39 protein-coding genes and 1 tRNA gene are annotated in these 43,062 nt (G+C 54.8%); 12 read left to right on the top strand and 28 right to left on the bottom strand.

The window, feature by feature from the left end:
* Nucleotides 1-80 precede the first annotated feature (80 nt).
* The 15 genes from HMPREF1628_RS04500 to HMPREF1628_RS04430 form a co-directional block, all read right to left on the bottom strand.
* Nucleotides 81-776 (bottom strand): vWA domain-containing protein, encoded by a 696-nt coding sequence (locus HMPREF1628_RS04500; protein ID WP_156956875.1) that lies wholly within the window; start codon nt 774-776, stop codon nt 81-83.
* A 14-nt stretch (nt 777-790) separates the two neighbouring features.
* Nucleotides 791-2,359, bottom strand: coding sequence for an Hsp70 family protein (locus HMPREF1628_RS04495; RefSeq protein ID WP_034508482.1), 1,569 nt, complete (start codon nt 2,357-2,359; stop codon nt 791-793).
* A gap of 42 nt (nt 2,360-2,401) precedes the next feature.
* Nucleotides 2,402-2,701 carry a hypothetical protein gene (locus HMPREF1628_RS04490; RefSeq protein WP_034508479.1) on the bottom strand — a complete coding sequence of 100 codons (300 nt, stop codon included), beginning with the start codon at nt 2,699-2,701 and terminating at the stop codon, nt 2,402-2,404.
* A gap of 355 nt (nt 2,702-3,056) precedes the next feature.
* On the bottom strand, nt 3,057-3,467 hold the full coding sequence (locus HMPREF1628_RS04485) for a hypothetical protein (protein WP_232219379.1): 411 nt from the start codon (nt 3,465-3,467) through the stop codon (nt 3,057-3,059).
* A 56-nt stretch (nt 3,468-3,523) separates the two neighbouring features.
* Nucleotides 3,524-3,739 (bottom strand): hypothetical protein, encoded by a 216-nt coding sequence (locus HMPREF1628_RS04480; RefSeq protein ID WP_156956873.1) that lies wholly within the window; start codon nt 3,737-3,739, stop codon nt 3,524-3,526.
* A gap of 48 nt (nt 3,740-3,787) precedes the next feature.
* Complete coding sequence (locus HMPREF1628_RS04475) at nt 3,788-5,419, bottom strand: TRAFAC clade GTPase domain-containing protein (protein ID WP_034508474.1); 1,632 nt, start codon at nt 5,417-5,419, stop codon at nt 3,788-3,790.
* A gap of 12 nt (nt 5,420-5,431) precedes the next feature.
* Complete coding sequence (locus tag HMPREF1628_RS08640) at nt 5,432-7,495, bottom strand: GAP1-N2 domain-containing protein (protein WP_052038875.1); 2,064 nt, start codon at nt 7,493-7,495, stop codon at nt 5,432-5,434.
* A gap of 4 nt (nt 7,496-7,499) precedes the next feature.
* Nucleotides 7,500-8,369, bottom strand: coding sequence for a TRAFAC clade GTPase domain-containing protein (locus tag HMPREF1628_RS04465; protein ID WP_198030403.1), 870 nt, complete (start codon nt 8,367-8,369; stop codon nt 7,500-7,502).
* 365 nt (nt 8,370-8,734) lie between these two features.
* Complete coding sequence (locus HMPREF1628_RS04460) at nt 8,735-11,461, bottom strand: hypothetical protein (RefSeq protein WP_034508470.1); 2,727 nt, start codon at nt 11,459-11,461, stop codon at nt 8,735-8,737.
* Between the two features lie 18 nt (nt 11,462-11,479).
* Nucleotides 11,480-13,078: an Hsp70 family protein gene (locus HMPREF1628_RS04455; RefSeq protein ID WP_034508467.1), complete on the bottom strand. Its 1,599-nt coding sequence runs from the start codon at nt 13,076-13,078 to the stop codon at nt 11,480-11,482.
* Nucleotides 13,079-13,158: 80 nt separating this feature from the next.
* On the bottom strand, nt 13,159-13,911 hold the full coding sequence (grpE, locus tag HMPREF1628_RS04450; RefSeq protein WP_034508464.1) for a nucleotide exchange factor GrpE: 753 nt from the start codon (nt 13,909-13,911) through the stop codon (nt 13,159-13,161).
* A 255-nt stretch (nt 13,912-14,166) separates the two neighbouring features.
* On the bottom strand, nt 14,167-16,323 hold the full coding sequence (nrdE, locus tag HMPREF1628_RS04445) for a class 1b ribonucleoside-diphosphate reductase subunit alpha (RefSeq protein WP_034508461.1): 2,157 nt from the start codon (nt 16,321-16,323) through the stop codon (nt 14,167-14,169).
* Nucleotides 16,308-16,736 (bottom strand): class Ib ribonucleoside-diphosphate reductase assembly flavoprotein NrdI, encoded by a 429-nt coding sequence (gene nrdI, locus HMPREF1628_RS04440; RefSeq protein ID WP_052038873.1) that lies wholly within the window; start codon nt 16,734-16,736, stop codon nt 16,308-16,310. Before nrdI ends, nrdE begins: the two co-directional genes overlap by 16 nt.
* 100 nt (nt 16,737-16,836) lie before the next feature.
* Nucleotides 16,837-17,085, bottom strand: coding sequence for a glutaredoxin-like protein NrdH (gene nrdH, locus HMPREF1628_RS04435; RefSeq protein ID WP_034508458.1), 249 nt, complete (start codon nt 17,083-17,085; stop codon nt 16,837-16,839).
* Nucleotides 17,086-17,531: 446 nt separating this feature from the next.
* Nucleotides 17,532-19,055, bottom strand: a complete 1,524-nt coding sequence (locus HMPREF1628_RS04430) for an L-serine ammonia-lyase (protein WP_034508456.1) — start codon at nt 19,053-19,055, stop codon at nt 17,532-17,534.
* Nucleotides 19,056-19,107: 52 nt separating this feature from the next.
* Between HMPREF1628_RS04430 and HMPREF1628_RS04425 the strand changes: the two genes are divergently transcribed.
* Nucleotides 19,108-19,929, top strand: coding sequence for a 5'-methylthioadenosine/S-adenosylhomocysteine nucleosidase (locus tag HMPREF1628_RS04425; RefSeq protein WP_052038872.1), 822 nt, complete (start codon nt 19,108-19,110; stop codon nt 19,927-19,929).
* Here the strand turns inward: HMPREF1628_RS04425 and HMPREF1628_RS04420 are convergent.
* The 6 genes from HMPREF1628_RS04420 to HMPREF1628_RS04395 all read right to left on the bottom strand — a co-directional run bounded on the left by HMPREF1628_RS04420 (nt 19,926) and on the right by HMPREF1628_RS04395 (nt 26,411).
* The gene (locus tag HMPREF1628_RS04420; protein ID WP_034508452.1) at nt 19,926-21,092 is read right to left on the bottom strand and encodes an ADP-ribosylglycohydrolase family protein; all 1,167 of its coding nucleotides are present in this window, start codon (nt 21,090-21,092) and stop codon (nt 19,926-19,928) included. The two genes, HMPREF1628_RS04425 and HMPREF1628_RS04420, sit on opposite strands and share 4 nt — an antisense overlap.
* Nucleotides 21,085-22,167 (bottom strand): LLM class flavin-dependent oxidoreductase, encoded by a 1,083-nt coding sequence (locus HMPREF1628_RS04415; protein WP_232219378.1) that lies wholly within the window; start codon nt 22,165-22,167, stop codon nt 21,085-21,087. The genes HMPREF1628_RS04420 and HMPREF1628_RS04415 overlap by 8 nt, the downstream gene beginning before the upstream one ends.
* Nucleotides 22,168-22,228: 61 nt before the next feature.
* Nucleotides 22,229-23,038: a carbohydrate ABC transporter permease gene (locus HMPREF1628_RS04410; protein ID WP_034508446.1), complete on the bottom strand. Its 810-nt coding sequence runs from the start codon at nt 23,036-23,038 to the stop codon at nt 22,229-22,231.
* A complete protein-coding gene (locus HMPREF1628_RS04405; RefSeq protein ID WP_198030400.1) occupies nt 23,038-23,982 on the bottom strand; it encodes a carbohydrate ABC transporter permease in 945 nt (314 codons plus the stop codon). The genes HMPREF1628_RS04410 and HMPREF1628_RS04405 overlap by 1 nt, the downstream gene beginning before the upstream one ends.
* Before the next feature lie 4 nt (nt 23,983-23,986).
* Nucleotides 23,987-25,339, bottom strand: a complete 1,353-nt coding sequence (locus HMPREF1628_RS04400) for an extracellular solute-binding protein (protein ID WP_034508443.1) — start codon at nt 25,337-25,339, stop codon at nt 23,987-23,989.
* A 46-nt stretch (nt 25,340-25,385) separates the two neighbouring features.
* Nucleotides 25,386-26,411 (bottom strand): carbohydrate kinase family protein, encoded by a 1,026-nt coding sequence (locus tag HMPREF1628_RS04395; RefSeq protein WP_198030399.1) that lies wholly within the window; start codon nt 26,409-26,411, stop codon nt 25,386-25,388.
* A gap of 116 nt (nt 26,412-26,527) precedes the next feature.
* On the opposite strand from HMPREF1628_RS04395, the gene HMPREF1628_RS04390 reads away from it, so the two are divergent.
* The gene (locus HMPREF1628_RS04390; protein WP_034508440.1) at nt 26,528-27,889 is read left to right on the top strand and encodes a family 4 glycosyl hydrolase; all 1,362 of its coding nucleotides are present in this window, start codon (nt 26,528-26,530) and stop codon (nt 27,887-27,889) included.
* A 24-nt stretch (nt 27,890-27,913) separates the two neighbouring features.
* Here the strand turns inward: HMPREF1628_RS04390 and HMPREF1628_RS04385 are convergent, their stop codons facing one another.
* The 3 genes from HMPREF1628_RS04385 to HMPREF1628_RS04380 form a co-directional block, all read right to left on the bottom strand.
* Entirely contained in the window at nt 27,914-29,341 is a 1,428-nt protein-coding gene (locus HMPREF1628_RS04385; protein ID WP_034508436.1) for an MBL fold metallo-hydrolase RNA specificity domain-containing protein, read from the bottom strand.
* 130 nt (nt 29,342-29,471) lie between these two features.
* Nucleotides 29,472-29,594: a hypothetical protein gene (locus HMPREF1628_RS09250; protein WP_269493582.1), complete on the bottom strand. Its 123-nt coding sequence runs from the start codon at nt 29,592-29,594 to the stop codon at nt 29,472-29,474.
* Nucleotides 29,595-29,643: 49 nt separating this feature from the next.
* Nucleotides 29,644-29,727, bottom strand: a tRNA-Leu gene (locus tag HMPREF1628_RS04380).
* A gap of 140 nt (nt 29,728-29,867) precedes the next feature.
* Here HMPREF1628_RS04380 and HMPREF1628_RS04375 point away from each other — a divergent pair.
* From HMPREF1628_RS04375 to pknB, 7 genes are read left to right on the top strand one after another with little or no spacing between them, the layout of a single operon-like run.
* Nucleotides 29,868-30,575: an FhaA domain-containing protein gene (locus tag HMPREF1628_RS04375; RefSeq protein ID WP_034508433.1), complete on the top strand. Its 708-nt coding sequence runs from the start codon at nt 29,868-29,870 to the stop codon at nt 30,573-30,575.
* Nucleotides 30,576-31,064: an FHA domain-containing protein FhaB/FipA gene (locus HMPREF1628_RS04370; RefSeq protein WP_034508431.1), complete on the top strand. Its 489-nt coding sequence runs from the start codon at nt 30,576-30,578 to the stop codon at nt 31,062-31,064. It begins immediately after the preceding gene.
* Nucleotides 31,064-32,356, top strand: coding sequence for a PP2C family protein-serine/threonine phosphatase (locus tag HMPREF1628_RS04365; RefSeq protein WP_034508422.1), 1,293 nt, complete (start codon nt 31,064-31,066; stop codon nt 32,354-32,356). Before HMPREF1628_RS04370 ends, HMPREF1628_RS04365 begins: the two co-directional genes overlap by 1 nt.
* Entirely contained in the window at nt 32,356-33,753 is a 1,398-nt protein-coding gene (locus HMPREF1628_RS04360; protein WP_034508421.1) for an FtsW/RodA/SpoVE family cell cycle protein, read from the top strand. The genes HMPREF1628_RS04365 and HMPREF1628_RS04360 overlap by 1 nt, the downstream gene beginning before the upstream one ends.
* Nucleotides 33,750-35,198 carry a peptidoglycan D,D-transpeptidase FtsI family protein gene (locus HMPREF1628_RS04355; protein ID WP_034508418.1) on the top strand — a complete coding sequence of 483 codons (1,449 nt, stop codon included), beginning with the start codon at nt 33,750-33,752 and terminating at the stop codon, nt 35,196-35,198. The genes HMPREF1628_RS04360 and HMPREF1628_RS04355 overlap by 4 nt, the downstream gene beginning before the upstream one ends.
* A complete protein-coding gene (locus tag HMPREF1628_RS08635) occupies nt 35,191-36,534 on the top strand; it encodes a serine/threonine-protein kinase (protein ID WP_052038870.1) in 1,344 nt (447 codons plus the stop codon). Before HMPREF1628_RS04355 ends, HMPREF1628_RS08635 begins: the two co-directional genes overlap by 8 nt.
* Nucleotides 36,507-38,294, top strand: coding sequence for a Stk1 family PASTA domain-containing Ser/Thr kinase (pknB, locus tag HMPREF1628_RS04345; RefSeq protein WP_034508415.1), 1,788 nt, complete (start codon nt 36,507-36,509; stop codon nt 38,292-38,294). The genes HMPREF1628_RS08635 and pknB overlap by 28 nt, the downstream gene beginning before the upstream one ends.
* Before the next feature lie 74 nt (nt 38,295-38,368).
* Here pknB and HMPREF1628_RS04340 read toward each other — a convergent pair whose 3' ends face one another.
* From HMPREF1628_RS04340 to HMPREF1628_RS04330, 3 genes are read right to left on the bottom strand one after another with little or no spacing between them, the layout of a single operon-like run.
* The gene (locus tag HMPREF1628_RS04340) at nt 38,369-38,551 is read right to left on the bottom strand and encodes a hypothetical protein (RefSeq protein ID WP_034508413.1); all 183 of its coding nucleotides are present in this window, start codon (nt 38,549-38,551) and stop codon (nt 38,369-38,371) included.
* Nucleotides 38,552-39,319 (bottom strand): class E sortase, encoded by a 768-nt coding sequence (locus HMPREF1628_RS04335; protein ID WP_034508410.1) that lies wholly within the window; start codon nt 39,317-39,319, stop codon nt 38,552-38,554. It abuts the gene before it with no gap.
* Nucleotides 39,309-39,971 (bottom strand): DUF881 domain-containing protein, encoded by a 663-nt coding sequence (locus HMPREF1628_RS04330; RefSeq protein WP_198030398.1) that lies wholly within the window; start codon nt 39,969-39,971, stop codon nt 39,309-39,311. The genes HMPREF1628_RS04335 and HMPREF1628_RS04330 overlap by 11 nt, the downstream gene beginning before the upstream one ends.
* Nucleotides 39,972-40,200: 229 nt before the next feature.
* Between HMPREF1628_RS04330 and HMPREF1628_RS04325 the strand changes: the two genes are divergently transcribed.
* Nucleotides 40,201-40,467, top strand: coding sequence for a cell division protein CrgA (locus tag HMPREF1628_RS04325; protein ID WP_034508407.1), 267 nt, complete (start codon nt 40,201-40,203; stop codon nt 40,465-40,467).
* Between the two features lie 167 nt (nt 40,468-40,634).
* Here HMPREF1628_RS04325 and HMPREF1628_RS04320 read toward each other — a convergent pair whose 3' ends face one another.
* A complete protein-coding gene (locus HMPREF1628_RS04320) occupies nt 40,635-41,198 on the bottom strand; it encodes a hypothetical protein (protein ID WP_052038868.1) in 564 nt (187 codons plus the stop codon).
* A gap of 153 nt (nt 41,199-41,351) precedes the next feature.
* On the opposite strand from HMPREF1628_RS04320, the gene HMPREF1628_RS04315 reads away from it, so the two are divergent.
* The gene (locus HMPREF1628_RS04315) at nt 41,352-41,873 is read left to right on the top strand and encodes a peptidylprolyl isomerase (RefSeq protein WP_034508404.1); all 522 of its coding nucleotides are present in this window, start codon (nt 41,352-41,354) and stop codon (nt 41,871-41,873) included.
* Between the two features lie 182 nt (nt 41,874-42,055).
* Nucleotides 42,056-42,742 (top strand): rhomboid family intramembrane serine protease, encoded by a 687-nt coding sequence (locus HMPREF1628_RS04310; RefSeq protein WP_232219377.1) that lies wholly within the window; start codon nt 42,056-42,058, stop codon nt 42,740-42,742.
* The last annotated feature ends 320 nt before the right edge of the window (nt 42,743-43,062 follow it).

The following is a 43,062-nucleotide window of genomic DNA, read 5'->3' as shown; positions in this document are numbered from 1 at the left end:
GAACTCGTTCGAGGCGGGCTGAATCTCTATTCGGGCCGGAGCATGACCGATGAAACGCCATTCTTTGCCACGAAATCGAATTAGTGACGTTTCGAGCGAAAAACTATTCCCCTAGCCATAGACGCTAGATCGTTTTCTAATGACTCACTAGAAGTCACATTCTTGGTCGATTTTGGTGCAGTGTGAGAGACACCCTGCGTCGAGTTGTTCGTCCGAACTTCTTCCGCATCATCTTCGAACGGTGCTGTAGATATTGCGGAAAGTTCGCCAGCGCTCTCTTCGCCCAGTCCAAGGGTTAAGACGCGAATCCCTTCAGCATGAAGCTGCCGAGCAAGGCTCGTTGCAGTAGACCTGGGGACACCTAGGTCTCCATCACCAAAGACGGCAATCACCGCATCTCCACCACTATAGTGACCTAGCCATTCCAGCAGTCCATCGCGCGCAAGTTCTATCGCAGGAGTGATCCTGGTGCCCCCGCCGGCTTCTGCCGATTTCAAAAGCTGGATTGCACGCGTGGGATCTTTGCTAAGTTCCACTGAACCTTCGACCTTGTGGTGCCAAAGAATGACACCCACCTCATATCCGCCACCGACCGCCTCGTGAATAAACTTGATTCCTCCTTGACGGGCAGACTCCAAGTTTCGCTCTCCCATGGATCCGCTAACATCAATGAGTAGATAAACGGCGCCACCCTGCGCGAATTTTTTCACCAGACGGTCAAGTTCAGGTCCGGGCGGCCATTCAGTCACGCCAACTGCGTCGTAGGTTTTCTTCATCCAGCCTGGCACGACTATTTTCCTCTCAACAATAGGCTTGTAACGCGTTTCTGTTTCTCTACCTCTTGCTCGTCCAAGACTCCGTGGACAAAAGCCTCTACGTGCAGCGTAGCGCGACCTCGTGCAGTAGATGCTTCTAGCGAGACAAGACCGTCCACCGACACACTGACAATAAGCTGAACTTCACTTCCCGCCAGTGAGGGTGGAATACCAGAAATCTCACCCTCAATCAGCGGGCGATTATCTTCCACTCTGGGAGACGGAACGTTGCCGCCTTGCTCAAACAGCTCAATGCGAACGCTCTCTTGATTATCAACTATCGTCGAGACAGAATGTCGATGTCGCGCAATAGGTAAAGGTGTGTTCGCGGGGAGGAAATGCTGAATGTACGGTTCGTCAGTGTACGGTCCCTGACTGGAATACAAACGCACGCCAATGGAACGTGGAAGTACGGATACGACACGGTTCGCAGAGGATGCCAAGACCGTGGTTTCACCGAGCTTCACCGTTCGTCGTTCTTTCGCCGCAAGCAATTGCTCCGACATGATTGCCGCGCCTCTAGCGACCGCCTTATCGGGATCCGTGAGTCTAACTGGCAATCCAAACTCACGGGTCAGCGCCTCCCTGATCATGGGCATCCTCGTCGATCCCCCGATGAGCAGGATTTGATCAACTGGAGGTGCTCCCGCTGCATTCGCAGTTTCCATTACCCTTCGCGTAGCCTGCAGGGAACGCAACAGCAGGTCGTAGGTTACTTCCTCAAAGCGATCGCGTGAAATCCGTAGTGTAATGGTCTGACCAGCTATTCGAATTCTCTCAGTAACCTTGTCAACACCTGAGAGTTTTCTTTTAACCCGTTCGGAAGCATCGTGAACAGCGCCGATAACATCCTCGTCAAACAGCAGGTCTTCCCCATCCGGTAGCTGTTCAACTTCCTCCCACAACAAATCCTCTATCCGCGCATCCCAATCAAGTCCACCAAGCCGCGCTTCACCGTCAACCGCCCAAACGCGGTAATGCCCCCTGACCATTCCGACAACAGCAACATCGAAGGTTCCTCCGCCCAGATCAAATACCAGCGACGTCAGATTCGGTTGCTCAGCCAGGCCATACGCATACGCAGCCGCCACTGGTTCAGGAAGCAGTTCTTCCCAGTGCAGGTTTGCGATACGAGCTGCTGCAGCTGTTGCTTCCCGCTCTGCAACCCCAAAATAGGCGGGAATCGTAATGACACATGAGAGCTCTTCATATGGCACATTCAGCACCCGTGCCGCGTCATTTCCGAGTTGATTGAGAATGAGAGCAGAGATTCCCTCGGGTGTAAGGAGTTGCCCACCGTACTCGAGGGAATACTCACGCCCCATTTCTCGTTTGATACCAACGATCACATTGTCGGCATCTTCCAGCAATAAATCGCGAGCATCTTCGCCCACGGTGACTTCCCCATCACTAGAAATATGCACGATCGACGGGGTTAAGGGAGCTCCCATATCAGTCGGCACTAGTTCCTCAGAACCGTCCGCCTCATAATGCATGACACAGCAATAAGTTGTGCCTAAATCTATTCCAATACTCTTCTTCATTTGTTCCTTAGCGATTCAGTAGCTATGGATTAGTTCCATTGGTCAATCTTTTAGGAGTGATTCCAATATTCCAAGAACGGCAGGATCAGCAAATTCTGGGTGATTGCCAGAAAGCCGCCCAATCATCTCGTTAACCGTTATTAGCGGTACATTACCGGGCCAAACCGTTCCCGGGGCAATATTTGCAACTCCCTGATTTGTGGGAAGAAGGACAACGTAAGACTCGATATCCAGATTGGGGAACGTAGTTTTAAATCGGGCATCAGCCATAGCCATATTTCTTGACATCTTGCGGGCCTTACCTAGATCTTGACCCGTCTTATTATCGCGAGCGTGAAGCATCGTTCCATCAGGGCTATGCCACGTGAAATCCCCGGCGACATAGATTTCAAGTCAATCAAATACATCGACGAGCCTTGAACAATCACGCAATCAACGTCGGATTCGAATGCAGTGTCGCGAATACCGCTACCGTCCGCCATAGGCATTCCAACGGACCAAAAGCTTGTAAAACTATCTATCAGATTTTCAATGCACAGAGCTTTGTAAAAGTTCACTTCACCCATCTGCCCGGAGTAAACATTCTGAGAAGAGAACTCAGAGTCGTGTAACCCCAGACCCGCAACGCCATACGCATTGAAGCTGATTGGCGCTTGAACTTTACGTAGTTCGTTTGGTTCGTAACCAGTTAAGGTTCCTAGCCTGTAGTCGCCCCTATTTTTCGAATAATTTTGCCTTCGCCTGCCATTGTCTGAGCTTCGATAGCCGCCTGACTCTGAAGAGCTGTCACGGTCGGGATTACCATACCGACGTGATTCGTTGCCCGTCTGCGTGTTTGATTGGCGCTGTTGGCGGGTATTGTTGGAATCACCCGACCCGTGGGACGGCGAAGCAAACCAATCAGCCTTTGCTTCATTGCCAGGCTTGATGGACTCTTTGAAACATCTGCTGATTTGTAGAGAGGTTTTTTCATTACGGCGCGAATAATAGGTGCAGCGAATATCTCTACACTAAAGACAGCTCCAACCGCATACGCTCCTATTGCCCCCAGCACCACCGCTATTAATAGCGAAAGCAACCATGGAATTCGTAGGATCGCAAGAATCACAAATATGCGCCAGGAAGCCATCTAAAAATGCTTGGCAAAGGTCTTTGCGTTCATAACTACATCACGAGGATCAATGATGAACTAGTCAGGATAGGACCTAATTGCAAAGGCGCGCCATCACCATATGCCCGCAGATTCCACAGTTGAATGATCACGGCAACAGCTACGACTGCGACCAAAAGCAACTGCAGTACCGTAGCAATGACTCGAATGGTCCAGTATCTTGCAGGGACGTCCCCAGTCATGCGCTCATGTTTTACCGGAGCCTTCATTTTCTCCTCCATCGTCTTAAATTCCTCGAAGTTAGCCTGAGTCAGTCTCTACTGAGACGTTTGATGAGCTGTTTCAGTCGCTGTAATTAGCTGCTGTGCAGTAGTGCCTTCAAGTAGCCACTCGAGCACTCTAAGCGGATGTCTACTGCTGTCCACGTCGGTTGTGAATCTAGAGTCCACGGCAAAAAACTTCGTGGCACCCAAATGATCGTACTCAATGCGTCGAATCATCCTGTCGCCGCCATTGCGCTCCAGCCACAACCTAATATCGTCCGATTCCGTTGGGATCGGATCGGCTAGCATCACTTTGTCTACTAAATCCGCTTTGGACAGAACTATTGCCAGGCGACGATCCGACAGGGTTAGACCGTCGCTACGAAGTCGATCGATCACGCTACCGTAGGCGTCATTTCCAGAACCTTGAGCAATAATGTCTTTAGATACGTTCTTGCTAACCTCTAGCTCGCTCTTAACAGACTCAAGAGCTAGCGGGTCAAGGACAAAAATGAGGTAGTTAGAAGAATCTATATACCTTAATCCCACAGAGTTTTCCGCCGTAACAAAGTTCTCTCCTGCAGCGTCCATCAGTTGGAGCTCAACTTGGGACGACTCATTCTCCAAAAGAAATGAAGCGCCTGACGGACTTTCTTGATGCGGAGTCTTTGCCGGCCCAGTTCCTTGTAAGGCAGCCGCATCTGACTTAGCCACCATATCGTCAGCAGTGCTGTTTAGAGAAACAAATCGCTCTTGGTTTGCACCATTTTGAGCCCGGTTCCGAAGCGAATCAACCAGGCAGTAAAGGAATTGTGTTTTCCCAGCACCAACCGAGCCAAAGATTGAAAGAACCGATACCTGGCGGGTGTGATCGCGGTCCGGGAGCGTCTGTTCGCAGAAAGCACACTCCGCCACCAAGGATTCAAAACGCTTCTCTCTACCAACAGGGAGCACCGCGGTGCATTCGCAAACGCGGGAATGGATACCAAGAGGTCCCGGAGTCAAATCGCGGTGCTTTCGTCCGCAATTTGGCTCTGGACAAAGAAAAACAGGCGCAGTATTCTCACGGTAGCATTCAGGGCATACCACCACAGCACCGAACTTCTTCATGTACCGTGCATCGCGGATTGCGAGAACCTTTGCAACGATAAACTGAACTACCGCTGCAACTGCCCCAACTAACGTAACCATCACGATCCAAGGCGCTGAGGCAATGAATGCGCCAGCAGCAAATGCTGCAACAGGAAGCCCGAGTAGAGTGAACCAGATCAGACGAGAAAAGAACCTATTTATTGAGTTCTTGAAGTGTGGCCATTTGTTCCACGCGGTCCTTGTGAATGATTTGATGTCGATAAGCAGATTGTTCCAAACAGCCGTCCTGTCAAACCGAAGTTGGTATGGCAGATATAACGCCCAAGCCTCATCCCACCCGTAGTTCTTTGCGCCGCCTCGAGGAGACCCACGCAGAACGTAACCACCTCGAATTCCCTGGGGCGAAGCCAATAACACTGGGACGCGGGACTTACCCCTAAGGATCTTAATAGGCAGAATACCGCCCCAGATTAGACCTCCAAGAAAGGCGATCAACCCAAGAAACGGAGCGACTGTGATGGATAGTGTAGCCAGGAGGTAAATCAGTGCCAGGTAAAAGACAACAATAACTATGAATGCAATAATGTATGGCATTGGAAATATCCTTTACCTCTTCGTTTTCTTCCGATCAGCTCTTCTATCTGAATCATCGCCCTCGTCAGGATCCTGACTACGTCCAATTTTTGCGACGGCTCCACCTACAAAATCTCTCATTCGGCTAATAGAAGTTGGAACCTTATCTATGTAGTCATCAAAGGCCGATGATAATTGCGATAGAGAACCGTCTTCGGCAACGAGCGTATGCATCAACTCCTGTAGCGGTTTAACATCCTTGATGCGCATGCTGGACGGGTCGACCCGCAACTGTTGTTGAATCGATACAGAAGCCTTCTGCGCAAAATCACGACGAACACCAGCGCTAAGCGCCCACTGCGACCAAACCTGCGGATCTGTACTGGGACTTGTACCCTGCAATGCGATTGTCCACAAGCGCGGGTCGAGACTACCTTCACGTGCCCGAATTGCTTCTCTACGACGCGATGGTTCAATGCTCGAGAGTTCCACCGCCGCAATACACTTGTTAACTTGCGCATTGTCAATTCCTAGGCGTACCAACGCCTCGGGAAGAAACTGCCACTTCCCCTGCAAGATTTGATTACCTAGCGTAGCGTGTCTTGGATCCTCTGGATTCGCACAAATCGATATGAAGATCGCGCCGATTCTATCGGCCGCTAAATCGGGAGCAACCCATTTGCCAATTCCCGCGTGGAGCTTGTCTGGATAATCTAAAAACTGTCTAATGACACGGTCGAACGCAAGAGTTAGCACACCCTCGTTGCCACCTCTTGGGAGCATTTTTGCAACTGATAATAGCGGGTCTAACTCAAATCCATTCGATAACTCAATCATGTTGAAGACTTGCTCAGACAGTCTTGCCCGATTCTCAGTTTGTGGCCACGTCAAACCATCCACGGAACTAAGCTCGCTAGCCCAAGCTGCAATCATTTTAGGATCGCCCGCGATCCACTCCACCGCCGGAAAAGTGATTGCCTCCGCCATCTCTACTTGACCGTTTTCAAGACTACGCCTAGCTGCACTTGCGGCACGTCTTGCATCGCCTTCTCCGACAAGACGGTACGCTGATACAGCATCAGCAAACTCATCAAAGTACGTGTGCAAATCGTCCACTGTAGCGGGAGTAGCAAGACCTTCAATTAGACTCACAGCGAGATCCCACTCTTCTCGACCCATCTCGGCATCTCGAGTACCTACTACGACTTCTGCTCCGAACGAACCACGTTCTACTCCAACGACTGGCATCCAACGCCTGGCCACGGAGACCACATCAAATAGATCGAAACTATCCAACGTTTGAGTCCACTCGGCTACTTTCTTAGCTGAAGCTGATACTTCAATATCTGACAGGTGTTTACCGAGAAGGTCTACAACGTTTGCGCCGTGAACCTCTGCATGAGTGTTCTCTGAATGTAAGCCCACTAGGGGGGAAGAATCTAAGAATGGATCCTGCACAAAGGCTCGGAGTTCAAGGTCGTACGCTTCTTCTATTCCGATGAGTAGGGTCCCCAGCGCCATCCATTGCAGCACGGTGTCCATATCATCGTGAACTAGAACGCACTTCGTAGGGTTTTCTGCTACGGCTTGTTCAAGCATCGTCAAGTATTCGGGAAGGATCCTTGACGCCCAAGGATCTTCGAGCAACTTCAAAAGCTCCTCAGCTTCGAACTCTGGACGAACTTGTACAGGAGTAGTCCAAGGCTCAGACTTCTTTGAGGGCGCTTTTTCGAGCTTCCATTCTTCTGCTCCAAGTATCTGTGCCGGACGATAAGGTTCGAGGTCTGCTCGATCCGCAGTTACGATCGCTTGAGTCAGCTGATTGCCACGGCGCCCATTGGCCGTGGTGCCCGTTGAAAGTCCCCGTGAGAATGTGTACTCGCCATCGTTACGACTGAATGCAGCTGTTTGGGGCTGATCCGTTTCCGGCCTATCTTGCGGCCAGTGAGGATCCGATCTATGAAGCATTACCTCCCGGATTCTGCGACGACGAGTCCCATCGATGCCGGGAGACACCGATTGGAAGTTGAACCCATCAACCCCGTCAACGGACTCTTCAGTTGTCACATCAGTATATATTGCGACCTCAATACTCATGTTGTCACGCTTTCCTGACGGGGATGAAACCACGATCGGCCATCAGCCACAGAATTGGGTCAGCTACTCGGTGTGGAAGCAGACCTCTTTTATTGATGGTGCCTGTTCTGTAATCTGGTTCCGCTCCTAACGCGGAAACACCAAAAAGCCTGTAGTTTTCGTACTCCAAGTCCAGTTTCCGCAACAACCCGTCGCCGCCCCACCTATCAATGAGTGATGCCACGTATTCGTGGGCTTCCAGCGACTCCGCTTCATCAAAGACACCGTCTTCCGAACCCGGTTTCCTGAGAGGATGATTTGGTGGAATCTGGTCGAAAAAGGCATCAATTTTTGAGATGGCAACTGCAATAGGAGTCTTGATCTTCTTGTTGCGTTTTACCTTTCCCGCGGTCTGCAGGATGTAAGTAATTCCATCTAGAGTGCTCTCGGGTGTATCAACGCTATCTACCGCGCTTTGTCCAGACTGAACTGCTCGTTCTCTGTTTTCCGGGAAAGCAAACGGGTCAAGCAATAGAATCACGCCAGATGTCTGGCCCAAATATAGCTGCTTTATTGCCTCATCCTGACGGGATACATCCTCACCTGCAGAGTCATAGAATGAAAAAATCGTTGAGCGCGGCTTCCCCTTCACCATGTACTTCCACTCATACACTGCGGGTTCCTTCTTTGCTCCACCCGTTGCCTGTGTCTGGGGAGGCAATTGGCCAGATCCGGACGCCATGTCCTGTTCATATCTAGCAAGATCTCGCGCCAGGCCGGACATTCCTCCCGGATTATCGATTGACGCATCAAATCGACGCGCAACCGTAGTCACGAGCTCCCTATGCAGAACTGAAAGCAATACCGTTTTGCCTGAGTTTCTGACACCTACCAAACCAAAGAGCGGTGAGTCACCGTTCAAACCGCGGGGCAAAATGCTGTGACATGAGGGGCAAATGCGGATTCCGCTCTCACCACCGCAACTCGTACACTGCATTGAGGATGAACCCAGAAGATCCACGTTATGTCCATACTGATCCTGTACAGGATTTCCGTCCGAATCACGCGAGACGATTGATGGCTTAACCGGGGTTGAATCGCCGAACTCAGCACGCCGACGTGGATCCGTAACATCCTGGCAGGCAGGTCGTCCTGGTTCACCTCGCCCATTGCATCGGAAAGCAACTTTCTTCAGATCCAGATCCTGATAACAGAAGGGGCATGCGGTCTTCTGATTTCCAAAAATCGAAAACGACATTTTCATCCTTTCAGCTCTGAGGGATCCCGTGGCATCACGTCAATACCAGATTGCTCTACCGGGAAAATTGCAAATGTGTAAGGGGAATCTACCTTTGGCAGTTCAACTTCGAAGGAGGCGCTACCTCCCGAAAATTCAAGCGTCTCATGCGCAATCACACGCCCGTCATCAATGCTGAGAGGTATGTACCTACCCCGTTTGACTACTACAGCGACTTCTAATGTTTCCAGCTCACCCTGACCCTCAATCTTTACGTGAGCGACCGTATTTCCAAATAGTCTTTTCTTCAGTCGCACCGCGTATTGAAGAACAGGGGGATGTGCTACCTTTTCGAGCGGTACTGAGACCTTCGGGGAACTCCACTGCTCGCCCTCAATTGAGACAATTGTTCTAAGTTCTACGTCAGTTATGAGATCAGCGTTCTTAAGGTTAGCTCCACCGTCACGTCGGTATCGTGCATGGGTAAACGTTCGCGTCCTCGGAATACCGTCAACAACCCACGAAACGTCTACCTTCGCATCATTTCGCGACCAATTCCACGATATCTTTACGTCATCGCCATAACGCTCAGCATGAACATTTTCCGGAGGATCTACCCACCCCTGGATTACATTACTTCCAACCAATAATCCAGAATCTGTGACCGTGAGGGCCACAATTCTGTTAAATCCGCCTGGTGCTAAGAAAAACTGGCTACCGTCAGTCGAAGTCAAACCAGCTTGCGCCTGAAGTCGTTGTCCACCAATGTCTACCAACTGGTTCGCAGTTGTTTCGCTGCCTGAAGGCATTTCAAATTCAGGCGGAACCTTCCAAAGTTGAACTTCGAAGCCGCTCGGGCCAGTCCAATATGCACGGAGGATCTTCACGCCATCGGAAGTCTGAGAAGCCTCAATTTCGAGATCGTCAACGGGTGTTGCCTGTGCACGTGGCGTAACCGTTCTTACTACGGGGGGAGAATACTCGACACGTCCATTGACGATGTATTTCGCCCTTAGACGAGCTTCGTAGCGAACACCAGTAGTCAATCCATCTATTGCAATACGAGATTTGTCGTTAACCTCTCGTTGCAATGAGGAGCCGTCCGCACCTGTTAGATCAATAACCAACCCGGCAGCTGATTGCGGTAAGGCCCATTGGAAGGCAACATCCGTCAATCCATTTCTGACTTCAACATCAAGAGGCGGTGGAACAAACAGAATGGTTGCGCCCGCTGCTTCAGAAGGAGCGGACTTTGGTTTCTGAGCAAAAACTGCGTATCCCAATGAGGATCCTGCGGGTGGATTCTCGTCTCTGAAACTATTTTGTCCGGCCGGTATTTCATATTTTTTACCATCCAAAATGTCGGATGGAATTCTCCGGTCTTGACGGACAACTGTGTATGTGACATCGGAACCTACAGAAGGATTCCACGTAATCACTACGGCTCCATCTTCGCCCCATACGCGAATCCGCGATGGAGAAACCGGCGGGACACTATCGCGCAGATCTTCTAAGCTTTCATCGCCCCTATCAAGACCTAGTGCTGCTTCTATTGCCTTAGACGCGGTAGCATAGTCACCCTTGCTCTTGGCATCACGAAATTCAGCTACGTACTGTTCTTTTTGATCAAGAGCGCCATCAATCTGTTTGATCAGCGCAGCGTACTCAGCTTTATTCTCGCTGGTTTCCCCAACTGCAAGAACTATGCGTTTCGCTTCTTCGAGAAAGCCGGAAGCAAACTTTTCTCGCGCACTTTCTAACGAAAGTTTCGATCCGGAGGCTCCTGATCTTTGCTCACTTACAGCGTGCACAATTCGCGAAGCGTCCAGCTGTTTGATTCCATTTGCGACAAGTGAATCTCGGACGCCCACAAGAGTATTGCCGCGTTGCAGTTGGGCTGTAACTGTTTCAACGATCGCCGCGATGACGGTCGATTGCAAAGCTTTTTCATCGGCAGCGGCGTCTTTTACCGCGCCAAGGAACTTCTGAGCATCCTGCAGTGCGTCAGTATCACGTCCCTGCTCGCTTCTACGTCGCGCCTTTTCAATGTCTTGTAAAGTTATCGGCCTCCCATTCGCAGAAAAAGAGTCAAGTAGCTCGATACTCTTCAAGTCATCAGTTCGATGGATAAGGATCAGATCGAAGATCGTTGGGTAATCGGGATGCTTGGATACGGCGTTCCAGATCGGAACTAGCTTCTCCGGTAGCTGGTTCTTTGAAAGATCTAAAGCAGGTGTTACCGTCAAACCGTGAGAATCTGCCTTTTGTTTGATGCTCAGTGGAGTAACACCTTTGATACCCATGGCAGGCAGCCTGCTCAGTAGGCTGTCCTCATCCACCACGCCCAAAGGATATTCCGTCGCCAGTTGGTTCAGAGTCTGGTCTATCGAATCGCGCAAGTACTTTTGACGTGAATCGGCAAAGCCACTCCAGGTTTTGGCAAGGAGTAATTTCTGGCCTTCAAGACTACTCAGGTGCGCAAGCAACTGATTTAGAAGCTTTGCAGCCTCCATATTCTTTTCGGACCGATTCAATGTCGACTTGAGTTTAGGTATCCAATGGTCCAGCTCTTCGTCTTTTACGGGCGACGGAATTCCATACAGGAATCCCAGATCTAATTCAAGATACTTCTTTGAACTCGGGTCCTTCTTTATTGCTGCCAAGGCATCCCTTACGAGATCTTTCTCATCACCTCTCTGTACTGCCCGTAAGACTTCTTTTCGATAAGTTTTTGGATCAAAACCATCCACGAGATGGTCCTCCGAATTCTACGAGCGTAGTGACAGTGCACTAACCTTGGCGGTTTCGGCTTCAACTTGCTCAGCGTCCAGCACGGTAATCATTGCTTCGAGTTCCACTTGGTTTCCAGTGTTTGGATCTGAAGCAACCATGGTCACGAGGCCTTCACCAGAGATGCGCGTCGTAATGTCGATCGGAGAACCCTTAGGCAGTCCCTCAGGTAGCGGAAGTTCGGCATCCTTCATCAAGCGGTTATCGTCTGGTAGTTCAGATTCTCGCTCACCACCCTGCTCATACATCGAAACCACCACGGAAGACTGGTTATCAACGAGGGTTCCAGCTTCGATCGGATCCGGAGTCATCGGAATCTCATCATTTGCGTGCGCAAAGAAGTGAATATATCCGACTTCGTCTTCAACAGAACGGCTGAACTTAACGCCTACACCTCTGGACAGAACGTTTGAAACCTGAAGGGTAGAAGCTCCACCTAGGAAATACTTAGGCTCTGCCTTGGCTTCGGTACCTTGGACCTGATCATCATCCTCTCCGTCTACCATCAGGACCTCATCTACTGCAGCCTTTCCGTAAATTGCTGCTCCCTTTGCTACAGCGAGGTCGAATTCCGTGTCTTCAGCATCCCAAGATAAACGGTTCTTCAATGCTTCCCTGACCATGGGCATGCGGGCAGATCCTCCTACCAGCAGCACTCTGTCAACTGAGATATCTGGATCATTTTTGCGCGCGATCTCCATGGTGCGCTCAGAGATTTCAATCGTCTGGTTAATGAGGTGTGAAGTTTCAGCTTCGAACTCTTCTCGCGTAATTTTAACGTTAGCTTTGGTACCTTCTAGGACCAGACGAACTGTAGTTTCTTGACGCTTCGTAAGTGTCTTCTTAGCGTCTTCAACCGCAAGTCGAAGATCAATCATGAAATCGTCGTCGAAATGCGGATCGTCGTCATAGCCGGTCTCTTCAACAAACTTCTTGATGCACAACTCGACGAGCGCCTCGTCCCAATCAGCGCCACCAAGTTTACGATTTCCGTCGACAGCAACTACTTGGACCTTTCCTGCATCCACCTTCATTACAGTGGTGTCAAAGGTTCCTCCGCCCAGGTCGTAGACCATGATTGTTTCTGCACGATCAGACTGCATTCCAATCGAAAGCGCCGCTGCAACCGGTTCTGTAACAATACCGATCACCTCAAGACCAGCGATCTCTCCTGCCTGCTTGGTTGCTTCACGTTCTTGTACGCCGAAATACGCGGGAACTGTAATGACTACTTTCTGAACTTCGCCGCCCGTTTCCTGATTTGCTGCGGAAACCAGTTCCTTCAAGATAAGACCTGAAATTGCTTCCGGGGAATAAACCTCACCCTGGAACTCCTGAGGGAACTCAGTACCGATGTGACGCTTGATCAAGGTGCAGGCATTATCTGGATCAGAAACTGATACACGCTTGGCTTCCGCACCAACGATTACATCACTAGGACCTTCAAAGTAGACCACCGACGGAGTAGTTTGGTCACCTTCGAAATTTGGAATAATCTCAGGCGCACCCAAATCACTAATCCGTGCAATTGCCGAATAGGTCGTTCCAAGGTCGATGCCGTATACGGTTTCAGACATGAGGATTCCTTTTTCTATTACTTGTGAACTGTGCCGTGGTTGTATTTGGGGGTGTTGTTTCTAATAATTCTGCATCACACTTATGATGCCGTAGGCGTGAACCGCCAGACTGAAACGAGTGTTGGCAGGAACGGGCGCTCGCTTGTTGCATACATGTAGCCCTTCCGATGCACTCGTCGTATTGTGCGATCTAGCTCCTGTTCATTCGTCGTAACACTGCGCACCACGTGGTGAACGGATGCTTTCAAGCTTCCACCGACCTCAGCTTCTATCGGTTGCAAGTCATACAGGCCTAAGATTTCTTCAGCTGAGGAAGCAAAATATTCAAAATCCTCAGCCGCGGAACCTTCTTGCTCACGAAGCTTTGCGGCAGTGTCTTCCGCTTCGGTGATTAAAGTGGCAAGACGCTCAAAAACTGGCTTCAGCAGAGTTCTTGTCAGATCACCTGCCTGTTCTTCTACGCGCTTGTGGAGCATCCTGTTGAGCTCCTGCGACTCTTTTAAGCGTTCAGCTAGAGACGCCACCGAATCCGAGAGTTTGCCAAGTTCAGCGACGTTTGCCTCTAGAGTAGCCGCTGGTGCATCATTCTCATCTGGGCTAGATTCTTCTGCTACATCTACAGCGATGTTTTCAAGCGCGTCAGCTGGTGTTTGAACACCATCGGCAGAATCAATAACCTCTCCGGTCGATCGATCGTCAACAGTCTCGGTTAAATCGTCACCTACGCCGGTGTCACCCTGGTCTTCTTCAGGGACTTCTTGAGAGTCTTCTTCCACAGAGTCCGCGCCAGAATGCTGACCAACTTCATTTTCGATATCTGTTTCCGATGTCACGGCCAATCCTCAACTTCATTGCCACGGATTCTGCAAACTGAATGACTTACGGGTCTTGTCCTTGAAGACTTCGCACTCACGCATATTTTAGGCTTAAGTCAAAATTAGAAGTATCCACGTCCATCTGGTGGGATACGTAACATTAACAAACGATCGGTTCCCCCCCCCACGCCAGGCGATGCGCACATTTGAACAAAATGAAAGGCGCGGAGCTTCTGGAATCATCCAGCCGCTCCGCGCCTCTTCAGTCAGCCTTTACAGCATGCAGGAAACACAGCCTTCAACTTCGGTTCCCTGAAGTGCCATCTGGCGAATACGCATGTAGTACATCGTCTTGATGCCCTTACGCCACGCGTAAATGTAAGACTTGTTCAAGTCGCGCGTTGAAACCGTGTCCGGGTAGAACAGCGTGAGCGACAAGCCCTGATCCACGTGCTGAGTTGCCACAGCATACGTGTCGATAATCTTCTCCGGACCAATCTCGTAAGCGTCCTGGTAGTACTCCAAGTTCTCGTTCGTCATGTACGGAGCCGGGTAGTACACGCGCCCAATCTTGCCTTCCTTACGGATCTCAATCTTTGAGGCAATCGGGTGGATCGACGACGTCGAGTTGTTGATGTAGCTGATCGAACCCGTAGGCGGAACCGCCTGCAAGTTCTGGTGGAACATGCCGTACTCACGCACATTCGCCGCCAACTCACGCCAATCATCAGGCGTTGGCAAGTACACGTTGGAGTTCTCAAACAGGCCCTTCACCTTATCGGTCTTCGGCACCCACTCGCCCTCAATGTACTTCTTGAAGTACTCACCCGAGTAGTACTGCGAATCCTCAAACCCAACAAACGTTTCCCCGCGCTCACGCGCAATCTTGTTGGACGCCTTAATCGCCTGGTAAACCACGGCGTAGAAGTACATGTTCGTGAATTCCAAAGCCTCTTGCGAACCGTAGAAAATTTCTTCACGAGCCAGGTATCCATGCAGGTTCATTTGACCAAGGCCAATGGCGTGCGACATCTGGTTACCACGCTCAATAGACGGGGCAGACGCAATATTTGCCAGGCCCGAAACCGCAGTGAGGCCGCGGATAGCTGTCTCAACCGTAAGCCCAAAGTCGGGCGAATCCATCGACTTCGCAATGTTCATCGAACCGAGGTTGCAAGCAATATCCTTACCAACCTTCGCGAACGTCAAATCCTCGTTGTACTCCGAAGGCTCCGATACCTGGAGGATCTCCGAACACAGGTTGGACATAGAGATACGGCCCTTAATCGGGTTTGCACGGTTCACCGTGTCCTCAAACACGATGTAGGGGTATCCCGACTCAAACTGGATCTCTGCAATCGTTTGGAAGAAACGACGAGCGTTGATCTTCTTCTTGTGGATCTTCGGGTTCTCCACCATTTCGTGGTACTTCTCAGTAACCGAAATCTCCGTGAACGGAACGCCGTAGACGCGCTCCACGTCGTACGGGCTGAACAGGTACATGTCCTGGTTGCGCTTAGCCAGCTCGAACGTGATGTCTGGAATCACCACACCCAGCGAGAGCGACTTAATGCGGATCTTCTCATCCGCGTTCTCACGCTTCGTGTCCAAGAACGACATGATGTCGGGGTGATGCGCATGCAAGTACACGGCACCAGCACCCTGGCGAGCACCAAGTTGGTTCGCGTACGAGAAGGAATCCTCAAGTAGCTTCATTACCGGAACCACGCCGGAAGACTGGTTCTCGATCTTCTTGATCGGCGCACCCGCCTCGCGCAAGTTCGTCAGCGACAGCGCCACACCGCCACCACGCTTCGAAAGCTGCAACGCCGAGTTAATGCCGCGCGCAATCGACTCCATGTTGTCTTCCACGCGAAGCAAGAAACATGAAACGAGTTCGCCGCGCGCCCTCTTGCCCGCGTTCAAGAACGTGGGGGTTGCCGGCTGGAAACGACCCGAAAGGATCTCATCCACCATCTTGACCGCAAGTTCCTCATCGCCCTGCGCCAAGTACATGGCAACCATGACAACGCGATCCTCAAAACGCTCCAAGTAGCGCATCCCATCAAACGTCTTCAACGTGTAAGACGTGTAGTACTTGTACGCACCAAGGAAGGTTTCGAAACGGAACTTCTTGTCATACGCGTGGTCATACAGCGACTTAATGAACTCAAAGCTGTACTGATCCAGAACTTCCTTCTCGTAATAGCCCTCTTCCACCAGGTAGTCGAGCTTTTCCTTCAGCGTATGGAAGAACACCGTGTTCTGGTTGACGTGCTGCAAGAAGTACTGCCTCGCGGCCTTCTTATCCGCATCAAACTGAACCTTGCCATCACGGTCATACAGATTCAGCTGAGCATTCAGCGCATGGTAATCCAGCTCGGGCGGAAGCGCGCTTTCCAACCCCGTGTCAGTCAGATTTTCTGCCAAAATTCTCTCAATCCTTCTTGCACTTTAGAAACATCCTGGCTGGTGCCAAGAAGCTCGAACCGATACATGTGTGGCACACCCAGCTTGCGAGCAATCACATCGCCGGCAAGACCGTAAGCCTGACCGAAATTCGTGTTGCCCCCCGAGATTACCCCGCGGCACAAATCCCGATTCTCTTTCACGTTCAAAAACTTGATCACCTGTTTTGGAACCGCGCCCTTCAAGTTCCCGCCCCCGTAGGTGGGAACAATCAGCACGTACGGTTCATGCACATACAAGAACTCATCGCGCGGCAACAAGTGAATGCGCGAGTTCCTAAACCCCAACTTTTCCACAAAACGTTTGGTGTTGCCCGTCGCTGACGAAAAGTACACAAGAAATATGTCCTTGTCCACACTCTTCTTTTCCGACATGACTTACCTTCTGCTCAACTGCTGTTTTTGAATACTTCTGATTCGAAAGGGTTTCACGCATAGTTAACCCGGCCACCAAATGTGACGGCCGGGTTTGGCTTTAGCCGTTGACTACGAGGGCGGCTTCCTTAGCGATCTTCTTAATCAGATCTGGACGGTAGCCCGCCCAGTGCTGGTCGCCAGCCATAACCACAGGAGCCTGCACGTAGCCGAGCGACTTCACGAACTCAAGCGCATTCGGATCCTCAGTCAGATCGACCTCTTCGTACACCAAATCCTGCTTGTTCAGCGCGCGCTTAGTAGCGTCACACTGGACGCACATCGGCTTGCTGTAAACGGTGATGCTCATGGCATTCTCCTCAACGATTCTTATCTAAGACCCGGACGAATCCGTGCCTTGTAACTACACTCATGTGATTGTACTAGATGTTTAGCCTGTATGTAACTTCTAGACACTATACCTAGTGGTTGAGTTACATCACGACCACAATATGGAGCATTTTTCTTCACTCAAGAAAGAGAGGCTGTGGACGGCCTGACAGCAGTCTGTGGACGTGAAACGGCCCTGTATACGCGGCCTCACCCCCTCTTCATCACTGTCTGGAACCGGCCATAAACAATGGTCTAACAGGGGTAGGACAAACATTTTGAAAGCCCCGAACCAGACGCTGCTGCGCCCGGTCCAAGGCCTGTTGAAACTGTGGACAACCGATATGCACACGCTGTGGAAACTGTGGAGTGGACGGATGTTAAATGCCCTCGAAAATTAGTGCGCTCGGGCGTGTCGCACACTCGTTAACACTCAACAACGTTTACGGCCAGGCCACCAGCCGAAGTTTCTTTGTACTTCGACATCATGTCCAGGCCCGTCTGCCTCATCGTCTCAATCGCCGCATCCAACGGAACCGTGTGACGCCCATCGCCCCACATGGCCATACGCGCCGCATTAATCGCCTTCACCGCCGCGATCGCGTTGCGCTCAATACACGGGATTTGCACCAAGCCAGCAACCGGATCGCAGGTGAGACCCAGCGAATGCTCCATCGCGATCTCCGCCGCGTTCTCCACCTGGGGAGCGCTGCCCCCAAACGCCTCCGCCAAACCAGCAGCCGCCATTGCTGAGGCCGAACCGACCTCGCCCTGGCAACCCACCTCGGCGCCCGCAATCGACGCGTTCGTCTTAATCAGCGACCCAATCGCCGTGGCCGCCAGCAAGAACTTGCGGGTGGCCTCCAAGCGGTTCGCCTCACCCTCCGGCGTGAAATGCCACAGGTACCCAAGCGCCGCCGGAATCACACCAGCCGCCCCATTCGTTGGGGCCGTCACCACGCGGTGACCCGCCGCGTTCTCCTCATTCACCGCGAGCGCATACAGGTTCACCCAATCCATCGCCCGCAACGGGTCGTCCTCACTACACGCCCACTTATCGCCCTGCGCGGGGCCAGAACTACGCCCGCCCAGGCTCTTAAACAGGTTCGACGCGCGCCGCTTCACCCGCAGGCTACCGGGCAGAACACCATCGGTATTACACCCCGCCTCGACGCATTCCTCCATGGTTTTTGCAATCAAATCAAGGTAGGCGTCCACGTCTTCGCGCGAGCGAGCGGCTTCCTCGTTAGCACGAACCACATCCGAGATTGACAAGCTCTCGCGCGCGCAGGTCTGCAACAGAGCCGAGGCCGTGGTGAACGGGAAAGGTGCGGCGGTGGCGTGCAGCTCGGCCGCTTGCGGCGTAGCGAGAGCCCGCACGTTTGGTCGCTGCGGATCATCGGACAGGTCTTCCATCACAAAACCTCCACCAACCGAATAGTAGGTACGCGAGAACTCGTTGCCATCACGCTTCGCGGTAAGCGTCAGAGCGTTCACGTGATAGGGCAAAACGGTGAACGGTGTCATCACGATCGGCTCCATGCGGGCCTCGCACCAACCGCCCAAAAGACCGACCACACCCGTGCTTTCCACACGTTGCGAGATTGACGTGACCACCTCGCCCGGAACGGTATCCGGCATGTAGCCCTCCAAGCCCAGCAACACTGCGCGGTCGGTGGAGTGGCCGCGGCCCGTGGCACCCAGCGAACCGAAAAGCTCCGCGTACACCACCTGCGGCCTGAAATCCAGCTCGTAAAGCTCCTGCGCGAACGCTTGTGCTGCCCTCATCGGCCCAACCGTGTGCGAAGACGAGGGGCCGACGCCAATCCGGAACATATCGAACACGGAGAGGGGGCGCGCCGAATCCTCAACATCAATCAAACCGGAAATCATGCCGGCAGGGCTTGGCCCATCCACGTGGGCCGGAGCGGCAGAAGGTTCAAAAACCATCGGGTTCCTTGAGCTAAATTAGGTTTTACGAAATACCAGCGAAAGCGGGCACATGCACATCCTACGAGATTTACACGCAAGCACTGATCTTAAAACGGTCGCTATCGCAGCTGCCATGGATATGGAGACCGAACCGCTCCTTGACCTCACCAACTTTGGGCCAAGCCTTGACATTGCGGGCCAAACCTGGCATGTAGGCGTTTTTGAGGGGGAGGCGGGGCCACTCCAACTTTGTGTTATCACCACGGGCATTGGCCTGGCTAACGCCGCGAGCGCGGCCGCCCGAGCGCACCTGGTTTTTGGAGAAAACTTGTGCGCATACATGTGCGGCGGCACCACGGGTGGCCTGGGCGCGCAAACAAGTGTGCGAGATGTTGTTGTGGGTACTGCCTTCACCTACTCGCGGGCCGATGCCACCGCCTTTGGCTACGCACCCGGGCAGGTTCCCGGCATGCCCGAGCAGTACTTCGCGGATCCGGCACTGGTAGAGAAAGCTCGAACCGCCCTCGAGAATGAGCTCCTGCTCGGCGATTGTTCTGCGGCTGACCGCCCTGAGGGGGCCAACCAATCTGCAGATTCTAACCACCTCCAGGGCACGGGCACGGTTTGGTTTGGCCAAGTGGCCTCCTCTGACGCTTTCATCACCGCGGCAAACGTGGAGCAAATGCGTAAGACCTTCCCCGCCGCCCTCGGTGCCGACATGGAAACCACGGCGGCCGCCCAGGTTTGCGCCCGCGCCGGCGTGCCGTTCATTTCTGTGCGGGCAGTCTCGGACCTTTGCGGACCCGCCGCCAACCAAGACTTCCACATTGACGGCGAAGTAGCGGCCGCAATCAGCGCCCAAGCCGTGCGCGCTCTGGTAGCGAGGCTTTAGCTCGCAAGGCCTGCGTATACCGCCGCCGTTGCCAAATCGCGTAAACCATCCTGGCGCAAGCCCGGCCAACCCCACACCTGGCGAGTCAGATCTGCAGGCACCGCACCAACCCCTGCGGCCGCTCCCAGCAACGCTCCCGCCAGGCAAGCCACCGTGTCCGTGTCCCCGCCCGCGCGCACCGCAGAACTGACACCCATCCAAACCGGGTTCAACTGCGCATTGCCGCGCTGCTCCCACTCGGCCACCCGGACAGCCGCCAACACGCGATCCATCACCGACACCGCATCCAAACCAGCACCCAGCCCAGACGCTACGCCCGCATCATTGCCTCGCATCATCGACAGCAAGAACGCTTCGTCCTCGCCCGCCACACCTTCAACGCCAAAAATGGGACATTCTGACCCCAGGCTTCCGATTCCATCCAAAACATTTGCAACTGCCGCATGCCAGTCCAGGCATTCCTGCCACGGCCTGCCCGGCGCAAAACCCGCGAGCGCCCCCCGCAGCAACTGCGCGTACGAGGCCGCCAGCAAAGCGGTACGCGGATCCGGCGTCACCATGCGCACAACCTCTAAACTCACCCGCGTGCACTCGCGAGAATCCAACGCCGCAGACAGTCCCACCGGCACCATGAGTGCAAACACCTCATTGCCAGCCACGCGTGCACGCGGACGCAAACTCTCCCAGCGGGCACTCGCCGCAGCCACCAACCGGGCAACGCTGGGCGACTCGCCCTGCTCCTGCTCAATCCGCCCCCGCAAATGCGCTGGAGCAAGCGAAGGCTGATCCGCCCACTGCAAAACCGCCTGCAAACCCGGAGCCACCTGCGCCGGATGCGAGCGATACCAAGCCATCAATCGCACAGCCAACTGATCTAGCGCCACCTGCGAACCAAGCGGGCTCTGAGCAGCTACCTCCAGCCCCAAAACAGCCAGCTGCACGTCCGCGCCCCACTCGCCCTCATCAAACTGGCCGCTACGTCCTCGCAAATCTAAACGTTGCGCGTCCGTAGGTGGAGTGGCAAGCTCCCACGGCACGCCGAGGGCAGACCCAACGGCCATCGCTGAAACCGCCCCCACCGCAGATAGCGCCACATCCGAATGTTCGCGCCGCACGCGCACTAGCCTGCCGCGATGTGGGGTGGGCGCGTCTAACTCACTCACGCTCCAGCCACGCGTCAGCAAGAAGCTGGAAAGACCGACGGCGAAGCTCAGGATCCCACGCGTAAGAGACAACAATCAGCTCGTCCACACGGAACTGCTCCACAAAACTATCCAGGTACTCCACCACATCGTCAGGCGAGCCCACCACGGCCGTCGTGTTCAAACCTTGCGCTGCAACGTCATACTGCAAAGCCGCATTAGGCTTCGACAGCGGCTCATTCTTGCCCTTGCTGAGCCCATCCTTCCAATCCGTGTAAGAGGTGAACAGGTAGTTTGCCTCCTCCCGAGTTGGTGCCACCAGCACATTCACGCCCGCCATGAAGACCGGGCGATCCACCTGGGCCGTAGGAGCCTCCGCGTTAAAGTTCGCGCGGTACGTCGCTACCGCGTTACGCAAGTATTGGGGTGCAAAATGCGACGCAAAACTGTAGGGCAAGCCCAGCGCGGCCGCCACCTGGGCGCCACCGAGCGAAGATCCGAGCATCCACAGCGGAACCTCGGTTCCCTCACCTGGAATCGCCAAAATCCTATTGCGGATCGAGGCGAGATTTGGAGACAGCCCGAACGCCGCGGCCTCCGCTCCAGCAAGACCAAAATCGTCAACCGGGCTCGGCTGGAAATACTGCACCAGCTGGGCCACATCAACACTGAAATCATCCAACTGGCCGCTTCCGCGCCGCAGAGCCGAGGCCGTCACCGGATCGGTGCCCGGCGCGCGGCCAAGCCCCAAATCAAACCGGTCACCGTAAATCGTTGCGAGCGTACCGTAATACTCCGCAACCATTAGCGGCGAATGGTTTGGCAACATCACGCCGCCCGCACCCAAACGAATCGTGGAGGTGTGCTCCGCTGCCCGTGCCAACAACAACGAGGTAGCCGACGACATGAACAAACGAGAACCGTGGTGCTCCGCCATCCAATACCGCTTGTATCCCGCACTCTCCGCAAGGCGCGCCAACTCAAGCGAATCATCCAGCGCCCGGCGCCTACCCAAACCAGCAGAAACCGGCGACAAATCCAAAATAGAAAGTGGAACACGCATAACTAATCCTCCAATACCTGAAAGCTTACCCATGCCCAGCAAAAGCCATCTGATGAACGCGATTTTTGCCTACGGCTCGTAAAAGGCTGCGAATCTAGCCCTTCACTGCCCCATCTGTCATACCAGCCATGAAATGGCGTTGGAGGGCAAAGTACAAAATCACCATCGGCAAAGCTACCAGCACAGCACCCGCAGCCAGCAGGCTCGAACCCTGCGTGTACTGGCCCTGGAAGAACGCCAACCCCAACGGTGCGGTGCGCATCTTGCCCGATGGCGACATGACCAACGGGATCAGGAAGTCATTCCACGTCCACATAAACGTCAGCACCACCTGCGTAACCACCGTTGGCACGGCTATCGGCACCAAAACCGACCTCAAAATCCGCAAATTTCCGGCCCCATCTATTTGCGCGGCTTCAATCAAAGACCTATCCACGCTCCTAAAGAACGCGCGCATCCAAAACGTTCCGAAAGCCAGTGACTGCGCTATCTGGGGAAGTGCAATAGCCCAAATCGTGTCCGTAAGCCCCAGGGACCTCAAATCGAAAAACAAGGGCAACACAATTGCTTCAGACGGCACCATGATCCCAAGCAAGAAAGTGAAGAATAAGATCTTCTCCCCGCGCGGGCGCAACACGCCCAAAACATAGCCGGAAGCTATCGACAACACCAGCGCCACCGTCACCACCAGCAACGCCACCATTATCGAGTTGCGCATGTAAACCGAAAAGCGCCCCTGCTCCCACGCCGCCGCGTAGTTCTCAAAATGGAATGAGTCCTGCCCGCCAAAAGACTCCGGCTGCAATGACAGCACCAGAATCCGCAAAATGGGCACCAACGCTCCCGCCGCAAACAGCGTGAGCACCACGTAATTAATCAGTTGTTCCGTACGCGAGGGTCTCATTATTCACGCTCCCCCACCAGGTTGAGGGCCAAGTTAATCAAAAAGATCACCAGCGTCAGCACCACTGCGAGCGACGAGGCTGTTCCCACCTCACCAATTCGAAACGCCTGATAGTAAACCTCGTAAGACGGCACGGTTGTAGCACTTCCCGGCCCGCCCGATGTGGTCACATACACGAGGTCAAACGTCTTCAAAGCCGCCACAATCGTCAAAGTCAAAGACACTATGATCTCCGCGCGAACCGACGGCACAGTTATTGCGAAGAACTGACGCACCCTGCCCGCACCGTCAAGCATCGCAGCCTCATACAAATCACGCGGAATCGCAGCCATGCCAGACATCAAAAGCACCGTTACCAGGCCCAGGCTCACCCACGAACCGATCAAGCCCACCGCGGGCAGAGCAAACGTGAAATCACCCAGCCACGCCCTCGTCAATGATCCCAAACCAATCGCACGCAAGAACCCGTTAATTGGCCCGTCCGGGGCGTAAATTCCTCGCCACGCAATCGCTAACACCACCATTGCGATCACCTGCGGTAAAAACACCACCGTGCGGAAAAATCCCAGGCCGCGAATCTGCGACCTTGTCAACAGCGACGCCAAAACCAGGCCCACGCACAGGGGAATAACCGCATAAAAAATGATCAAAATTAGCGCGTGTGAGAACGCCGCCAACAACCGCGGATTTGAAAACGTCTCAATGTAGTTAGAAAAGCCTACGAACGTTGAATAGCCCAGCCCATCCCACTTATACAAAGACAACTGGAATACGCGGATCAACGGGTAGAGCATGAACGCCGCATATACGGCGAAAGGCACGGCCATCAAAGCCAGAGCGGCCAGCGTATTACTACCTCGCTTAGTCTGGCTAAATTTCACGGCCGATCCGCGCGCAGCCCCACTCTTTGAGTCTGCACGCGGATCGTTTGAAACCGTTGACATGTGCCTACTTCACAAAACCGGAGTAGTCCGCCTCCAGAGCATCCAAGAACGCCTCCGGAGTCATCGATCCCGCCATCAACTGCTGCAACGCATCACCAAGCGTCTGGTTAAACGTCGGAGTTGCGTAGTCCAGATACGGCAGAATCTCGCCTTCCTCGGAAACGGTTGTGAACACGTTCAAAACGTCTGCCACAACACCCTTGGTGCCACCCGCATACTTCGCAGCGTCATTAACCGGCACGTTGCCCGTGTCGGCAAGCACCTGCATGGCCTCATCAGTGGTGATGAAGTCAATGTATGCCGCGGCTACGTTCGGATCCTTTGCCGAAGACGTGATCGCGAACGGCAAGCCTGTGCCGCCGGTTGTTGCCGGCTTATCGCCAGCCATCGGCGGGGCCATGAATGCGACGTCGTCACCCATCGCCTCCATCAGATCCGGAGCGAGCCAAGAACCGGCGATCAAGTAAACGCCGTCGCCCTTGGCAAAGCTCTGCCAGACCGAGTCATAATCAACGCCGTTGAAGCCCTCGTTGAAGTAACCGGACGTCGCCCAGTCCTGCAACTGCTTCGCTGCCGCAACATTCTCATCCGACTTCCACGTAGCACCCGCATTACCGAAACCAAGTGGGCGCACCTGATCTGCCGGAACGTGAGCGGCCTGAACCGCGCCAAACAGGTGGAACGCAGGCCACTTATCTACGTTACCGAGCATTAGCGGCGTCTTTCCCGCATCCTTAATGGTCTTCAACTGGTCACTGAACTCATCCCACGTCTTCGGTACCTGCAGACCCAACTCTTCAAGTCTTGAAGGCGCGTAGAAAACACCCACAACCTCGCCTACCTGCGGCAAGCCGTAAAGCGATCCTTCACCAAACTTCGTGGCGTCAGCCGAATAGGAAGAGTAAGAAAGAATGCTGTCAGAGTAGCGGTCCCGCCACTTGTAAGCATCCGCCCATGGATCCAGCGGAATGATCTGTCCAGCCGAAACAAACTGTCCCATCATCGACCGCGCATTATTTGCCTCCACAACATCGGGCGCGTCATCACCCGAAAGTGCGAGGCGAAGCGTGGTTTGCAGATCATCAAACGACTGCGAAACCCGATCAATGGTGATGTTTGGATACTTCTTCATAAACGCCTTATTCAGGCGCTTCATCTGCTCGTCCTGGCCTCCGCGAACCTCCTGGTCCCAAACCGTCAGAGTCTGCTCAGGCAAGCTCGAAATATCCGTAATGACCTCACTTGACGCACCACCCTCACTGGGGCTCGATTCGTTAGAAGGTCCGGGAGCACATGCTCCAAGCATTAGCACCACAGCCGCAACTGCAGCAGGTGCAATAAACTTTGCAGGCCTCATCGCCCTCCCCTTTCGAAAATTGCTCCGTCTGCTATAGAGTTTCATTTCACGAAACGCTTTGGTTATTAAACCCGAATGTTCTTACAAAACGATGAACGAATTCTAAATCGTAAGATCCAGGAATATCGAGCTCTTCGATCCTTTTTGCAAGCTCTGAAGCGGTAGGAGTAGAACCAGCTCCTCCCGCCTTGGCAACCGATAGTGCGCCTAGGAGGAGGGCGAAAGACACCGCCTCACGGTCCGTTGCCCCATTAGCAACGGCTACGGCGAGTGCGGCGCTGAAAGCATCCCCCGCCCCCGTTGTATCGACAACATCAACCGAAATACCGGGCAAAGTCTGGTAGTTATCCGGCCCCAGGACCACGCCACGACCGCCTCTTGTCACAACTATCCGCGCATCAGTTTCCACCAGCTGACCGATCATTGAAACGGCCTCGCGAACATCAAAACAGCGGGCGTAGTGCAGGATTTCGGTCTCGTTGGGAACAAAATAATCGCAGTGTTCAAGCGGGAGCAGGTCGCTGGTGCGCCACGCGCCCGTAGAATCCCAACCGACGTCACCAATCACCTTCGTGCCCCGAGCGCGCCACTGCTTCACGACTTCAACATTCTTGTCGATCGCGCGCAGGTTTGCGATTAGCACGGAAGGAGTGAAGCGCTCCGGTAGCACGCCACCTTCATCCGACCCGTGGGTGACCATTGCCCGGTCTGCGTCCCACGCCAGCGCAACAGTTACGGACTGGCACTCAACGGGCGTGGCATAGGCGGTGCCAACCTTGTTTTCTTCAAGCACTGACCGCACAATCTGACCCGCACGATCATTTCCGAGGCGAGTTATCAGCTCTACCGGGTGCCCCAGCCGTGCCACGGCAACCGCCTGATTGGCGGCCCCTCCTGCGGTGAGCGCCGAAGATTCAACCCACATCTCCTCGCCCAGCACTGGAGCATGTGGCATCCCAGCCATCACCACGTCCAAGAACGTTGGGCCACAAACCGCTATTGCACCGGTAGACATACAGCCTGCTTCCTTCTGCGTACCGTTTCGATCAGTATCGCCCGACGTCTCGTTCATGACAAACAATCTGCGCATCCCAAACTGGATAGTTAACGTGTGCGTGCAGACTTTATAAAATAAGAAGGTATGCGCAAGCGACTTTGCTTTTCCTTCGATCTGAAAGGTGTTCGCCCGTGAAACTAACGATCGCTGGAGGCGGCGGATTTCGCGTCCCTCAAGTTCTGGACGTCCTCTCAAAGCACGATTCTGTATTCCAGATCACTGACGTAGCATTGTATGACGTTTCCACTATGCGAATGGGCGTCATCGAAAACGTGATTCGCGGATTGTATTCTGATCGGCCTAACCTGCCTCGAATCACTGCGACCACAGATCTTCACGAGGCGCTTACTGGCGCAGACTTCGTATTTTCAGCAATCCGCGTGGGCGGCACCGATGGGCGTGTTCGCGACGAGCGAGTGGCTCTTTCTAATCACGTTATTGGACAAGAAACGGTGGGCCCGGGCGGCAATGCCTACGCGTTGCGCACACTGCCGGAGGCCATGCGTTTAGCGGAGACTGCGCGCGAAGTGGCGCCAAACGCGTGGGTCATCAACTTCACCAATCCGGCCGGCATCATCACGCAAGCAATGCGCACGGTGCTCGGCAATCGCGTTGTTGGCATCTGTGACACCCCGATCGGCCTTATGCGCAAAGCGTGCGCGGCGATAGGCGTTTCGCCAAGCGAGGTCGAGTTTGACTATGTCGGCCTAAACCACCTCGGCTGGTTGCGCGAACTGCGCGTTGACGGAGTTGACCGTCTGCCAGAGCTTCTCGCATCCGACGAAATGCTGGATCATATTGAAGAGGCCCGCATTCTCGGCTTCGACTGGGTTCGGACCCTTGGCGCTCTACCTAACGAGTACCTGTTCTACTACTACTACGCGCGCGAATCGCTACAACGCATTCTGGACGAGCATGAGACGCGCGGGGAGTTCTTGCGCACTCAGCAAGAAAAGTTTTACGAGGCAGCGGCAGCCAACCCGCAGCGGGCAGCCGAGCTGTGGCAGGCCACGCACAACGAACGCGAAGCCACGTACATGGCCGAATCGCGCCCTGAGGAAGAGCGGGCCGGGCGTCGCAATGAGGACATGGGCGGTGGATACCAAGAGGTTGCTTTCAACATCATGAAAGCCATCACCAAGGGCGAGCCCGCAACCATGATCCTCAACGTGGCAAACAGCGATGGCCCGAACGGCCTGCTGGTACCGGGACTATCCGAATCTGCGGTTGTAGAGGTGCCCTGTACCGTTGACGCCGGCGGCATCCACCCGCATCAGGTAAAGCCCTTGACCGGCCCTGAATTTGGCCTCGTCTCAACGATCAAGGCCGTGGAAGAAGAACTGCTACGCGCATTCTTTGAGTCCAACGGGGGAGCCGCTTGGCACGCTATTGCAAGCCACCCGCTAGTTGACTCGATTGCCGTGGCGCGCAACGTGTTGGACGGCTACTTGGAGGACCCAAGACTGCAAGCCGTGCTACGCGGCCACGACTAGCTGCAGATCTAGAGGTGGCTTGCGTTAATCCCTGACCCAGTCCGGGTTTGGCGCAAGCCTCACAACCTCGCCAAACTGCGGGACAACCACATTCCAGCCAAGCTCCTGCTTGATTCGCTCGCCCAGCGCCTGGGCTGCCCGCGGCTCGCCGTGCGTCAAGAACACTGCGTGCGGGGCCTTCCCCGCCTCGCCGTCATCGCCCTCACCGACCTGCGCAACCCAACGCAAAAGTTCGTCGCGATCGGCGTGCGCAGAGAACTCGCGGTCTTGCGTAACTTCAGCGCGAACCGGCACGTACCAGCCGTGCATTTTGATCGATTCCGCGCCCTCAAGCAGTTTTCGACCGCGGGTGCCCACAGCCTGGTAGCCGGTGATAATAAGGCAGTTCTTTGGGTCCGGTAGCAATCTTTGCAGGTGGTGCAAAACGCGACCACCCTCCAACATTCCCGAGGATGTCACTATGATGCACGAACCTTTGAAATCATTGATCTTCTTCGAATCCTCCACGCTCAGCATCTGTTTCAGTTGCGGAATGCCCAGGAAGTCTTCCTTATCAATACCGCTGCGCATCTCTTCGTCCGCAAACTCCTCGTACACGCTGAGGGCGCGCAGACCCATCGGCGAGTCCACAAACACCGGCAAATCCGGGATTCGCCCTTCGCGCATCATCGACACCAGCTGGGCGAGCACCGACTCGGTACGGTGAATCGCAAATGCGGGAATCACTATCTTTCCACCCCGCGCCGCGGTGTCACGGATCGCGCGCGCCATTTCTTCGTGCGACACCTCGGCAACCTCGTGTAGCCGGTCACCGTACGTGGATTCCATAATCACCCAATCCGCTGCCGGGGTTTTCCCGCGCGGCTTCAGCAGGTACGGGTTCTCCCTGCCCAGATCGCCAGAAAAGAGGATCCGCGTGCCCCCAGTCTTTATCAGAATCGAAGCCGACCCGAGGATATGACTGGCCGGCACCCAGCGAGCGGAGAACTCTCCAAAATCAACTTCGGTATCGAACTCAACGGGGCGGAAATACTGTAGCGTCTTCTCCACGTCCTCTGGAGTGAAGAGGGCCAACGGATTCTCGTGCTTAGAGTAGCCGCCCTTTTTCGCTGACTTCGCGTCATTCACCTGTAGATTGCCGGCATCGCGCAGGACTATCTCAGCGAGTTTTATAGTTGCCCTCGTAGCCCATATCGAGCCTCTAAAACCCTGCTTCACAAGCACCGGCAGGTAGGCCACGTGGTCAGCGTGAGCGTGTGTAACCAAAATATCGGTAATAGTTTGCGGGCTTGGAGAGAACGGCTCCCAGTTCTTGACACGCCATTTCTTCTCACCCTGATACATGCCCGCGTCAACCAGTACTTTACGGCCATCGATTTCAAGCAAATACTTCGATCCGGTCACGGTTCCAGCCGCACCTAGAAACCTGCAACTAACCAGCGAATCGCTCATGTCCCTCACCCATCCGTTTGCAATCGAGACACTTCCAGTATGACGCAGCACACACTCGCTCGCAGGAGGGAGGCTTCGGGCTAATCTCCGGCGCGGCAACGCGCCGAGGTGGCGGAAGGGCGCCTGGGCGCTAGTTGTAGTACCTGTTTGCCTCTTCGTGCACCATCGCGTTTACCGCGAGCGCGTGGCGATAACCGGAAACTACCAGCCCAAAAACGGAACGATGACGGGGCACATCAAAGCGCCAAAGCATAAAAAATGTCGGGACACCGTATGAACGATGTCCCGAAACATAACAATCGTGCCCGAGGGGGGAGTCGAACCCCCATGCCCGCAAGGGCACACGGACCTGAACCGTGCGCGTCTACCAATTCCGCCACCCGGGCTAAAGCTAGATCAGCATATAAAATCAAAACCTGTGAGGCAAATTCAGCCAACCTCGCTCAATCGCTATAATATGGCCAAAGTAGTAGCGTAGATTCCGAGCTTGTAGCAAAACCATGGAGCTACCTATTGGGGGTGGACAATGCGGTTTCTTGACCGATTCGAATCAGCAATCGAAAAGGGCGTGCAAGGTACCTTCTCCCGGATCTTCCGCTCTGAACTTAAACCTGTAGACGTCAGCTCGGCGGTGCGCAGCGCCATGGACAACCACATCCAGGAATATTCCCGGGATCGGGCCATCGCCCCAAACCAGTACACCGTCCGCGTCGCCCCCGCCGACATGAAGCGACTCGAAGAGCTTGGCATTGACGTCCTCGCCACCGAGGTCGAAAACACTGCGCGCGAACACGCCGAAGAAAACAACTTCGCCCTCGTCGGCCCCATCGACGTGAATATTGAGGAAGGCCCTGAAGAGCTCACGGGTGAACTCGAAATCGAAGTTGGCACCAAACGCGGGGCGGTAGCCCCAGCCACCAGCCAAGTTGCCACCGAATCCAACCCGATCATCGACGTAGAGGGTGAACGCTGGATCCTCACAGAGCCCGTCACCATCCTCGGACGCGGAGCCGAAGCCGACATCACCATCTCAGACTCCGGAGTTTCCCGCCGCCACCTCGAACTACGCAAAACCCCGGACGGCGTGATCGCTTCCGACCTCGGTTCCACAAACGGCCTCTACGTCGAAGGACACAAGGTAGACGCCGCCACACTGGTGGACGGAAATCAGCTGGTGATTGGACGCACGCGCATCCTGTTTTGGACATCTGCCGCAAAGGAGCAATACACGTAGATGGCTTCTGACCTGGCATTCACGCTGCTCCGGCTCCTGTATCTCCTCCTACTTTGGGCGGTGGCGCTCGGAGCTGTCTCACTGCTACGCCAAGACATCTTCGGAACCGTGGTCACCCCGCGCGGCGCGGGCCGCAAAGAGGCTGACAAGCACCTCGCTGAATCTAAACGGCGCCGCAAACGCGGTGCAGCCCCCGCAACGCCAACCAAACTCCTTATCACCGGAGGTCCCCTGGTTGGCACCACCATGAAGCTAGGTAATGCGGACATCACCATCGGCCGCTCGCCTGCCTCTACGCTTGTGATCGACGACGAATACGCGTCTTCGCGCCACGCCCGCCTGCACCTGGACGATGAAGGGTGGTGGGTTGAAGACCTTGGCTCCACAAACGGCACGTTCGTTGACGACGAGCGCATCGACCGGCCCCACCGCCTCACGTTTGGCGCTAACGTTCGCATTGGTAGAACCACATTTGAGCTGGTGAGCTAATGGCAGTTGACTTCCGCTTCGCCGCCAGGTCCGACGTGGGCCTCGTGCGTAAAAACAATCAGGATTCCGGCTATGCCGGGCCGCACCTGCTCCTGCTAGCCGACGGCATGGGCGGACCCGCGGGCGGAGACATCGCATCATCCGTGGCCGTCGCCCACTTCGCCCCCCTCGATGCGGACGACCATCCGGCCGAGCAAATGCTTTCCCTGCTTCGCGACGCCCTGAATGCCGCGCACGAGGAGCTGGTTGAACGCTCCAAGAACGACCCGAAACTGCAAGGCCTTGGCACCACGTGTATTGCCCTTATGAGATCAGGGTCAAAACTTGCGATGGTACACATCGGTGATTCGCGCGCATACGTTCTTCGCGGCGACAACCTCACGCAGGTCACCACCGACCACTCGTTTGTGCAGTACTTAATCCAAACCGGACAAATCACGCCAGAAGAGGCTGAAAACCACCCGCAGCGTTCGATCGTGCTACGCATTCTTGGAGACTCTGGCTCTGACGTTGTGCCCGACGAATCCGTACGCGAAGCCGTGGTGGGTGACCGGTGGTTGCTGTGCTCCGACGGGCTGTCCGGCGTAGTTTCCGCCGACACAATCATCGAAACGCTATCCACCATCGACGATCCTGGCGAATGTGCCGAGGAGCTAATCAACCTTGCCCTACGAGGGGGCGGGCCCGACAACATCACGTGCGTGATCGCAGACGTCGTTCCTGCCGGTTCCATCGACGCGCAAACCCCCCAGGTAGTGGGCGCCGCAGCGGTCGATCGCAACCTTCCTAGCCGCGGAGGCGGGGGCGCTGCCGCACGCGCCGCCAACCTTGCGCCGCGCGAAACCATCCTCGATGAGGAAGAACCCGAAGACTTGAAACCCAAATCCTGGGTTAAACCCTTCTTCGCCCTTATCGTTGCAACGCTGGTGATTCTGGGCGCTTGGGGCGGATACGTTTGGTCACAAACCCAGTATTACGCGCAATTGGTGGAAGACCAGGTTGTCATATTCCAAGGCATTCCGCAGGCGGTTGGCCCGTTCGAGTTGTCTCATCCAGTTGAACTAACCGAGCTCAAGGCTGCAGATCTCCTCCCCGTTGAACGCACGCGCCTACAAGAGCCTGTACGCAGATCCTCAATGGAGGAAATCAACCAGTATGTTGAGTCCTTGAAGCGCACAGCTGAGAGCAATAAGACAACTTCGACAACTGAGCAGAATGATAAAACAGGCGAAACTACGCCATCCGAATCTGGAACTAGCTCGCCAACAACGGCTGCCACTAAGGAGAGCTAATGGCAACCGTAACGATCTCCCCTCCAAGATCGCGGCCCATCCTAGAGCTGCTCCTGCTTGTCCTATCCACGGCCGCGGGCCTGGGAGGCTACGCCCTCACTTCCCTCAATCGAACCGATGAGCTACCCGCCAACATCCTTTGGCACGTGGTAATCCTCGTCGTATTCTCAACCGTTGCATACCTTGGGGTGCGAAAACTCGCTCCACACGCCGACCCAGTGATCCTGCCCGTGGCTGTCGGACTGACCGGCATTGGCCTCGCCATGATTTACCGGCTCGACATGTCTTACAAGGCGCTAAACGAGAACCTCCCACCAGAATCGCAATACCCGATTGTCGGTATGAAACAGCTGATTTTCGTAGCCGTGGGGCTACTGGCCGGTGCAGTTGTACTCATCCTCGTACACAACCATCGAAACCTGCGCCGCTACACCTACATCGCCATGTTCGTGTCCATCGTTCTACTCATCCTGCCCCTCATTCCCGGGCTTGGACAAGAACATTTCGGTGCGCGCATCTGGATTTACCTCGGACCGTTCTCCGTCCAACCTGCCGAGTTCGTAAAAATCACCCTCGCCATCTTCTTCGCTGGATATCTCGTCACCAACCGCGACATGCTCACCGTTGGGGGTAAAAAGTTCCTCGGTATCCGCCTGCCTCGCGCACGCGACCTCGGCCCCATCCTGCTCACATGGCTGGTAGCAATCCTCGTGCTCGTCTTGCAGCGTGACCTCGGCACTTCGCTACTATTCTTCGGCCTGTTCATCGCCATGATCTACGTAGCCACCGCTCGCGTTTCCTGGCTAATCATCGGCGCGGCACTATTCGCACCAGCCGCCTACTTCGCAATCCAAGCCTTCCCCCACGTTGGGCGGCGCATCACTATCTGGCTACACGCGTACGACAACGACATTTACAACGCCATCGGCGGTTCTCACCAGGTAGTGCAAGGCCAGTTTGGCATGGCGTCAGGCGGATTGTTCGGCACCGGCTGGGGGCGCGGATACCCGCAACTAGTGCCCTTCGCGCAGTCTGACTTCATCCTTTCTTCCCTCGCAGAAGAACTTGGCCTCACCGGCCTGATGGCCATTTTGCTCTTGTACCTAATCCTGATCGAGCGCGGACTGCGCGCCGCAATCGGTGTGCGCGACGGATTTGGCAAACTACTTGCCACCGGCATCAGCTTCTCGCTCGGACTCCAACTATTCGTAGTACTCGGCGGCATCACCCGCCTGATTCCACTCACGGGACTCACCGCGCCCTTCCTCGCGCAAGGTGGCTCGTCCATGGTTGCCTCGTGGATATCCGTGGCCCTATTGCTACGCATATCCGACGCGTCGCGTCGTCCCCCAACCTCGGTTGCTATCCCCAATGATGTTGCGGGAGGCGCCAAATGAACGATCAAATCCGTAAGCTTTACATCATCCTGTTCGCCATGGTGTGTTCGCTGGCGCTAGCAGCCACCTACATTCAGTTCTACAAGGCGCACGAACTTAACGCGGACGCGCGCAACTCGCGCACCATTTTACATGCCGCGGAACGCGACCGAGGCCCCATCATCGTGAACGGCACTGCAATCGCCGAGTCAGTGAAAATCCCGGACTCCCGCAGGTACAACCGCAGCTACCCGGCCGGCGACCTCTACGGGCACCTCACCGGCTGGTTCTCCACAAACCTCGGGTCATCCAGCGGTCTTGAATCCGCCGCCGACGACATTCTTGAGGGCGACGCACCCTCCCTCTTCACCCAGCGGCTCCAAAATCTGCTCACCGGCCAGGAGCGGCGTGGTGGCGGCGTCAACCTAACCATCGACGCCGCTCTCCAAGAAACTGCTAAATCTTCCCTTGGAGGACGCGAAGGAGCCGTTGTTGCCATCGAGGCAAAGACTGGAGCAATCCGCGCCCTCTACTCCTCCCCGTCCTACGATCCGAACAAGCTAGCCGACCCAGACGGGGCGGCGGCATTGGACTACTACAAGCAGCTCGACGCAGACAGTGGAAAACCGCTCAAGAACCGTGCCATTGCCGGCGATCGCTACGCGCCCGGTTCAGTGTTCAAGCTTGTAACTGCTGCAGCAATGCTTGAATCCGGCCTGACTCCAGATTCGAAGGTGAGCGGCCCAGCCTCATACCGCCTACCCGGCACAGAAACCGACCTGCCTAACATTAGCGGCCTCGCCTGCGGTGATGGCAACCCGACCTTGACCGAAGCGTTCGCACGCTCGTGCAACACGACTTTTGCCGAGGGCGGGGTAACAGTTGGCGCAGAAAAACTCCACCAGAAGGCCCTAGACTTCGGCTTCGAGCAGGATCTTTCCATCCCACTACCAGTTACTCCCTCCGCATATCCCGAGGATTTGGACCCGGCCCAAACCGCCCTCGCCGCGATTGGACAAAGCGACGTGCAAGTCACGCCTCTACAAATGGCTATGATCGCTGCAGCGGTGGCAAACAATGGTCAACTGATGAAGCCGTACCTTATCGATTCGGTAGTAAACGCCGATCTTGAGGTTCAAACCACCACTAAGCCAGAGCTTCTTTCCACCCCAATCACACCCGAAGTTGCCTCTCAGTTGCGCACAATGATGGTTGCGGTAGTTGACACCCGGTACGGCACGGGCGGGACCATGTATCTGCCTGACCGCACCGTTGCTGCAAAAACCGGTACGGCCGAGGTGGCAGATCGCAACATCGCCTGGTCCGTAGCCTTTATAGCCAATGACAACCCTGTAGTTGTTGCCGTAGCCATCCAGGGCGATGACATCAACCCCTACGTGGGTGGCGGAACTGACGCCGGCCCAGTGGTCCGCCAACTCTTGGAAGTTGAGTCTGCCAATGAGTAACTACAGCGGAAAAGTACTGGGCGGGCGCTACAAACTTGTCCGCCAGGTTGCTACGGGCGGCATGGGCGAAGTTTGGACCGCGCGAGATAAAGTCACTGGCCGACACATTGCCGTGAAGATCCTCAAACCAGAGCTCACCGGCCAGGCCACCTTCCTCCAGCGCCTACGCATGGAAGCAACCAACGCCATGCGCATCCAACACCCCAACATCGCTGCGGTCCTCGACCACGGTGAGGAGGATGGCACCGGATGGATTGTCATGGAGTACGTTGAGGGCCGTCCCTTCAACGAGTATCTGCGTGGCGGTAACCGCATCGCGCCAGACCAGCTACTACCCATCCTTATCCAAACCGCATACGTACTTCAGTCAGCCAAGGACCGCGAAATCGTCCACCGTGACATCAAGCCTTCCAACATCCTCATCACGCCCGAGGGTTTGGTTAAGCTCACCGACTTTGGCATTTCCACAACGCCTGGCCAAGCCACCATGACTGAGGCTGGCATGGTTATGGGAACCGCTCAGTACCTGCCGCCCGAACAGGCGATGGGAGATCCCGCAACCCACAGTGGCGACCTGTATGCGCTAGGCGTTATCGCCTACGAGGCACTTGCTGGAAAGCGTCCGTTTACCGGCAAAACTCAGGTGGACGTCGCGTTTGCCCACGTCAACGATGAAGTCCCGCCGCTACCCGACGATGTTCCCAAAGAGCTAGCGCGAATCGTCATGAAGCTACTGGAAAAGAAACCATCAGATCGGCCTAAAGATGGTGCCACCCTCGTGAAGCAACTATCCAGCGCCGCTGTCTCCCTTGGGCTCCCCACCAATCCGAAACCCGTCTCGCTACCTGACGCGCCAACAGCTGCCCTTGAACGAGGTCGCGCGGGCTTCACCACCTCGATCCCGAAGAAACAATCCGCTAACGAGACCGCAACCAAAAGACGCACTGACATCGCCACTTCACGCAAAACCACTGCCACAAAGTTGCGATCTGACGCGCCCCCCGCATTCAAATCTGACCAACACAACCGAACCGCAAAACCTGCAACTAAAAGCTACTTACCCACTCGGGCACAATACGCCCCTAAATCACGGCGACAGCCAGGTAATAACAGAGCATATAGACACTCATCCTCAGACCCTTACGAAGTGCAACTACAAGAGTTATTAGTTGTCGCAATTGTCATTTTTATTGTCACACTGCTAGTCATGTTTGCTTTCAAAAGCAACCCGAGCTCCACAAACTCGACAGCGAGTCACGGGCAATTTACGAGTATTCTGGCAGATAACACATCAACGGAGGTTCAAGTATGGCTGACAACCACACCCACCGCCTAGCCGGACGCTACGAAGTGCGGTCGATGATCGGCCGTGGAGGCATGGCGCAGGTACATCTTGGCTTCGATACGCGCCTGTCTCGGGTGGTCGCAATCAAGATGCTCCGCACCGACCTTGCGCGAGACTCTATTTTCCAAACCCGTTTCCGCCGCGAAGCGCAGGCTGCCGCGTCTTTGAACCATCCGAACATAGTTGCGGTTTACGACACTGGCGAAGAGGACGTGACAACACCCGACGGCTCAACCGTCTCCGTGCCCTACATCGTTATGGAATACGTAGAAGGACACACGGTGCGCGACCTCCTGGCAGGAGGAGCTCCTGTTCCTATCGATGAGGCCGTAGAGATCATCTCTGGCGTGCTCTCAGCCCTCGAATACTCACACGTGCACGGCCTGGTTCACCGAGACATTAAACCGGGCAACATCATGCTGACGAACACCGGCAAGATCAAAGTCATGGATTTCGGTATCGCGCGTGCCCTCACGGACTCTCAAGCCACTATGACGCAGACGAATGCCGTGGTTGGAACTGCTCAGTACCTATCCCCGGAACAGGCGCACGGCGATCCGGTTGACGCCCGCTCTGACATTTACTCCACGGGTTGTGTACTGTTCGAACTTCTCACGGGACAACCTCCGTTCAAGGGCGATTCTGCTGTCGCCGTGGCCTACCAACACGTGTCAGAAATTCCGCCAAAACCTTCTTCCATCACCAGTGACGTGCCGGACTCAATTGACCGAGTTGTCCTCAAGGCTTTAGCGAAAAACCGTGACGACAGATACAGCTCTGCCGAAGAGATGCGTGCCGACCTCAATCGAGCGGCACGCGGCGCTCTCGTAATGGCCCCCGAAACGGACTCATGGCAGGCGCCAGCAACGCAGGTTATGTCCCCTGCTACCATGACGATGCCTGCAGCAACCATGCCACCTCCGGCCCCCGCCTACGATACGCAAACCATGGCGCGCATTGACACTTTGGAGGAGGAACCCAAGAAGAAGCGTTGGCCAATCGCTTTACTTATCGTTGTTGCCCTTGCCATGATTGGCGGCCTGGTGTGGTGGTTTGCCACTAACTCCGCGGAGCCGGAAGTAGAACAAGTTCCGGTTCCAACCGTTGTTGGACAGACTCAAGAACAAGCAATCGCAAGACTTAAAGAAGCCGGATTAGAGTTTGCCATTGCAAGCACGGAAGCAAGTTCAGAAATTCCTGCAAACTCGGTCATTTCATCTGACCCGGAAGCCGGCACAATTGTAGATAAGGGCACCACCGTGAAGGTGGTTCTGTCTTCAGGCCCCGCAGACACCACGGTTCCAGACGTCAGCGGCCTAACCCAACAGCAGGCGCGAGATCAACTAAAGCAAAAGGGACTGCAAGTATCTGACGTTGTCACTGTTGACGATCCTTCACAGGAGAAGGGGCGGGTTATTAAAACCGATCCCGAAGCCGGAGCAACAATCAGTGAAGGCGAGTCAGTAACATTATTCGTTGCCTCTGGCAACGTTTCCGTGCCCACAGACCTGGTTGGACGCCCCCGCGACGAAGTGCTACAGACTCTGCAGGAACTGGGCCTCAACACCAACGTTGAAACCGAAGAGAGCGCAGACTATGCGGAGGGGACGGTGATGAGTCTTTCCGCAACTGGAACTGTATCCAAGGGGACGACGATCACCGTCACGGTTTCTAAAGCACCCGCGCCCACGCAGCCTCCCACACAGGAGCAGCCACAACCACCGACGGAACAACCCTCTGAAAATAGGTAATAAACCTGACGGATAGATGGGCGGCCCGTGAACTCACGTCACGGGCCGCCCATCTATTTGCTTACTTAAAACACTTACGTACTGGTTGTTGTCACATCCGGCACGTCCACCGTATTGTCAACCACGTTAAACGTGTCTTGCACCCACGGGAAGGCAAACTCAAGAAGTAGCCAGGCCACTAGAAAAATCAGCAGGATCGACCAGACAACCTTTAACCACTTTGGGCCCGGTAGCAGGCGGAAGATAGCGGCATACATTTATGCGCCCTCCTTCTCAGACTTAAGTTCAGGTGGCAAGCCCTTATCACGCTCATACCAGTGTTGGAACTCCAGGTGAACTATGTAGCGGTGACTGTTACCAAACTGACCTCCTGTCTCGGTACTACAGGTGGTCATCGTTAGCATTCGCTTGGTGGGAGTGGCGCCAATCGGCTGATCAGGAACCGGGTTGATAACCTCTGTCTGCTCCGGAAGCACGATCTCTTTTTGCACTACCTTGTATACCAAGAATGCGTTCGAGGTCTCCATAACCACCGGTGTGCCCTCTTCGAGCGTATCTACGTAACGGAAGTTGTTACCGTACGATCGTCTGTGAGCAGCGACCGCGAAGTTGCCAACCTCGCCCGGCCATTGCGTGAACTCATAGTGTCCGCCCAGCGCCTGATCCAGCAGGTACTGTGCCGTTCCGTGCACCACCGGAACTTTCATGTTGTCCCAAACGGGTATGTGCAAAATGCCCATGGTTTCGCCATAACCCACCGGGGTGAACTCAGGCGGAGCCTCCGTGTGAGCCGGAGGAACCTTATCGACAGAAACCTTTGGAAGTTTCGCTTCAAAGTCACTGATCGCCTGCTCCCGGTCCGCCTCGACCTCCCAGGAAGTCCAGTACAGCTGCCAGAAGATAAATAACCCAATCACAAGCGAAGCCGTGATCATGAGCTCGCCAAGAACACCAATGAACCTAATAAACAGGCTTGGTTTCTTGCGCGCCACTGCGCGCCTGCTGGGGTATGACCTAGTTGTCATTGCTAGCCGTCACTTTCGCAAAGTCGAATACCGGCTGTTGATTTACGGCACTAATTTTGAGGTTTGATTCATCTCGAACACTGTAACCCAAGTTGAACCGAGCTACGTACTCACCCAGGATAGCGATCTGTGTATCCTGCGAGAGCGCGCGGCGCATTTTGGCGGAATCGCCAATCGCCCCAATCTCGTAGGGAGGCGAGTAGAGCTTACCGTCGATGTTGATTACATTGCCCACGCATGAAACTTTCGAATCGGCGCGCACAAACCGGCCCTGCACGCTGAGCGCCTCTGCACCGCCACTTAGCAGAGCATTAAAAACGGCCTCTATGTCCTGCTGGTGGATTACGAGGTCGTCTGCCACAACTCCCTCCGGTAATGGTTCCGGTACCGGAGCGTCATTTAACGTCACCGTGACGCCTGGCCCGGCTAACTCCACACGCGTACGTTCTGAAATGGGCAGTTGCGGCTGATCTGGAACAGCCGCGATCATCTGGTCAATCTGCTTATACATGTCCTCGTTGTCCGCAGATAGCTCTTTCACGGTAACTTCTTTGCGGGCCACCAGAGACAACAGATCTGAGTCGTACCTCGAGCCAGCGGGAGGACGCAACGTCATTGAACCAGCAAACAGCAATCCAGCTAGAAAAAGCACGAATCCACGGCCAAAAAAGTGTTTCAGGCGCTCTGAAAAAGGAGTTTTGCGGCTATGGTTAGCTCCGCGACTGTGCGCGCCACGGTGAGCGCCGCGCATATCCGCGTTTTCCACTAGCCCTCCTCTTCGCGATGTCTGCTACTTTTGGTACGCTATTACAGGATTTTAATCATTTGCCCAATCCAATGTAACCAGTGTACGGGTAGGGCTCTGTCGGAAGGTATTAGGCGTGCCTGAATCAAGAAAACGCAAGAAGACGTCCAACTCGTCCCATTCGGATGATTTGGAAATCAAGTCGTGGACTGACGGCATCCCACTCTCCCCGTCTTGGTGGGCTCCCACGTTCGTAACTTTGCTAATCATTGGCCTACTCTGGCTGGTCGTCATGTACATGACGGGAGCTCGCTTCCCCATTCCTGGCATTGGCAACTGGAATCTCGCAATCGGCCTTGGTTTCATGATGACCGGATTCCTCATGACACTGCGCTGGCGTTAAAGTTTCACGCAAAATGGTGGGCGTAATGCCCACCATTTTTATGTTTCTAGGCCGGTTCTAGCATGCCTGTTACCGATGTAAAGCTGTAGCTACCAAGGGGTTTGTAATTTGAAGGGAGGCCGAGGCCCGCGGCCTCAACCTCCCTCATAGAAGAAGCTAAGTTTGGCTTACTCTTCGGTTTCCTCAGCAGATTCTGCCGGGGTTTCCACGATGTCAACATCGGTGTCGAGGTCCGCCCAGTACTCTTCTGCCCAAGGATCCTCAATCGGCTGGGAACGACGCCAAAGTAGGTAGCCAACGCCCGCTGCCGCGGTGCCGAGCAGTGCCCACCCGAACGTCTTGGCTACCGTACCGGCAACAGACTTCTTCGGCTTTGTGAGCTCCTTGCGGCTGGCCTCACCTGCGCGCTGTACGCGCTCGGCGATAGTACCGTCCTTCTTTGCTGCTGCAGATGCTGCACGAGCAGCCTTCTCGCCGCGCTTGGCGTAATCACTGGCTACAGCCTGAGCATCATCCAAGTAGGGACGAACGCGATCCGCGGCTTCCTCTAGCACCGGGGCGGTTGCCTTAACCGTCTCATCCCACAGGTACTGAGCGCGAGGAGCAACCCATTCTGCACCCTCTTGCGCCAGGTTCTGTGCCTTTGTTACAAACTCTTCGCCATGACGCATCGCGGCCTCAGCTGCGGCATCGGCCTCACGATGGAGCTTCTTAGTATCTAGCTTGCCCATCATTTCCTCCGTTACGTTGAGAATCAGCTTCGCGTTAGCGAAACACTATCCCTTCCATTTTGCACTGAAACCGCGCGCATTGCAGGATGAACCGGCCGCTAATCTTGGGTGATCAATAAAGACATATCCAAACAAATCTGCGACAATTGCAGTATGAAAGCAACAATTCACACAAATATGGGCGACATCGCCATTGAACTTTTCCCCAACCACGCACCGATTACGGTGAAGAACTTTGCCGAACTTGCGCAAGGTAAGCGGGAGTGGACGCACCCGGCAACGGGTGAAAAGACCAACGCACCGCTTTACGACGGCGTTGTTTTCCACCGCGTTATTCCCGGATTCATGATTCAGGGCGGCGACCCTCTTGGCATTGGCGTTGGCGGCCCCGGTTACAACTTTGACGACGAAATCCACCCGGAGCTGAACTTTAACGAACCGTACGTGCTTGCGATGGCTAACGCCGGTAAGCGCATGGGCCGGGGCACCAACGGCTCGCAGTTCTTCATCACCGTTGCTCCAACCACCTGGCTGCAGGGTAACCACACAATCTTCGGCAAGGTTATTGACGACGAGTCTAAGGCGGTTGTAGACGCGATTGCCGCAGTCCCAACGGGTATGAATGACAGGCCAGTTGAGGACGTTGTAATCGAAACGATTGACATCGAAGAGTGAGCGACCAGCCACGCTATGGTGAACGCAGGTCACAGCCCGCTGTGGCCTGCCCTCGTCACCCTAACCTCCCCGCCATTTCCACATGTAAACGGTGCGGAAGGGGCACCTGCTCAGACTGCACTATCCATACCGAAGTAGGTTCAATCTGCCCCGAGTGCGCGAGTAGTAGCACGCGCGCCCGCTTGCGCAGGCCCTCATATCGCTTGCAGGGCAAGAGCATCACCACTTGGATTCTTGGCATAACCATCGCGGTTTCGCTTCTCGCTACGGTTCACAAGCCGCTCCAGGTTTGGCTGATGTATGTGCCCGCCTGGTCAATACACGAACCGTGGCGCCTACTCACAGTTGCCCTCGTGCACGGCGGACTGTTGCACTTAGGGCTGAACATGCTGACGCTATACATCGTTGGTAACCCCGTGGAGCAGGTCCTTGGGGCCGGGCGCTACCTGGTTCTGTACGCGGCTTCTGCAATGGGCGGATCCCTGTTTGTGCTGGCGTGGGGGTTTGTTGATCCTACTTCTCTAGTGGGAGCAACGGTGGGCGCATCGGGCGCACTGTTTGGTCTATTTGCAGCTATTTTCGTGCTCCAAAAGGCCTCTGGCTCAGATACAACGTCGATTGTGGTTTTGCTGGCCGTGAACCTTGTTTACGGCTTCGTTGTGTCTGGAGTTTCGTGGCAAGGTCATCTAGGTGGTTTGATCACGGGCGCACTGGTTGCATGGATTTTGGTTCGCCTGGCAAAACCGAGACCTGGAAAGACTGAAAAGAGCCAAACCACCGCTACGGTGTTGGCATCTGTTGGGATTTTTGTAGCGCTGTTAGCCCTGAACTACGGGATCTACTGGGGGCTTACTCAGTTCTACAGCTAGTTATACACAGCTTTCCACAACTATTTCGAACCCGACCTGCTGGTTTTCCACAGGTCGGGTTCTATTACTGTTTGAGTACTCTAAACTACCTGAGATTCCAAGGAACAACATTGTGGAAACTACATGTATGTAAGTTTCCCCAGGTGTGGATATACCTGTGCATAAGTGGTGTTTGTTAGAGAATCTGAACGAATATGCTGCATAGCGCCGCAGTGTTTGCCAAATCGCGCTCCACAATCGGCTCCGGTTTTAGACAACCGCCCGGACAACCTCGGGCATTAAAAAACCCGGCCTATTAAGCCGGGTGGTTGTGGAGCTAA

Origin of the sequence: Actinomyces sp. S4-C9, assembly GCF_000758775.1 — a bacterium.
Classification (GTDB): domain Bacteria; phylum Actinomycetota; class Actinomycetes; order Actinomycetales; family Actinomycetaceae; genus Gleimia; species Gleimia europaea.
The sequence above is the reverse complement of the archived record's forward strand: the minus strand, read 5'-3'. Positions and strand labels throughout refer to the sequence as shown.

What these genes read in the sequence shown, in the direction of transcription:
- HMPREF1628_RS04500 (WP_156956875.1), bottom strand. Translation starts at nt 776, where the DNA reads ATGAAGAAAACCTACGACGCAGTTGGCGTGACTGAATGGCCGCCCGGA.
- nrdI (WP_052038873.1), bottom strand. Translation starts at nt 16,736, where the DNA reads ATGTCGGAAAAGAAGAGTGTGGACAAGGACATATTTCTTGTGTACTTT.
- HMPREF1628_RS04405 (WP_198030400.1), bottom strand. Translation starts at nt 23,982, where the DNA reads ATGTCAACGGTTTCAAACGATCCGCGTGCAGACTCAAAGAGTGGGGCT.
- pknB (WP_034508415.1), top strand. Translation starts at nt 36,507, where the DNA reads ATGGCTGACAACCACACCCACCGCCTAGCCGGACGCTACGAAGTGCGG.
- HMPREF1628_RS08635 (WP_052038870.1), top strand. Translation starts at nt 35,191, where the DNA reads ATGAGTAACTACAGCGGAAAAGTACTGGGCGGGCGCTACAAACTTGTC.
- HMPREF1628_RS04400 (WP_034508443.1), bottom strand. Translation starts at nt 25,339, where the DNA reads ATGAGGCCTGCAAAGTTTATTGCACCTGCTGCAGTTGCGGCTGTGGTG.
- HMPREF1628_RS08640 (WP_052038875.1), bottom strand. Translation starts at nt 7,495, where the DNA reads ATGAGTATTGAGGTCGCAATATATACTGATGTGACAACTGAAGAGTCC.
- HMPREF1628_RS04395 (WP_198030399.1), bottom strand. Translation starts at nt 26,411, where the DNA reads ATGAACGAGACGTCGGGCGATACTGATCGAAACGGTACGCAGAAGGAA.
- HMPREF1628_RS09250 (WP_269493582.1), bottom strand. Translation starts at nt 29,594, where the DNA reads ATGCTTTGGCGCTTTGATGTGCCCCGTCATCGTTCCGTTTTTGGGCTG.
- HMPREF1628_RS04475 (WP_034508474.1), bottom strand. Translation starts at nt 5,419, where the DNA reads ATGCCATACATTATTGCATTCATAGTTATTGTTGTCTTTTACCTGGCA.
- HMPREF1628_RS04430 (WP_034508456.1), bottom strand. Translation starts at nt 19,055, where the DNA reads ATGGTTTTTGAACCTTCTGCCGCTCCGGCCCACGTGGATGGGCCAAGC.
- HMPREF1628_RS04480 (WP_156956873.1), bottom strand. Translation starts at nt 3,739, where the DNA reads ATGAAGGCTCCGGTAAAACATGAGCGCATGACTGGGGACGTCCCTGCA.
- HMPREF1628_RS04415 (WP_232219378.1), bottom strand. Translation starts at nt 22,167, where the DNA reads ATGGGTAAGCTTTCAGGTATTGGAGGATTAGTTATGCGTGTTCCACTT.
- HMPREF1628_RS04375 (WP_034508433.1), top strand. Translation starts at nt 29,868, where the DNA reads ATGCGGTTTCTTGACCGATTCGAATCAGCAATCGAAAAGGGCGTGCAA.
- HMPREF1628_RS04490 (WP_034508479.1), bottom strand. Translation starts at nt 2,701, where the DNA reads ATGCTTCACGCTCGCGATAATAAGACGGGTCAAGATCTAGGTAAGGCC.
- HMPREF1628_RS04385 (WP_034508436.1), bottom strand. Translation starts at nt 29,341, where the DNA reads ATGAGCGATTCGCTGGTTAGTTGCAGGTTTCTAGGTGCGGCTGGAACC.
- HMPREF1628_RS04355 (WP_034508418.1), top strand. Translation starts at nt 33,750, where the DNA reads ATGAACGATCAAATCCGTAAGCTTTACATCATCCTGTTCGCCATGGTG.
- HMPREF1628_RS04370 (WP_034508431.1), top strand. Translation starts at nt 30,576, where the DNA reads ATGGCTTCTGACCTGGCATTCACGCTGCTCCGGCTCCTGTATCTCCTC.
- HMPREF1628_RS04365 (WP_034508422.1), top strand. Translation starts at nt 31,064, where the DNA reads ATGGCAGTTGACTTCCGCTTCGCCGCCAGGTCCGACGTGGGCCTCGTG.
- HMPREF1628_RS04455 (WP_034508467.1), bottom strand. Translation starts at nt 13,078, where the DNA reads ATGTCTGAAACCGTATACGGCATCGACCTTGGAACGACCTATTCGGCA.
- HMPREF1628_RS04495 (WP_034508482.1), bottom strand. Translation starts at nt 2,359, where the DNA reads ATGAAGAAGAGTATTGGAATAGATTTAGGCACAACTTATTGCTGTGTC.
- HMPREF1628_RS04340 (WP_034508413.1), bottom strand. Translation starts at nt 38,551, where the DNA reads ATGTATGCCGCTATCTTCCGCCTGCTACCGGGCCCAAAGTGGTTAAAG.
- HMPREF1628_RS04410 (WP_034508446.1), bottom strand. Translation starts at nt 23,038, where the DNA reads ATGAGACCCTCGCGTACGGAACAACTGATTAATTACGTGGTGCTCACG.
- nrdH (WP_034508458.1), bottom strand. Translation starts at nt 17,085, where the DNA reads ATGAGCATCACCGTTTACAGCAAGCCGATGTGCGTCCAGTGTGACGCT.
- HMPREF1628_RS04335 (WP_034508410.1), bottom strand. Translation starts at nt 39,319, where the DNA reads ATGACAACTAGGTCATACCCCAGCAGGCGCGCAGTGGCGCGCAAGAAA.
- HMPREF1628_RS04360 (WP_034508421.1), top strand. Translation starts at nt 32,356, where the DNA reads ATGGCAACCGTAACGATCTCCCCTCCAAGATCGCGGCCCATCCTAGAG.
- HMPREF1628_RS04320 (WP_052038868.1), bottom strand. Translation starts at nt 41,198, where the DNA reads ATGGGCAAGCTAGATACTAAGAAGCTCCATCGTGAGGCCGATGCCGCA.
- HMPREF1628_RS04315 (WP_034508404.1), top strand. Translation starts at nt 41,352, where the DNA reads ATGAAAGCAACAATTCACACAAATATGGGCGACATCGCCATTGAACTT.
- HMPREF1628_RS04425 (WP_052038872.1), top strand. Translation starts at nt 19,108, where the DNA reads ATGCACATCCTACGAGATTTACACGCAAGCACTGATCTTAAAACGGTC.